At 45.0% G+C, this 52,510-nt stretch carries 44 protein-coding genes and 1 pseudogene (1 of these 45 running past the window's edge); 23 read left to right on the top strand and 22 right to left on the bottom strand.

Annotation, left to right across the window (positions count from 1 at the left end; genetic code table 11):
- From ADA42_RS12930 to ADA42_RS12945, 4 genes are all read left to right on the top strand, one after another.
- Positions 1-679 carry the end of a coniferyl aldehyde dehydrogenase gene (locus ADA42_RS12930; RefSeq protein WP_004932763.1) on the top strand. The gene continues 770 nt to the left of window position 1, outside the view, so the window shows 679 of its 1,449 coding nt (coding positions 771-1,449); its start codon lies beyond the left edge, outside the window; it ends in the stop codon at positions 677-679.
- A 166-nt stretch (positions 680-845) separates the two neighbouring features.
- Entirely contained in the window at positions 846-1,082 is a 237-nt protein-coding gene (rpmB, locus tag ADA42_RS12935) for a 50S ribosomal protein L28 (protein WP_000048256.1), read from the top strand.
- A 12-nt stretch (positions 1,083-1,094) separates the two neighbouring features.
- On the top strand, positions 1,095-1,250 hold the full coding sequence (gene rpmG / locus ADA42_RS12940) for a 50S ribosomal protein L33 (RefSeq protein ID WP_001205031.1): 156 nt from the start codon (positions 1,095-1,097) through the stop codon (positions 1,248-1,250).
- Positions 1,251-1,392: 142 nt separating this feature from the next.
- A complete protein-coding gene (locus tag ADA42_RS12945) occupies positions 1,393-3,111 on the top strand; it encodes a cation:proton antiporter (RefSeq protein ID WP_004932760.1) in 1,719 nt (572 codons plus the stop codon).
- 43 nt (positions 3,112-3,154) lie between these two features.
- On the opposite strand, the gene ADA42_RS12950 is transcribed toward ADA42_RS12945, so the two are convergent.
- From ADA42_RS12950 to ADA42_RS12990, 9 genes and pseudogenes are all read right to left on the bottom strand, one after another.
- The gene (locus tag ADA42_RS12950; protein WP_004932755.1) at positions 3,155-3,433 is read right to left on the bottom strand and encodes a hypothetical protein; all 279 of its coding nucleotides are present in this window, start codon (positions 3,431-3,433) and stop codon (positions 3,155-3,157) included.
- A 112-nt stretch (positions 3,434-3,545) separates the two neighbouring features.
- Positions 3,546-4,049 (bottom strand): DUF6586 family protein, encoded by a 504-nt coding sequence (locus ADA42_RS12955; RefSeq protein ID WP_004932752.1) that lies wholly within the window; start codon positions 4,047-4,049, stop codon positions 3,546-3,548.
- A 75-nt stretch (positions 4,050-4,124) separates the two neighbouring features.
- Positions 4,125-4,488 (bottom strand): annotated as a pseudogene (locus ADA42_RS18790) (ASCH domain-containing protein).
- 41 nt (positions 4,489-4,529) lie between these two features.
- Positions 4,530-4,781, bottom strand: a complete 252-nt coding sequence (locus ADA42_RS12965; protein ID WP_004943769.1) for an RNA recognition motif domain-containing protein — start codon at positions 4,779-4,781, stop codon at positions 4,530-4,532.
- Between the two features lie 98 nt (positions 4,782-4,879).
- The gene (locus tag ADA42_RS12970) at positions 4,880-6,868 is read right to left on the bottom strand and encodes an ATP-dependent helicase (RefSeq protein WP_004943772.1); all 1,989 of its coding nucleotides are present in this window, start codon (positions 6,866-6,868) and stop codon (positions 4,880-4,882) included.
- Positions 6,869-7,016: 148 nt separating this feature from the next.
- Positions 7,017-9,662 (bottom strand): type I DNA topoisomerase, encoded by a 2,646-nt coding sequence (gene topA, locus ADA42_RS12975; RefSeq protein ID WP_004932739.1) that lies wholly within the window; start codon positions 9,660-9,662, stop codon positions 7,017-7,019.
- Between the two features lie 32 nt (positions 9,663-9,694).
- A complete protein-coding gene (locus ADA42_RS12980; RefSeq protein ID WP_004943776.1) occupies positions 9,695-10,144 on the bottom strand; it encodes a hypothetical protein in 450 nt (149 codons plus the stop codon).
- A 110-nt stretch (positions 10,145-10,254) separates the two neighbouring features.
- A complete protein-coding gene (locus ADA42_RS12985) occupies positions 10,255-11,253 on the bottom strand; it encodes a hypothetical protein (RefSeq protein ID WP_004932733.1) in 999 nt (332 codons plus the stop codon).
- Between the two features lie 37 nt (positions 11,254-11,290).
- Positions 11,291-11,536 (bottom strand): SlyX family protein, encoded by a 246-nt coding sequence (locus ADA42_RS12990; protein WP_004932731.1) that lies wholly within the window; start codon positions 11,534-11,536, stop codon positions 11,291-11,293.
- A 34-nt stretch (positions 11,537-11,570) separates the two neighbouring features.
- Here ADA42_RS12990 and ADA42_RS12995 point away from each other — a divergent pair, with 34 nt between their 5' ends.
- From ADA42_RS12995 to ADA42_RS13005, 3 genes are all read left to right on the top strand, one after another.
- Complete coding sequence (locus ADA42_RS12995) at positions 11,571-13,472, top strand: ATP-binding cassette domain-containing protein (protein ID WP_004932728.1); 1,902 nt, start codon at positions 11,571-11,573, stop codon at positions 13,470-13,472.
- A gap of 209 nt (positions 13,473-13,681) precedes the next feature.
- Positions 13,682-14,617, top strand: coding sequence for an LpxL/LpxP family Kdo(2)-lipid IV(A) lauroyl/palmitoleoyl acyltransferase (gene lpxL / locus ADA42_RS13000; protein ID WP_039909735.1), 936 nt, complete (start codon positions 13,682-13,684; stop codon positions 14,615-14,617).
- A gap of 26 nt (positions 14,618-14,643) precedes the next feature.
- Positions 14,644-15,750: a glycosyltransferase family 4 protein gene (locus tag ADA42_RS13005; protein WP_048765652.1), complete on the top strand. Its 1,107-nt coding sequence runs from the start codon at positions 14,644-14,646 to the stop codon at positions 15,748-15,750.
- A gap of 45 nt (positions 15,751-15,795) precedes the next feature.
- On the opposite strand, the gene gltP is transcribed toward ADA42_RS13005, so the two are convergent.
- Both gltP and ADA42_RS13015 read right to left on the bottom strand, forming a co-directional pair.
- A complete protein-coding gene (gltP, locus tag ADA42_RS13010) occupies positions 15,796-17,094 on the bottom strand; it encodes a glutamate/aspartate:proton symporter GltP (RefSeq protein ID WP_004932722.1) in 1,299 nt (432 codons plus the stop codon).
- A gap of 821 nt (positions 17,095-17,915) precedes the next feature.
- Positions 17,916-19,028 carry an endonuclease/exonuclease/phosphatase family protein gene (locus ADA42_RS13015; protein ID WP_004943794.1) on the bottom strand — a complete coding sequence of 371 codons (1,113 nt, stop codon included), beginning with the start codon at positions 19,026-19,028 and terminating at the stop codon, positions 17,916-17,918.
- A 182-nt stretch (positions 19,029-19,210) separates the two neighbouring features.
- On the opposite strand from ADA42_RS13015, the gene asd reads away from it, so the two are divergent.
- The 4 genes from asd (at position 19,211) to truA (ending at position 23,508) form a co-directional block, all read left to right on the top strand.
- Positions 19,211-20,329 (top strand): aspartate-semialdehyde dehydrogenase, encoded by a 1,119-nt coding sequence (asd, locus tag ADA42_RS13020; protein ID WP_004932718.1) that lies wholly within the window; start codon positions 19,211-19,213, stop codon positions 20,327-20,329.
- A 219-nt stretch (positions 20,330-20,548) separates the two neighbouring features.
- Positions 20,549-21,670, top strand: coding sequence for a hypothetical protein (locus ADA42_RS13025; protein ID WP_048765654.1), 1,122 nt, complete (start codon positions 20,549-20,551; stop codon positions 21,668-21,670).
- A gap of 42 nt (positions 21,671-21,712) precedes the next feature.
- Positions 21,713-22,693: an asparaginase gene (locus tag ADA42_RS13030; RefSeq protein ID WP_048765655.1), complete on the top strand. Its 981-nt coding sequence runs from the start codon at positions 21,713-21,715 to the stop codon at positions 22,691-22,693.
- 2 nt (positions 22,694-22,695) lie between these two features.
- Positions 22,696-23,508 (top strand): tRNA pseudouridine(38-40) synthase TruA, encoded by an 813-nt coding sequence (gene truA / locus ADA42_RS13035; RefSeq protein WP_048765656.1) that lies wholly within the window; start codon positions 22,696-22,698, stop codon positions 23,506-23,508.
- Positions 23,509-23,567: 59 nt separating this feature from the next.
- Here truA and ADA42_RS13040 read toward each other — a convergent pair whose 3' ends face one another.
- On the bottom strand, positions 23,568-24,575 hold the full coding sequence (locus tag ADA42_RS13040; protein WP_025095351.1) for an AraC family transcriptional regulator: 1,008 nt from the start codon (positions 24,573-24,575) through the stop codon (positions 23,568-23,570).
- A 228-nt stretch (positions 24,576-24,803) separates the two neighbouring features.
- Between ADA42_RS13040 and infA the strand changes: the two genes are divergently transcribed.
- Together infA and ADA42_RS13050 are read left to right on the top strand one after the other, a co-directional pair.
- The gene (gene infA, locus ADA42_RS13045) at positions 24,804-25,025 is read left to right on the top strand and encodes a translation initiation factor IF-1 (RefSeq protein WP_004920223.1); all 222 of its coding nucleotides are present in this window, start codon (positions 24,804-24,806) and stop codon (positions 25,023-25,025) included.
- Positions 25,026-25,156: 131 nt separating this feature from the next.
- Positions 25,157-25,546 carry a hypothetical protein gene (locus ADA42_RS13050; RefSeq protein ID WP_048765659.1) on the top strand — a complete coding sequence of 130 codons (390 nt, stop codon included), beginning with the start codon at positions 25,157-25,159 and terminating at the stop codon, positions 25,544-25,546.
- A 66-nt stretch (positions 25,547-25,612) separates the two neighbouring features.
- Here the strand turns inward: ADA42_RS13050 and leuB are convergent, their stop codons facing one another.
- The 4 genes from leuB to leuC form a co-directional block, all read right to left on the bottom strand.
- Positions 25,613-26,692: a 3-isopropylmalate dehydrogenase gene (gene leuB / locus ADA42_RS13055; protein ID WP_048765660.1), complete on the bottom strand. Its 1,080-nt coding sequence runs from the start codon at positions 26,690-26,692 to the stop codon at positions 25,613-25,615.
- Positions 26,693-26,736: 44 nt separating this feature from the next.
- Positions 26,737-27,309, bottom strand: a complete 573-nt coding sequence (locus tag ADA42_RS13060; RefSeq protein WP_004943812.1) for a hypothetical protein — start codon at positions 27,307-27,309, stop codon at positions 26,737-26,739.
- 110 nt (positions 27,310-27,419) lie between these two features.
- A complete protein-coding gene (gene leuD / locus ADA42_RS13065) occupies positions 27,420-28,070 on the bottom strand; it encodes a 3-isopropylmalate dehydratase small subunit (RefSeq protein ID WP_048765662.1) in 651 nt (216 codons plus the stop codon).
- Between the two features lie 16 nt (positions 28,071-28,086).
- A complete protein-coding gene (gene leuC / locus ADA42_RS13070) occupies positions 28,087-29,505 on the bottom strand; it encodes a 3-isopropylmalate dehydratase large subunit (RefSeq protein WP_048765663.1) in 1,419 nt (472 codons plus the stop codon).
- A gap of 258 nt (positions 29,506-29,763) precedes the next feature.
- On the opposite strand from leuC, the gene ADA42_RS13075 reads away from it, so the two are divergent.
- The 3 genes from ADA42_RS13075 to ovoA all read left to right on the top strand — a co-directional run bounded on the left by ADA42_RS13075 (position 29,764) and on the right by ovoA (position 33,334).
- Entirely contained in the window at positions 29,764-30,006 is a 243-nt protein-coding gene (locus tag ADA42_RS13075) for a DUF2061 domain-containing protein (protein WP_004932691.1), read from the top strand.
- Between the two features lie 91 nt (positions 30,007-30,097).
- Entirely contained in the window at positions 30,098-30,970 is an 873-nt protein-coding gene (locus ADA42_RS13080; protein WP_004932688.1) for a LysR family transcriptional regulator, read from the top strand.
- A 168-nt stretch (positions 30,971-31,138) separates the two neighbouring features.
- Entirely contained in the window at positions 31,139-33,334 is a 2,196-nt protein-coding gene (gene ovoA, locus ADA42_RS13085; protein WP_048765665.1) for a 5-histidylcysteine sulfoxide synthase, read from the top strand.
- An 81-nt stretch (positions 33,335-33,415) separates the two neighbouring features.
- Here ovoA and ADA42_RS13090 read toward each other — a convergent pair whose 3' ends face one another.
- A complete protein-coding gene (locus tag ADA42_RS13090) occupies positions 33,416-34,066 on the bottom strand; it encodes an HAD family hydrolase (RefSeq protein ID WP_004932684.1) in 651 nt (216 codons plus the stop codon).
- A 183-nt stretch (positions 34,067-34,249) separates the two neighbouring features.
- Here ADA42_RS13090 and ADA42_RS13095 point away from each other — a divergent pair, with 183 nt between their 5' ends.
- The 3 genes from ADA42_RS13095 (at position 34,250) to katG (ending at position 39,683) form a co-directional block, all read left to right on the top strand.
- Positions 34,250-34,750, top strand: a complete 501-nt coding sequence (locus ADA42_RS13095) for an RNA pyrophosphohydrolase (protein ID WP_004932680.1) — start codon at positions 34,250-34,252, stop codon at positions 34,748-34,750.
- Positions 34,751-34,820: 70 nt separating this feature from the next.
- On the top strand, positions 34,821-37,115 hold the full coding sequence (ptsP, locus tag ADA42_RS13100) for a phosphoenolpyruvate--protein phosphotransferase (RefSeq protein WP_004943835.1): 2,295 nt from the start codon (positions 34,821-34,823) through the stop codon (positions 37,113-37,115).
- A gap of 387 nt (positions 37,116-37,502) precedes the next feature.
- A complete protein-coding gene (gene katG, locus ADA42_RS13105) occupies positions 37,503-39,683 on the top strand; it encodes a catalase/peroxidase HPI (protein ID WP_048765667.1) in 2,181 nt (726 codons plus the stop codon).
- Positions 39,684-39,734: 51 nt separating this feature from the next.
- On the opposite strand, the gene ADA42_RS13110 is transcribed toward katG, so the two are convergent.
- Positions 39,735-40,787, bottom strand: a complete 1,053-nt coding sequence (locus ADA42_RS13110; RefSeq protein ID WP_025095343.1) for an MBL fold metallo-hydrolase — start codon at positions 40,785-40,787, stop codon at positions 39,735-39,737.
- 679 nt (positions 40,788-41,466) lie between these two features.
- Here ADA42_RS13110 and hcaR point away from each other — a divergent pair.
- Together hcaR and ADA42_RS13120 are read left to right on the top strand one after the other, a co-directional pair.
- Positions 41,467-42,381 (top strand): DNA-binding transcriptional regulator HcaR, encoded by a 915-nt coding sequence (hcaR, locus tag ADA42_RS13115; RefSeq protein WP_004932669.1) that lies wholly within the window; start codon positions 41,467-41,469, stop codon positions 42,379-42,381.
- 95 nt (positions 42,382-42,476) lie between these two features.
- On the top strand, positions 42,477-43,151 hold the full coding sequence (locus ADA42_RS13120; protein ID WP_004932667.1) for a DUF1345 domain-containing protein: 675 nt from the start codon (positions 42,477-42,479) through the stop codon (positions 43,149-43,151).
- Between the two features lie 48 nt (positions 43,152-43,199).
- Here the strand turns inward: ADA42_RS13120 and ADA42_RS13125 are convergent, their stop codons facing one another.
- The 4 genes from ADA42_RS13125 to ADA42_RS13140 form a co-directional block, all read right to left on the bottom strand.
- Positions 43,200-43,805, bottom strand: coding sequence for a glutathione S-transferase family protein (locus tag ADA42_RS13125; RefSeq protein WP_004943849.1), 606 nt, complete (start codon positions 43,803-43,805; stop codon positions 43,200-43,202).
- A gap of 50 nt (positions 43,806-43,855) precedes the next feature.
- Positions 43,856-44,551, bottom strand: coding sequence for a helix-turn-helix transcriptional regulator (locus ADA42_RS13130; protein WP_004943853.1), 696 nt, complete (start codon positions 44,549-44,551; stop codon positions 43,856-43,858).
- 70 nt (positions 44,552-44,621) lie between these two features.
- Entirely contained in the window at positions 44,622-45,287 is a 666-nt protein-coding gene (locus ADA42_RS13135) for an HAD-IA family hydrolase (protein ID WP_004943856.1), read from the bottom strand.
- Positions 45,284-46,216, bottom strand: coding sequence for an RluA family pseudouridine synthase (locus ADA42_RS13140; protein WP_004943860.1), 933 nt, complete (start codon positions 46,214-46,216; stop codon positions 45,284-45,286). Before ADA42_RS13140 ends, ADA42_RS13135 begins: the two co-directional genes overlap by 4 nt.
- A 731-nt stretch (positions 46,217-46,947) precedes the next feature.
- Between ADA42_RS13140 and ADA42_RS13150 the strand changes: the two genes are divergently transcribed.
- A complete protein-coding gene (locus tag ADA42_RS13150; RefSeq protein WP_004943865.1) occupies positions 46,948-50,322 on the top strand; it encodes an Rne/Rng family ribonuclease in 3,375 nt (1,124 codons plus the stop codon).
- A gap of 184 nt (positions 50,323-50,506) precedes the next feature.
- Positions 50,507-52,348 carry a long-chain-acyl-CoA synthetase gene (locus ADA42_RS13155; protein ID WP_048765669.1) on the top strand — a complete coding sequence of 614 codons (1,842 nt, stop codon included), beginning with the start codon at positions 50,507-50,509 and terminating at the stop codon, positions 52,346-52,348.
- The last annotated feature ends 162 nt before the right edge of the window (positions 52,349-52,510 follow it).

Consider the following 52,510-nt stretch of genomic DNA (forward strand, 5'->3'; position numbering starts at 1 on the left):
AGGTCAGACCTGCGTCGCACCGGATTATCTCTTTTTACCTAAAGGCCGCGCTGCGGAGTTTATTGAAAACTTCAAGCTGATCGCAACGGGGATGTATCCACATTTGCGTGACAATCAAGATTACACGTCAATTGTCAACGACAAGCAGTATCGACGCCTGCAAGGCTATTTAGATGATGCACGTGCCCAAGGCGCACGTATTATCGAAATTAACCCACATAATGAATCACTTGAAGATGTGCGCAAGATTGCCCCAACGCTACTCACTGGGGTCACCACCGAAATGGACATTATGAAGAATGAAATCTTTGGTCCAATCTTTCCAATTTTTGAATATGATCAAATGGAAGACGTGATCGAGTTTATTAATCGCCGTCCACGCCCACTTGCGCTATACTACTTCGACTTTGATCAGGCACGTGCCGATTACATTGCACAGCGCACGCATTCGGGCCACTTCGGAATCAACACGGTATTGACTCATGTGGCGCAGGATGATCTTCCGTTTGGAGGCGTCGGTGCATCGGGTATGGGTAAATACCATGGCCCTGAAGGTTTTTTCAACTTGTCGCATGAACGTTCAATGATGTCGAATCCAAAGCTCTATAGCTTAAAATATATTCTGCCACCATTTAACAAACCGATTCATCGGCTTATTTCGAAAACACTTCTTCGATAACCTGATCAAGGCATGATCTGTTACACAGCTTCATGCCGCGTTTTTACCGAATTCGCTTGTCTTTTAATCGTATTTTTGGTATAAAACGCCCCTTGAATAAATTCAATCCGTTTATTTGTATGACTGGCCACAGATTTGCTGTTGGCTAAATCAATGGAGTTCCACCATGTCTAAGGTTTGCCAAGTTACCGGCAAGCGTCCAGTCGTTGGAAACAACGTCTCACACGCCAACAACAAAACCAAGCGCCGGTTCGAGCCGAACCTGCACCACCACCGTTTCTGGTTAGAAAGCGAAAAACGTTTCGTACGTCTTCGTCTAACCACTAAAGGTATGCGTATCATCGACAAATTGGGCATTGAAAAGGTTGTAGCTGATCTTCGTGCTCAAGGCCAAAAGATCTAAGGAGACCTTGCAATGCGTGACAAGATTCGCTTAGTTTCTTCAGCTGGTACTGGTTATTTCTACACTACCACGAAGAACAAACGTACTATGCCGGAAAAAATGGAAATCAAAAAATTTGATCCAAAAATCCGTCAACACGTGATTTTCAAAGAAGCTAAAATCAAATAATTTTAGATTCTGTAAAAAAACGACTTCAAATGAAGTCGTTTTTTTTTGCATTATTTTTGTTCTGCTTGTTAATATTTATCAATATAAAAATTTGGCATTTTTTTTGCTAATTCATACACATTCCATATTTAAGGAGTCTTGAGTGCCACATGACGTAGATTTAATTATTTTACTGGCAGTCGGATTTGGTTTGGCCTTATTTTTTGGCTATATCGCTGCACGTCTACGCCTTCCTCCGCTCATTGGCTATTTGGTTGCAGGTATTTTAATTAGCCCCAATACTCCAGGAATTGTCGCCGATATGAAACTCGCCAATCAATTGGCCGAGCTTGGGGTGATGTTTTTAATGTTTGGCGTGGGAATGCACTTTTCCCTCAGTGATTTACTTCAGGTACGCCGTATTGCGCTTCCCGGTGCGATATTACAGATTGCAGTGGCCACATTACTCGGCATTGGCGTGGCGATGTGGTGGGACTGGAGCTTCGGATCTGCGTTGGTCTTTGGTTTAAGTCTATCGTGTGCCAGTACAGTGGTCTTACTCAAAGCGCTTGGTGATCGTGGCCTGCTCGATTCGGTCAACGGCAAAATTGCCGTCGGCTGGCTCTTGGTTGAAGATCTGGTGATGGTCTTGGTACTGGTACTGCTGCCTGCCATGGCCGTACTGCTTGGCGGCAAAGAGCTGGCACACGGTGCAGCGAGCAGCAATATCTGGCTGACCATCGGCTTAACTTTGCTAAAAGTTGCAGGATTTATCGCTTTTATGCTGATTATCGGCAAACGTTTAGTGCCGATGATCATGCAGTTTGTGGCACGTCTGGGTTCCCGTGAGCTGTTTACCCTTACCGTGGTGGCTGCGGCAGTTTCGATCGCCTATGGCTCCTACGCTGTTTTTGGCGTGTCGATGGCACTTGGAGCGTTTTTCGCCGGCATGGTGGTGAAGGAATCCGATTTTAGTCACCGCGCCGAAGAAGAAACGCTACCCCTACGTGAAATTTTTTCGATTTTGTTTTTTGTGTCTGTGGGCATGCTATTCGACCCACGCATTTTGCTTGAGCAACCGCTACAAATTCTGGCAGTTGTAGCGATTATCATGGTAGGTAAAACACTGGCCGCCATGGCACTGGTTTTGTTTTTTCGCTATCCGATCAATACCGCGCTGACTGTTGGTGCCAGTCTGGCACAAATTGGCGAATTCTCGTTTATTTTGGCCACATTGGGTGTGACTTTAGGCCTACTCACGCTCGATGCGCAAAATCTGATTTTGGCAGGGGCGCTGTTTTCAATCACCTTAAACTCTTTTATCTTCTCGGCTATTGAGCCAATCCAGCGCTGGATTCGAGAACGCTCACATCTGGCACGTTTACTCGAACGTAGTGGTGACCCGCTGGCGATGCTGCCCGATGAGCTTGATCAAACCTATTTACGTGATCAAGTGGTGATGGTCGGCTATGGTGAGGTTGGGCGACGCATTACCAAAACCCTCATGCAACAAGAGATTAAGGTGGTGATTGCAGAAGAAAACCGTGAAATTGTCGAAGATTTACGTAAAAAAGGCATTGCTGCAGTGAGTGGTGAAGCGACTGAGCCTAGCGTGCTGATTCAGGCACATATTATGCACGCCAGACTTCTGGTACTCTCGCCAATGGATATTATTGATATTCACCGGATTGTAGATATTGCCAAGCAGTTAAATCCACGCATTGAAGTGCTTTGCTGTGCAGAAAGTCACGAAGAAGCCGACGTGATTCGTAAAGACAATGTAGGACTGGTGTTTTATGCCAAAGAAGAAATGGCCAAAACCATGAGTGCCCATATTTTAGGGCAAATTGAACGTGCACATCAGGCACCAGCAACGCATTAAAAACAACAGATCTAAAAAAAGCGTACTTAAAGTACGCTTTTTTTTAACTCATAAATTCTGGTTGCTCATCCACGACCTCTGCATGCCATTGGTTCACTTGTTTTTCAAGTAAACCAAACAACGCTGCCTGAATCATGTGCTGGGCAACAAGCGCGGTTTGATCGCCGAGAAGTGCTTTGACTTCATCGTTAAACTGGATCTTCACCAAAGGCTCTTGATTAGAGCCCGCATTGCGCAAGGCCAATTCGCCACCTTCAAGTTGAACCAACTCTAAGATTGCTTCTTGGTTACCAAATAATTCTTTCAACTGTTGTATCGACATAAACCCTCCATGCTTCAACATGGTGGCAAAGAGCACCTGCACTTTGCTAACTGTAGAATTTATATATAGGAGCTCTGCTTGAAAATTTCAAGCATCTCCATCGAAAGATGCACTAAAACTCAACCATTTCATTACGAAAACCGTCAATCAGCTGACTCAGTTCTCGGTGCCATTCACGGAGTATTTTGACATCAGGTAACCACGATTGCGGCCCTTGCGTGACTTTAATAATCAGATTTGAAGAGGTTTCTTCTTCAGGTGTCGGCTCAGTCGGCTCAGGTGCATACTGACACATGCGATAAGCACGCTTAAGCTCTGCAATAAAGCCATCTTTGGCAATTTGCTGTAGCACGGCAACTTCAGGCGATACCTGCCCCTTTTCTGCCATTTTCTCTTCAATCGACTTGAGCGTCGGTTGCAGGTCGTTTAAACGATAATAACGCACCAGCTCTTGCAAAAATGCCAGCACAGCACCGTGCAAATGAAAAACCGCAGCTTCACGGTAAGCTTGGGCTTGCTGAACATGCTCAATCTGCTCGGCTTGCTGACACGCCAAACGCGCAAAATAAAGTTTTTGATTGGTTCGGTCGGCATGATAACGAGCAACACGGGACATACAATTTTCCTAATTTCTTGGCATGTGTTATAGGCCTAAGATTAAACTTAATTGAATTCAATGCACAATAAAAAATTACACCACATCCAACTCTATCCAATAAATCTTTCTTCGAGCTGGTATATCCACAGGAGGATGAATGGGCCTAACATTTTCAATGACCCAAGCCCAATAGCCATCTTCCCAATAGCTTGCTTTAGCCTGTTCAATCTCACTTTTCTGCCAAGCATGAACAGATGAAATATCCCCCTATGCAACTGCTCGACCTAATTCCTCATCTCCATCCTGATTCAGATCATGTGCATTTTCAATAATAACTAATATCTTTAAGAGAAAGCTCATTGGGGCGCCATGAACGAATTTCCAAGGTTTTTATGCCTTCAGCAATATAGATTCCCGATGGCGCAACAATCGATAAAGCAGGATAAATTCTTCTCATGATTTTCCCATAAAAAAAGGAGCATCCTCTGCTCCTCTCCTTTAAGCCTGTGGCTTATCTTCAGCCTGCTTTACACGAATTCCTGTCCCATGTAAACGCAAAGTATTTAAACCTTTAATAGCTTTCACCGCTTCACGACCATGTGGCATCTCCACAAAAGCAAAGCCTTTAGATTTACCTGTTTCAGCATCTAAAACCAATTGGCAGGTTTCTACTGTGCCATATTGTTGGAACAGTTTCAGTAACTCAGCTTCTGTGACAGTACGTTCTAAATTACGAACTAAAATTTTCATTTAACAACCTTCAAAAATAGGCAAAATCATCAAAAAGCAATCGCCTACGCTACTTTCTGAACATTGCACATCAACTACCACAATGTAACTCGCTTAGTTTAATCGAGATTAATCCCAAAATCTAAATTAATCGACCGTCGTTCCATTAAGGCACTTTTTACCGTTTGCTGGCGGGGTTTATGATGCGTTTCCAAGGTACATAGATTGCGGGTAAGATCATTTAAGAAATAGCTTTCAACTTTACGTCCTTGCTCATCCACCACATCTCGCGCCCACAGATTCAGATTTTGCTTGGTAAGAATCAGTTCATTCTGTGCACGAGTCAGCGCGACATAGAGCACCCGACGTTCTTCCTCGACCGCGTCAAAGTCACCCTGAGCACGCGCATGTGGGTACTGACCAGCCGTCACATTCGCGACATAACACACTTTCTGCTCCGTACCTTTAGCAGAGTGAATGGTAATCAATGTGACTACATCTGTATCCGACTGACGTTCAATTTCAGAAATAGAAACAGGGTCAAGTACATATTCCTCAAGAAATTCGCTTAATTGTCCATGTTTGGAAGCCAATTGTTTAACCAACTCAAAGTCACCTTGGCGACGGTTCCAGTCTTTTTTATAGTTCTCGGCCAATTGTGCTTCAATTGCTTGAATACCCAAACTAACACACGCTTGTACTTCCTGCTTCAGCACCATCATCTGTTTCATCATTAATAAGGTTTCAACAGGAATACGTCCAAATTGTTCTAATTGATTAAAAATTAATTCGAATTCAGGTTGAAGTAACAACTGCTGTGCCAGACGACTTGCCCCCACATCGCCCACCCCATTCCATAGGGTAAGAAAGCGCATCCACGCAATATCATCCAAAGGATTGGCAATCACACGTAATAAACTGAGTAAATCTTTCACATGGGCTGTTTCAAGCAGTTTCATCCCTCCAATAAACCGATACGGGACATTGGCTGCAATACATGCCGCTTCAATATGCCGCGCAGCAAAGCTAGAACGGACCAAGACCATATGATCCGACCAGTTATGCCCCTGCAAATAATGACGCTCTTTAATATCAATTGCGATCCATTTGGCTTCATCAAACTCATTCGGGAAAATATGCATGCGCGGCTTAACTCCCTCACCTCGATAGGCATCAAGACGCTTGTCATATTGAATCTCCGATTGATCGAGTAACCAATTCGAAAGGTCTAAAATTTCTTGGGTGGAACGATAATTTTTTTCAAGTTTAAACACTTGAGCATTCGGTACACGTTCATTAAAACGATGAATATTTTCAAAATCTGCCCCACGAAAACCATAAATGGACTGTGCATCATCACCAACACAGAACAGACACACTTGATCTTTGAGTGGTTCAAGCAATGCCCACTGTAAGGGATTGGTGTCTTGCATCTCATCCACCAACATGTGCTTACAAATCGATGCGACATAATCAACCAAGCCTTCAGATTGATCGAGTGCTGAAGCCACAATCGCCAAAATATCATCATAGTCCAGAAAGCTACGTGCACGCTTGCGTGTCTCATACTCTTGCATGATCTTGGCGATTTGATCTTTAAATGCCAAATATTCAGGATGTTGCTTCTCTAAAGCATCACTCAATTTCTGGCGGGTATTACGCGCAAAAGAATACAAATCACATAGCTCTTGTGGCTTTGGAAGTTGATTTGGATTCTTCTTGTCATCTTTACCGCGAATCAGACGGAACATCATCAGTTGATCATCCCGATCAATAATCGAGAATTGTTCTAAACCAAAGGCTTTCGGTACACGGCGCAGCAGGTACATACAAAACGTATGAAAAGTCGATGCGCGGAGTCCTTTGGCTTGCTCCCCCAAAGCCAACTCGACCCGCGCCACAATTTCACTGGCTGAACGACGGGTAAAAGTTAAAATTTGAATTTGATTGGCAGGAACCCCTTGCTCAATGAGATAAGCCGCACGTGCCACGATGGTTTTGGTTTTACCACAGCCTGCTCCTGCTAGCACAAGACAATGCTGGGCATGAGTCGTTGCAGCCGCGTGTTGCTGCGGATTTAACTCGCCCATTAATTGGTCAAAACTCATAGCACATCGATCAATTCAAAAATATGCCTTAGTGTAGCAGACTCTACTCCACCTGCGCATGGGGGCTTGTTTTCATCTGTGGCTCGCACCGCTTGCAAAGCTACGCAACAAAAAAATGCGAGCTGTTTGCTCGCATTTTTTATTGGACTTAGGCTTCGATCCACTTGCCCTTTTCAAACACCAGACTCCATTTGGTCTGTTTACCTTCTGGTGTTTCAGATCCGATGTACTGGGCCTGATTTTTTCGGCTGAATTTAATCAGTGTCGGGTTACCTTCTGGGTCTGCATCGGGCGCATCTAACAGATATTGATACTTTGGATCGAGTTGCTCGGCCACCGTGCGAAGCTCAGCTACTTTTGGCGCTCGCGTTTCACGAATTTTTGGAAACTTGCTGGCTGCCAAAAATAAGCCCGCAGCACCATCACGCAAGACAAAATAATCATCATGCTTGGTCGAGCGCAAGTGCTCCATCTTGATCGGATCTACACGCGGAGGTGCAGGTTGACCACTTTTCAATACTTTACGGGTATTGTCACAGCTGGTGCAGGCAAAGTATGGTCCAAAACGTCCCGTCTTGAGCTGCATTTCACCATCACATTTATCGCATGGGATGGTCGGGCCGTCATAACCCTTGATTTTAAACTCGCCTTCTTCGACTTCGTAGCCGTCACAATCTGGGTTGTTGCCACATACGTGCAGCTTACGGCCACCATCGATCACGTAGCTATCCATCGCGGTGCCACATTTTGCACAGCGATGTTTGGCCATCAAATCTGCTGTTTCAGCAGCATCATCGTCGGAAAATGCAGCCAACGATTCCACAGGGGTTAAGTTCAGGGTACCTTTGCAACGTTCTTTTGGTGGCAGGTTATAACCAGAACATCCTAAAAACACGCCTGTGGTGCCCGTACGAATCTGCATTGGTCGACCGCACAATTGGCAGGCCACATCTGGCACTTCAATCGGCTGATTACGACGCATGCCATCATTGCTGGCAGCAGTATTCAAACGATTTTTGAAATCACCATAAAAACTGTCGAGCAATTCTTTCCAGTTGCGTTCGCCTGTCGCGACTTTATCAAGCTGACCTTCTAAATCTGCGGTAAACGCATAATTCATCAGGTTGTTAAAGCTCTCGTCGAGTCGGTCCGTCACAATCTCGCCCATTTTCTCGGCAAATAAACGACGATTTTCCAGCTTGACATAGCCTCGATCCTGAATGGTCGAGATAATCGCCGCATAGGTCGATGGACGACCAATCCCACGTTTTTCCAGTTCTTTAACTAAAGAGGCTTCGGTAAAACGCGCAGGCGGTTTGGTAAAGTGCTGACTTGGATCGAGTTTTTCAAGTTTGAGTGTTTCGCCAACTTTTACCGCAGGCAGTAACACGTCGTCGTCGGATTTGTTGGCACCACGAACACGGGTAAAGCCGTCAAACACCAAGGTACGGCCTTTGGCACGTAATTCAATATTATTGGCATCGACCGTAAGCGTCGATGACAGATATTCAGCAGGCGTCATTTGGCATGCCACGAACTGGCGCCAGATCAGATCATAAAGTCGCTGCGCATCACGTTCCATTCCTGCAAGTTGGTCACCTGTCAGTGCTACATTGGATGGGCGAATGGCTTCGTGCGCCTCTTGTGCGCCAGCTTTGTTGCCATAGCGGTTTGGTTTGGCAGGAACATATTTGTCGCCAAACTGTTGCTGAATATGCTCGCGTACCATATTCACCGCATCATCACTTAAAAAAGTCGAATCGGTACGCATATAGGTAATAAAACCAGCCTCATATAAGCGCTGTGCCATCATCATGGTCTTTTTCACTGAAAAGCCCAAACGTGTGCTGGCAGCCTGCTGCAAGGTCGAGGTGATATACGGTGCGCTTGGATTGACCTTGGTCGGTTTGTCTTCGCGCTGTGCAACTTTATATTCGGCATCTTGAAGCAGCTTCAAAACAGCATCGGTGTCTGCTTTGTTACGCAGCTTCAGCGTTTTGCCCGCCTGTTTAACGGCTTCTAAGCGAATTTGATCTTTTTTAGATAGCGTATCGGCGAAAATCTGCCAGTATTCTTCGGGAATAAAAGCACGAATTTCACGCTCACGCTCAACCACCAGCTTAACCGCGACCGACTGCACGCGTCCGGCAGATAAGCCACGTGCAATTTTTTCCCACAATAAGGGCGAAATCATGAAGCCAACCACGCGATCTAGGAAGCGACGCGCTTGCTGAGCATTGACTTTATTGGTATCGAGTCGTGCGGGGTGCTTAAATGCTTCCTGAATGGCATTTTTAGTGATTTCGTTAAACACCACACGCTGATAACGACTCTCGTCGCCACCGATCACTTCTTTTAAATGCCATGCAATCGCCTCTCCCTCACGGTCCAAATCCGTTGCGAGATAAACTTCATCGACTTGCGAAGCAAGTTTTTTCAGCTCGGCCACGACATTTTCTTTGCCTGGCAAGACTTCGTACTGCGCCGTCCAACCGTGCTCAGGATCTACTCCCATACGATTAATCAAGGCCGTTTGAGCTTTTTTCTCTTTTTCTTCAGCGCTGAGTTTGGCTCGGCTGACTGGCTTTTTTTCACTTGATTTGGCTGAACCACCTGTCGGCAAATCTCGCACATGGCCGACCGAAGACTTTACAATGTACTGAGAGCCTAAATACTTGTTGATGGTTTTCGCTTTAGCAGGCGACTCCACAATCACTAAGGCACGTTTATTCGCAGCAGACTCTGAAGATGCTGAAGTGCTCTTTTTGCTTGCGGATCGAGGGGCATTCGCCATAATAAACTGTTTTTCCTGTGAATTAATAATGTTTAGACTTCGGCGAGCTTAAGTAAATACGCTTTCATCTCGTCAAGTTGTGTTGCTTTTAGATCGGATTCTTCATCCCAGTACACGCCGACACAGTTTGCCTGCATATCAATAGCATAAATCCCTTTTAATGCAATGGTGGAATGATTAAATTTAGTATCCCCAGCCACGACATTGAGCTGATTGTCCACCACACGCGCACGCATTAGAGCTAAACGCGCTTCTGGAATCAGTACACTATAGTAGGCGACCATACTGGCACGGTTTTCAGAGGCCATCGGAATTTTTGTCCACTCAGGGGCTGGAACAAGACGTGGATGCAGTCCGATCTTACGCGCTTTGTCACGCATCAATCCTAACGCTTTTTCGCGCGGACTGACGCGCAAGCCAAAAATTGAGCCCAATACAAAGACCACGATAATAATCGCAACCCATAATCCTAAATGTTCCATAGTTAACCCTGTTCTACTCTTTTATTAGAGTTGCATAAGCGCAACATAAAACGCAAGTTTTTCATGCAAAGCATCTTAAGCTGGCGCAATGGCCTGTAAAACGAATGCGTTCAGTGAATAAATGTCTGGGCTGTATAATGTAGCTGATCATCATCTAACTGAATGTATCCCTTATCCATTAACCCTTTCAAAAGATGATGAATATTGGCTTTGGGAAACCAGTCTTGCAACATATCGCGTAAGCTGAAAATATCTTTGGGCCGTGCCAGTTTGAGTTCATGGAGTTTTTGTAACGCCTGCCATTGCAACTCATCTAAAGACGGCGGAAAAGGTCCTTCGGCTGGCGCCTGCTGTTCTTTTAAAAACTGCATGATGGTATCGACATCCCCCACCACCACTTGTGGCATCGCGCTATGGGCTTGGCTTTTCTTCGGCTGTACCTCGGGCGGCTGAGTCTTTGTGCTAGACGCAAGTTCAAGTGCTATCCATTGTTTTAGCATCTTTTTGCGAAAGCGCACTTGCCCTTGATCGCGTTTAATCAATTTCAAACTCACCAGCAGCGCCAGAACTTGCGGCACCTGATCTGCACTGAGTTTTAAGATATTGGCAATCGAATTTTTAAGGGCGTCCATGGTCAAGGGTAAACGATCGGGAGCTTGACCAATTGCATCACAGTAGCGCTTGATTTGTAATAAAGCCGGTTGTTCGGCCACAGTATGTGCAGCCGGCATCGCACTGCTGTTCGCCTCTAGACGCGCAGTATCTTGTGTAACAACTGTTTTGCCCGCTGCGCGCAGCAACTCCGCCAGTTCATTTGCGGCTGAATGCTTCGACTGGAGCTCTATCGATGCTTCTGGATCTAAAAGTGCCAGCAACTGTCCTGCAAGCAAGGCATAGGCTGAAGATTTAGCCGTATGTGTTGGTGTGTCGAGTACCACCAGTTGCCCACTGCTGACCCAACTCGCTAACTCCGTGAGCGCCTGCAAATTACAGGTGAGTTTGTCACGTAAATTAAAGACATAAATCAGCTGATCATTTTCAATATATGAACGCAAAAGGTCGATCTGAATGGAGGTCTTTTCCAGATCGATGAGCAGAATACTTTTCATTTCAGATCACTTTGGGGCAAAAGGTGTCAGGTTAAACTTAATAATGTGGCGGCTTATTGGTCATCGGGTCGAAAGGCGCAATACCTTCAGATAAATCGGAGGCGTCGACACGCTGATATAAAATTTGCATTTGTTTTTTCAAATCAGCAATTTCAAGTGACTGTAAAGCCAACTGTGTATTTAATTGCTCAACTAATTCATCTAAAAATGCAATTCGGACTTGCAAATCTTCAATGGGTGCGGAAAATGACGCATGATCATCAGACTCTGTTGGTTTAGTCATTTAACTCTCCTCATTTGGGATTCTGGAAAACATTATGGCCTATATTACTTTAAGGGATGTCCAACTTGCATTTGGTGGACCTGCCCTCCTCGACGGCGCGAACTTCGTACTCGAACGTGGCGAACGAGTGTGTTTGATTGGTCGTAATGGTGAGGGTAAGTCTACTTTACTTAAGCTCATTGAGGGAAGTCTCTTGCCCGACCGTGGTGAAGTTTCCATTCAAAATGGCTTAACTGTTTCTATGCTGGCGCAAGATGTACCGATGGATTCAGGTAAAGTGGCCGACATTGTAGCCGATGGGGCTGGCGAAGCGGCGGTGGTACTCAAAGCCTATCATGAAGCCAGTGATGCCTGTGTGCTGGGTGATATGGACGCCTGTGACCGGATGGGCCACTTACAACACAAACTTGACCAGCTCGATGGTTGGGCGCTTGAAAACAAGGTCAATACCATTTTAGGCAAGATGGGACTCGATCCGAATGCTGATCTGGCCGATCTTTCAGGCGGTCGTAAGCGTCGTGTATTGCTGGCTCGTGCCCTACTGACTCAACCTGACATCTTGCTCCTTGACGAACCGACCAACCATTTGGATGTAGAAAGTATTGAGTGGCTTGAGAAGTTTCTTCTTGAACAAAACAATCTGACCTTACTGTTTATTTCGCATGACCGTTCGTTTGTCGATCGTCTGGCCACACGTATCGTCGAGCTAGACCGTGGTATTTTGCGTAGCTATGAAGGTAACTATTCTCGTTACCTTGATCTAAAAGCACAGCAACTTGAAGCCGAAGAAAAGCAAAATGCGCTATTTGAGAAAAAACTCGCCGAAGAAGAGGCTTGGATTCGTCAGGGTATTAAAGCACGTCGTACTCGTAACGAAGGCCGTGTTCGTGCCCTAAAGGCATTACGTGAAGAATCGAAGGCACGTCGTTTCCAACAAGGCAAAGTCGCCATGGGTGTTCAGGATGCTCAGCGCTCGGGCAAATTGGTGTTTGATATTGAGCACTTGAGCGTGAGTTATGATACAAAGCCATTGATTCATGACTTTTCTGCCGTGGTTCTGCGCGGTGACCGGATTGGATTGGTTGGTGATAACGGCGTAGGCAAAACCACATTGATCAAAGCCATTTTGGGTGAGCTTGAGCATGAAGGGACAGTCAAAACCGGCACTCAACTCGAAGTCGCGTATTTCGACCAGTTGCGTAACCAACTTGAACTAGAAAAATCGGTGATGGCCAATGTCTCTGAAGGGTCAGATTTTGTCGATGTAAACGGTCAGCGTCGACACATTTACAGTTATTTGCAAGATTTTCTATTTTCTCCAGAACGTGCGCGTACGCCGGTTAAAGCATTATCGGGGGGTGAACGTAATCGTGTCTTACTGGCCAAGTTACTGCTTAAACCATCGAACCTGATCGTCATGGACGAGCCAACCAACGATTTGGACATGGTGACATTAGAACTGCTCGAAGAAATGCTGGCAGACTATACAGGGACCCTACTGCTGATCAGTCATGACCGTGCCTTTATGGACAATGTCGTCACCTCAACATGGGTCTTTGATGGCAAAGGCGGTATTGAAGAGTATGTCGGCGGCTATCAGGACTATTTAATGCAGCGTCCGAACCAGACAGTGGTCGATCAAAAAGCAGATGTGAAAAAAGCCCAAGCCAAAGCCGCAGCAAATACCGCTCCCGCGCAGAAAAAAGTGAAACTGAGTTTTAAAGATCAGCGCGAACTTGAACAACTTCCAGTTGAAATTGAAAAACTTGAAGCCGAGCAAACGCAACTCTCAGATCAACTCGCAGATGGTTCGTGGTTTGTAAAAGATGCAGTAGCAGCAACAGCAGCCAGTGAGCGTCTGGCCGAGATTGAAGAGCTGTTGCTTGAAAAACTTGAGCGCTGGGAAGCACTGGAAAGTTTAACAAAAGGCAATTAAAACCAAGTTTCAACGATCCTCTTCTCGTTCGCGATGGAGAGGATTTTTTTATCCATAACTAAACAAGATACAAGCTCAATTTAGAGCATCTGCTTTTCTGGAAAAGTTTAGACCATTGCCACTTCAACCCCATGATCATGACGCTACAAGTTCAAAATCAGTTCATGTTACACTTCTCGTTCTTTTAAGCGACGACTTACTGTACACGTATGAGCCAGCCATCCTCCTATACCCCCGGTCAATTTCAATGGTCTTTCTTGTTACCAAAGTATTGGGGTGTCTGGATCGGGATCGTATTTTTGATGCTGCTGGCAATTTTACCGTGGGCAGTTCAATGGCGTCTGGCACATGCACTGGGCAATTTTGCATTTAAATATCTCAAATCACGCCGTAAAACCACCGTTCGCAACCTTGAAGTCTGTTTTCCCGAGTGGTCTGAGGCCGAAGTACAACAGCAAGCACGACAGGTTTTTATCGATATGATGCTGGGGGTATTTGAAACCCTGAATGCGTGGTACTGCCCCGGCTGGTTTAAACAGCGCTGTAGCATTGAAGGACTCGAACACATTACCGACGCCCAAGCGAGAGGACAAGGTGTGTTGTTGATGGGAACACATAGTACGCTACTCGATGCGGGTGGATATCTGTGCGCACAGTATTTTGAACCTGATGTGGTTTATCGTCCGCAAAACAACCCCTTACTCGATATGCTGATTTATCGTTGCCGCGCAACCATTTATAAACATCAGATTGATCACGATGATATGCGTGGCCTCATTCGTAAACTTAAAGACGGCGATGCCATTTGGTACAGTCCAGATCAGGACTTTGGTCTGAAGCAAGGCGTAATGGCACCTTTTTTTAGCGTGCCTGCTGCGACTGTTACGGCACATCGTCGTTTATTAAAAATAGCCAAAGCGGCGGCTGTACCTTTGTATTTTTATCGTCACGGTGATATTCGAAATCCGAAATATCATGTTTTAATTGAACCTGCCATTGATCATTTTCCAAGTGAAGATGAAGTGGACGATGCAACACGCGTAAACAAAATTATTGAAAATCAGCTACGTATTGCACCGACACAATATATGTGGTTCCATCGTCGCTTCAAAACACGTCCAGATGGATATGACAAAATCTACTAATTCCAATCGGCCAATGAGACCTTTTCATGAAAGTGATGCAACTTCTTCCAGAGCTCAATAGTGGTGGTGTAGAACGCGGCACACTTGAAATTGCCCGTGCACTGGTTAAGGAAGGGCATCAGTCCGTGGTGGTCTCTAATGGTGGACGGCTGGTTGCACAGCTTGAAGCTGAAGGCTCAACGCATCTTACCCTGCCTATTCATAAAAAATCATTGTCTAGTCTTTGGCAAATTCGTCCTTTACGTCGACTCATACAAACCGAGCAACCCGATATTGTACACGTCCGCTCACGGGTTCCGGCATGGCTGACCCATTTTGCACTTCGCGGCATGCCAGCACATAGCCGCCCTCATCTGGTGAGTACCGTGCATGGCTTCTATTCGATCAATCGCTACAGCGCCATCATGACGCAAGCGGAAAAGGTGATTGCGGTTTCCGACAGTGTGGTGGATTACATCACCACGCATTATCCGCAGTGTCCACCAGAGCGGATTGTTCGGATTTATCGTGGCATTGATCCAAAGGCATTTCCGCACGGCTATCAGCCATCGGCACAGTGGATAAATCAGATATACACCTTGTTTCCACAACTTGAAAACAAGTTTCTGATTTGTTTGCCGGGACGGATCACTCGGCTAAAAGGCCATGAAACCCTGATTGAATTGATGGAAAACCTGCAAGCCGAGTATCCCGATGTACATGCCATTGTGGTCGGTGGTGCAGATCCAAAGAAAAAAGCCTATCTGGATGAACTCGAAGCCACCATTCGTGATCGAGGATTACGTGACAAGATTACCTTTGTCGGACATACCTCAGAAATTCGTGAGTGGCTTGCAATCAGCGATCTGGTGCTGTCTTTGTCTAATCAGGCCGAAACCTTTGGACGAACGGCTCTTGAAGCATTGTCTTTGGGCACGCCCGTTGTGGGATGGAAGCGAGGTGGTGTTGCTGAAATTTTATCGAGCCTATATCCGCAAGGCTTGATTGAAGTAGATGATCGGGTTGCCCTGACAGACGCCATCAAACGACATCTGGATCAACCCCAAATGGTTGCACCTGTCGATCGTTTTCGTCTAGATGAAATGTGTGGTCAGACACTCGCGTTATATCGTGAATTGACACAAACCCAATAAAAAAACAGGAAGCATATGCTTCCTGTTTTTTTAAAAGGAGGTCGATTAAGCCTTCGGCTGGTTCAACGTCGCTTCGTATTCTTTTGCTTTTTCAAAATCGTAAGCATTTTCCCACTTACTGATCACCAGCACAGCCAAGGCGTTACCCACGACATTAAGTGCCGTACGTGCCATGTCCATAATACGGTCAACACCTGCGATAAACGCCAAACCTTCTAGTGGAATACCGACACTACCCAATGTTGCCAGTAACACCACAAACGATACGCCCGGAACACCTGCAATTCCTTTAGAGGTAATCATTAAGGTGATCACCAAAATAATTTGCTGCATCAACGACAACTCAATGCCATAAAGCTGCGCAATAAAGATTGCGGCGATACTTTGGTAGAGCGTAGAACCATCAAGGTTGAACGAATAGCCTGTTGGAATCACAAAACTACTGATCGCTTTTGGCGCGCCGTAAGCTTCCATTTTTTGCATGATACGCGGTAAAACGGTTTCAGAGCTGGCAGTAGAGTACGCCAAGATCAATTCATCTTTTAAGATACGCATCACGGTCAAGATGTTGATCTTGAAGATACGTGCAGTAATGCCGAGCACCACAAAAGCAAAGAACAAGATTGCGGCATAAACCAAAACCACCAACTTACCGAGCGGAATTAGCGATGCAAAACCAAAGTTGGCAACGGTCACTGCAATCAAGCCAAATACACCAATTGGCGCATATTTCATGATGATGTGAGTCACGCGGAACATGGTTTCAGATACGGCATGAAACACATGCAATAACGGCTCTTTGGTGGTGGTTGGTAATGAAGATAAACCGATACCAAACAACACAGCAAAGAAAATCACCGGCAGCATTTCACCATGTGCCATAGAGTTGATGATATTGGTTGGAATCATCGACAAAATGGTCTGGATCAGGCCATGTGACTGAGATTGTACTTCTTGCGTGGTGTGCTGATATTGAGTGATATCCGCTTTCACCAAATGAGACATATCTACGCCAGCACCAGGCTGAAAAATATTGGCTGCAATCAATCCAACAACAATCGCGATTGTAGTAATGATTTCAAAATAAAGAATGGTTTTAAAACCCAGACGACCCAGACTTTTGGTCGATCCAACGCCTGCAATACCCAAAATCAGAGTAGAGAACACAATTGGAATCACAATCATCTTGATCAAGCTAATAAAGATCTGACCCAACGGTTTCAGAACGTTATTTACCATGAAATCTTTATATTCAGGCTGATTATGTAAAATAGCCCCAACAACAATCCCTAGGATCAACGCAATTAAAATTTGCCATGCGAGGCTAATTTTAAAATTTTTCATAAGATAATCCTTATGCGTGACAAGCACAAAATTAGAACGGGAGAAAACCATTTGCTCTACAAATAGTTCGTTCGTAAAACTCCTTTTTATGAGATCTTAGAAAAACTCAGCGATCATCATCATGGCATTTAGGCATATAAAGTCGTTTCTACGGACTGTGAGCGATAAAATGATCGCAACATTCTATTGAGATTTAATTATTAAACAAGGCTTAACTGATGAAAACAGGGTTTAAAATGATAAAAATAACAATTTATTTAATATTTTCAAAAACTTAAAAAGAAAACAGATGATCACTTATCAATCAAAACCGGGCTAAAAATGCACCATATTGAGGATTTATGCAATTTTTTTATTCAAATTAAGTAGTTTTTTTAACCAAAATCAGTGTGTAAATTCGTCATCCATGTATCTAATTGCACAAATTAAACACAAACCTATAAATTTTGGGATCATGAAAAAACAGCATGAACATTTGATAAATGTATTGCTTTTGTAACAAAAGGTAAAATTTAAGAGTGTTTCCTAGATTAAAATATAGGATTGAAAAAGGATAATACAGATAAACACAACCCGAGTTATACATCCTGTAAAACTCGGGTTAATGAGGTTGTGCTTTCGAGACATTTCTTGTTTTGTGTTGCGTCCATCGCAGCATCAAGTCCGTGATGCATCCCAATCAGCGTCGTCTTCCTTAGTGGGATGATCCGTTCCCGTGTTCCGTGTGCCGATGAAGTTATAGTATCCCGATGTACGACAGCTGCCTATTGGCTACATTCGCCAATGAATGTAAGCATTTTCCTACAAAATGATCCAATTTACTAAGGTTTCGAGAGCTGACTGGCTTCATGTGCACTGAGCTGTTCTTCTTCACGTGCCTTTTGAATCCCTTCCTGAATCGCCTCTTGCGCGTCTTGATGATCCTCTGAAGTTTCTTCAAGTTCATCTTGAAGCTGTTCAAAATGCCGATCAGTTTGTAAAACCACATACACAGGAAAATGATCCGAACCCACATGCGCTAAACGCTGCATATTGATCAGTGCAAAATCATTGCTATGAAAAACATGATCGAGTGACCAGCGTAACAGCGGATAGTCGGCATGAAAAGTATTGACAAAATGCCGCCCTACCCGTGGATCCAGTAATCCACTGATTCGCTGAAACAACCGAGTGGTTCGCGACCATGCCACATCATTTAAATCCCCCATAACAATACAGCTCTGATCTAGATCTTTAACCTGATCGCCCACAATCAACAGTTCGGCATCTCGCAAGGTCGAATCTTTGGCTTCGGTTGGACTTGGCGGTTTAGGGTGCAGACAGTACAGATCAATCGGAAGTCCTGAAGGCAGGCGTACCGTGGTATGAATCGATGGAATTTCTTTACTCAGAATAAATTTGACTTCGGTATGCTCTAACTTAAAACGGCTATACAAATGCATGCCATATAAATTGTCGAGTGGAACAGCAACCCGGTACGGATAATCAGGTTCAATTACCGACAGTTCATTTTGCCAAGTCTGATCGGTTTCCAGCGTAAGCACCACATCTGGCTTAAGCTTGCGAATCTGATCAATCAATAAATGATACTGACGGTTTGGAGTCAAAACATTACTAATTAATAGCGCAATCTGATGGCTCGGATTATGTAGCTCTGGCGGTACCTGTAATACCTGCTTTTTCCATAAAAAAGTATACGGCAGTACCATTTTCAACTGATAGGCAATTGCAGCAATCAGAAGAATTAAAATGAGTTCACGTGGCAGCGTCCAGGGTGCATCCCAGAGCGCATAAGCCAATAAAACCACAGCGCCTAGTGCCAAAATTTGCAGACGTGGAAAGTCGGCGCCTCGAATCCACCACTCATCTCGTGGGATCAATGACCAAAACGTTAACCAGATCACCAGCACCGCACAAACTTCCAAAAAAAGCATCACGTTTTGTTCCACCTTGTCATTTTGAATTTATTTTTATCTCGCGTCTCTCTATGTAGCACATTCATAAATTTATTCACAATAAAGGGTATGTTTTAATTGGATAATACTTGCAGTTGTGGTCGCTTTTGATACACTCAAGCCCCTCTTTTACATTTTTTAACGCACCGAGGCAAAGTGACATGAAAGTAGGTCTGGTCGGTTGGCGCGGGATGGTTGGTTCCGTCCTTATGCAACGTATGGTTGAAGAAAATGATTTTGCTCATTTTGAGCCATTTTACTTTTCTACCAGTAATGCAGGTGGTGAAGCTCCTTCATTTGGTGGTAAAACTGCCCCAGCACTTATGGATGCGACAGACATTAGTAGTCTGAAGCAAATGGATGTCATTATTACCTGCCAAGGGGGCGATTACACCTCTGAGGTTTTTCCAAAGCTGAAAGCTGAAGGCTGGAACGGTTACTGGATCGATGCAGCATCTACCTTACGTATGGCAGATGACGCCATCATCGTACTTGATCCGGTGAATGCCAATGTGATCAAAGACGGCTTGAGCAAAGGCACCAAAACCTTTGTGGGTGGTAACTGTACCGTCTCTCTCATGTTGATGGGTCTGGGTTCACTGTTCCAGCACAATTTAGTGGAATGGATGAGCGCGATGACCTATCAGGCTGCATCTGGTGCGGGCGCACAAAATATGCGTGAACTGTTGACGGGTATGGGTTATCTGTACAACAGCACCAAAGATTTACTGGACGACCCACGCTCTGCGATTTTAGACATCGACAGCCGTGTTGCACAGTTACAACGTGGTGATGACTTCCCGAAAGCCAACTTTGGGGTGCCACTGGCAGGCTCTTTGATTCCGTATATCGACAAACAGCTCGATAACGGTCAGTCTAAAGAAGAGTGGAAAGGCCAAGCTGAAACCAACAAAATTTTAGGAAATGCTCAAATCGTTCCGATCGACGGTCACTGTGTTCGTATTGGTGCCATGCGTTGCCACTCGCAAGCATTGACCATCAAGCTCAGAAAAGATGTGCCGCTTGATGAAATCGAAGATATGATTCGTCAATCTAACCCATGGGCAAAAGTAGTGCCAAACACACGTGAAGCGTCAATGACTGACCTGACACCAGTGGCGGTGACAGGTACGCTGACTGTTCCAGTGGGTCGTTTACGTAAACTCAATATGGGCAAAGAGTATCTCGGTGCTTTCACTGTGGGCGATCAGTTACTTTGGGGTGCTGCCGAGCCGCTACGCCGCATGTTGCGTATTTTAATTGAATACAAAGCTGCTTGATTGCAGCATTGATCAAAAGGCCGGTCATTTGACCGGCTTTTTTATTTGGTCGAACCCAAATACAGCGCAGGCTCTACCTAAATTATCTGCTGCACAGAAAAGGGTATGACATTCCTCACAAAAAACGCTAAATTAGCTCTCAACTAAACATTAAAAAATTTATGCTGGATCAAGGTCGAATATCCTCAGCCAGTATCACGCGTGCTTCAGGGGAAAACTGTGTTATACGTGATTGCATTTATCATTTTGCTGGTCGTCGCGATCATCTTAAAAAAACGACAAGATCAAAAAAAAGCGTCGCATTCATCAAAGGTGCAAGCCCCTATTGCTCAAGGTCATGAACACGTTCATCACGCGCCGTTTGCAGTGGCTGAGAGTCTTGTTCCCGCCACGATTGACCCCAATATTCAGGATCGTATTGAACAGTTGATTGAGATTGGCCATCTTTCGGCTGCCGAGGCACTGATCAATCAGACGCTCAATCGTGACCCTTCACGTCATCATTTCTATTTTTACTTACTGGATTTGCATCTGCGTCAGCAGGATGAGCTTGGGGTGAAGCAGCTCCTTCAAAATCTTGAGCAGCGTCAGTTACACGAGGTGCTTGCAGAAGTTCAAGTGCGCTATCAAACTGCACAAAAAAAACCTGCTCCAACGGAAACTCCATCTACCAACATAGTTACTCCGTCAAATCAGACACCTATTCCAGATGTAGTCGTTGAACATAAAGTCGATACGACGATTTCACCTACACAACCCACCCCTGAGCCTCAGCCAATTCTGGAGGCTAATCAGGCGCTAGAATTCAAACTGAATACGCCTGTGCCACCAACGCCAGTTCAGGTCAATGTAGAACCTGCATCAGTACCAAAAGTATCAACGCCTGAAGCTGAGCAGCCTGCAAAACAAACAGAACAGCAGACAGCGCCTGCTGCTGTAGAACTCACGAATACCGCCTCGACACTGACACTGGCTCCAATGGATGACGCAGCCGCAACTGCTCAAGCATCATCATCATCTTCTACCTCTCCTGCTTTCTCTACCCCTCAAGTGATCTTTGCTGAGCTTGATGGAGCCGAAGCTGAAAGCGAAGCACTTTCTCCTGCGACCACAATAGCGACGCCAGTTACCATAAAGCCTCAAGATCCTTTGGTTAAGGCTTTTCCGGAACTGGCAGATATCGATGAAGTTCAACTCGATCTAGATCTGGCTCAGCAATATATCGAGCTGGGTGCTTTTGAATCGGCCTGCATTTTACTCGAGAAAAATGATGCACGATTTAATCAAGAGCAGCGTGATCTTTCAAAAAAACTGTTAAATCGAATAGCATCTTCAAGTTGATCGCTCTAACATAAGCAGTCTGTCGGGACTGCTGGTTTGAACATGAATAAAATTGCCTTAATTTATATGGGTGGAACGTTTGGTTGTATTGGTGAACCGCTTGCACCAATGCCCTATGATGCCTTTCAACCCCAATTAGAACGCATTCTTCCACCGCAATACGCAGTCGATTGTTTTAAAGCCCCTTCAATTAAAGATAGTAGCGCCTGCACCGCCGCAGACTGGCTGTTACTGGTACAACAGATTCAGGGACTGCAGCTTGAGGGCTATACACACTTTGTGGTGATTCACGGTACCGATACCATGAGTTACGCGTCTGCAACTTTGGCACGCTTTTTGGGACAAACCTGTCACGTGGTGATCACGGGTAGTCAGTATCCGCTGCTTAACACTGCTGGCGATGATACACGTGAATTTACCGATGCGATCGAGAATTTATACTTTGCATTAGAGAGCGTTCAACGTTTAGCAAGCGGTACCTATCAGGCTTTTCATCATCAAATTTTTCACGGTCAAACCGTTCTTAAAACCCATACAACTGAGCTGGATGCATTTTCCGGTGTCTCGGCCGATGCACCTTGTGATACGGTCACAAATGCGATGGCTGTAGATGCTGCCATGATTGCACTTGCCGATGAACTTGCCATTGTGAATCTGATGCATCAACCTGTGCGTCCAGCGCATTTGGCACAGCAACTTGAAAATATTGCACAGCGACCACCGCACTTTTTAATTTTACAAGGATTCGGAACCGGTAATATTGCGGTCAATGACGCCATTCTGGCGCAGTTTCAACAATTACGAGCCCAAGGCTGTCTGGTGGTGTTAACTACACAAGTCACCTTCGGCAAAATTGATCAGCGCTATGCCATTAGTGACTGGGTACATTGTGCAGGCATTGCCACCAATACCACGCATGGTCATGCCGATCTGTACGCCAAACTGCTACAACTTTACTTACAGTATGATGATGCTGAAGATTGGTATCGACACTGGGATACCACCACAAAGGCTGAGGATTAATCATGCAACGTTTTGCTATCGGCATTGAATTTTGTGGAATGCATTATCGTGGCTGGCAAACCCAACAGGCCGGTGTACCCAGTCTTCAAGAAACGCTTGAAACGGTACTGAGTAAAATTGCCAACGAGCCAATTCTATTGCATGGCGCAGGGCGAACCGATGCCGGCGTACATGCCACCAATATGGTGGCTCATTTTGATACGAATGCCATTCGACCTGAACAAGGTTGGTTAAGGGGAGCCAACAGCCAGTTGCCCAAAGACATCTCGATCCAGTGGATCAAGGAGGTCGGTACAGACTTTCATGCACGCTTTAAAGCGCAGGCACGCCGCTACCGTTATGTGGTTTACAATACACCGAACCGTCCTGCGCTGTTACACAAACAAGTTACGCATGTGCATCAGCTGCTAGATGTCGAAAAAATGATGGTGGCGGCGCGTAAGTTTGAAGGCACGCATAACTTTGAGAGCTTCCGTGCAGCCGCTTGCCAGTCCAAGCAACCCGTTCGCCATTTGAGTCATTGCCGCTTGATCCGCCATGGCCGTTATTTGGTGTTAGATATTCAAGCCGATGGATTTTTACATCATATGGTGCGCAACATCATGGGCTGTTTACTCGAAATTGGTCAAGGCTGCTACGAGATCGACCATATCGATACCATGTTTGCCGCACAAGACCGTAAGGCAGCAGGTGTAACCGCACCAGCCGATGGACTGTATTTCATTCAGGCTTATTACCCTGAACAATTTGATTTACCAAATCCTCCATTAGGGCCCCACTGGCTCAACTTACCCGATGAAATGGCCGATCTTTAATCAAGCATCTTCTTGAGCTTAAAAAAAATGCATCCTTGGATGCATTTTTTATGGGTCGCTTAACGTTGTTTACGCTTGCGGTACTCTACTGGTGTTTCGTTGGTCCAGCGTTTAAATGCACGATAAAAAGTACTTGGCTCAGAAAAGCCAGTCAGGTAGACAATCCGTTCAACGCTTTCGCCTGTATTGGCCAATAGCCGTTTGGCAAGTCTACAGCGGTAATCCGACAGAATTTGCTGAAAGCTGGTATTGGCTTCACTGAGCTGGGTTCTTAACCGCCGTGGTGTGATATTGAGTTGCGCAGCCACTGTTTCTAGTGTGGTTTCACCGCTTTCTAAGGTTGAACCAATTGCACGGCGCACCTCGCCAACCAGATCATAACGTGCCAGTTCTTGTAGCTTCTCAATAGCCAGCTGCTCATGGAGCTGCAACAGTTCTGGCTCGGCTTGCCACAATGGATAGTTTAAAATATCGGCATCGAAGTAAAGCCGGGTTTCTTTCTGCCCCAAACTGACCGGGCAGCCGTAAACTCGGAAGTACTCGTCTTCTGGCGCGCCTTCACTAAAATTAAAATCGATAAAAATCGGGTGAAAGGCACCTTCGGTAATAAATTTAAAAAATCGTAAAACGCCCGAAATCGCACATTCAGAAAAATGACGGTTGACGATTGAGTCGGCAAATTTTTGCTCGCCGTTGGTCAGATAGCAGCGCCCATCTTCAACCACCAGTTTGGCATGAAATACATCGCTAATCAGACGCTGATAGGCTAAAGCGCGTTTGAGCCCCTCACCAAAGGTTTCACTGCTAATAAACAAGTGTTCAATGACTTGTCCACGGTACAGCGGCAAATGCTCGCCTAAGTGCAAACCGATATCTGGATCTTTACTGACTTCTTCTGCCGCAACCCAAAATGCGTACTGGGCACTGACTGGCGTTCTCGAATTGGCATCGACCTGATTCAGTGCCACACCTGCTTTTGTTAAAATTTCTTCGGTTGGCAATCCAGCACGACGAATCGCTTGATAGCCAAACCGTAATACAACCGATGCATCTGTTAGCTGACCCACGCGGCGCCCTTCCTTGTATGTTCTTCATTTATACTTAAAACTCTCAATTTAGATTAGCGTCGATTGACCAAAGTGACAACTCAATTCAGGTCATTTTTGTAGATTTTTTTTGTTTCAAATGACCTGTATTCCCAAGTGGAACGCCGATTAGATCACCGCCTATGGCTTGTTTTTTCGAAAAAAATTGCCTATAATTTGCGCCTTTCCAATTTGATCATCAGGTAGGCTATGGCCAATAAAGAGGAACTCATTGAGTTCGAAGGCGTTGTCACCGAAACGCTTCCTAATACGATGTTCCGTGTACGTTTAGAAAACGGTCACGAAGTAATTGCGCACATTTCTGGTAAAATGCGTAAGCACTATATCCGTATCTTGACGGGTGATAACGTTAAAGTTGAAATGACACCTTATGATTTAAGTAAAGGTCGTATCACGTACCGCGCACGTTAAACACGTTTAGCGAATGCACTAAAGCCACTCTCTACCGTCAGTGGCTTTTTTTATGTCTGTTATTTTTTTTAAGCAAAAAACAGCATGCTATGATTCAATAGAAGTAGAATAACAAAAACTAGGCATACCATATGCAATTTAAGTATATCGGTTTCTTGTTCGTGGTTTGCATAACGAGCTGCGCCATCCAACCTCCCCGATCTACCGATCTGGATAGCTACCTAAAGCGTTTTATTGGTCAATCCGCTGCTACCATTCAGTCTGAACTGAATCTGGCTGCACTGGGTTATCAAACTGATGGCCCACCTCGACTGAGTGAGCGCAGTCTGGTGTATACCATTGTACGCCCCTTGAATATTCCTATCCCCTCGATTCCATCGATTGATCATCTCAACCATGGTGTGATCATATCAACTGGAAATGCAAGCCAGACTTATGACCTTAATTTTCAATGCCGAGTGATTTTCAATCTCACCGACCACATCGCCGATTCAGTTCAATATCAAGGTAAAGCCTGCTAACCTAGCTGACATAAATCGTAGCAATAAAAAAACGCAGCCTAAGCTGCGTTTTTAACACGAGATGAGTTAAGCCAGAGCGGCAACCACGGCCTGCCCCATCTCAACTGTACCCACTTTCTGCATACCTTCAGACATAATGTCAGCCGTACGTAAGCCTTGATCAAGCACTTGCCCTACAGCATCTTCAATGGCTTTTGCAGCAGCTTCTTCACGGAAAGTATAACGGAGCATCATAGCTACGGATAAAATCGTGGCCAATGGGTTCGCCACATTTTGCCCTGCGATATCCGGTGCAGAACCATGACATGGCTCATACATGCCTTTGCCCTGCTCATCTAGAGATGCAGATGGCAACATGCCGATTGAACCGGTCAACATGGCCGCCTCATCCGACAAAATATCACCAAACAAGTTACCGGTTACAATCACATCAAACTGCTTTGGTGCGCGTACCAGTTGCATTGCTGCATTATCGACATACATATGGGACAACTGAATGTTTGGATATTGCGCTTGCTGAAGGTCGCTTACGGTTTGTTTCCAAAGCTCCGTTACCTCAAGCACATTGGCTTTGTCGACCGAGCACACTTTGCTACCACGCAGTGCAGCAAGCTCAAAAGCCACTTTTGCAATGCGCTTAATTTCAGATTCGCTGTAGACATCGGTGTTAAAGCCTTGCTTTTCGCCGTTTTCAAGTTCGCGAATACCGCGCGGCTGACCAAAGTAGATCCCGCCAGTTAATTCACGCACAATCAGAATGTCTAACCCAGATACGATTTCAGGCTTTAAACTAGAGGCATCTGCAAGCTGCGGATACAAAATGGCAGGACGCAAATTAGCAAATAAATTCAGTTCACTACGGATTTTCAACAGACCACGTTCTGGACGGATAGAGCGTTCAATGCTATCCCACTTCGGTCCGCCTACCGCACCAAGTAAAATGGCATCTGCTTGTTTTGCTTGCTCGCTGGTCACGGCAGGATACGGTTCGCCATGCGCATCAATGGCGGCACCACCAAGTAGACCGTGCTCCCAGCTTAAACCAAGATTAAATTTTTGATTGACTGCGCTCAGCACTTGCTCGGCAGCTCCTACAATTTCAGGGCCAATACCGTCACCGGCTAAAATTAAAATTTGCTTCGACATGAACGTTTCCATTTCTAAATATCAGCCGATTGACTGATTGAACATTAAATTCGTTGTTCTATAAACTCACCTAACCCCGTGATGGCGTCAAAAGGACGACAAAAACGGCGGATTGGATGATTTTCTTGCTCAAGTTCAACACATAATGGCTCAGGCGCAGAAACATTGAGTAAACTGCCGCCTGAGTGCTTGGAACGATCACGGTACATTTTAAAGGTATAGCGCTGATTGGCTTTAAACTGATGAATGACATGAAATGTTTCTGCCCGATCTCGAGAGATGGGATAAAAACGAATCACCAGCTCATACTGCTGCGGTGGCACAGACAAATACATCGAATTGACTGGACTAAATACTGAACCCTCAAGTCTGACAATACCTTGATGCAAGGCTTGTTCACTGACACGATGTTTTTGCGCATCGACAATGGGGGTCGTATTTAGACGCTCAAATTCACACAGTTGTGCGCCCGAACAATAAATCGTTGCGTTACTGTTCAGACCTGATTCGGCCTGTTTAATACGCAATGTATCAACTACATGATTGGTACTTTGACAACCTGCGATTAACGCCAAGGATACTGTCAGTACCACACTACGGCCAAATGTCCTGATCATTGTTGGAGCCCAACCCTATTTCGAGCAAAGTTTTCAGCAATTTATGCTCATGCATGTTAACAAGAGTTGGGCATCTACGCTATTGCTATCTTTAAAATCTCCCGTGTAGATCAAGCTTTTAGGTCTTGAAATACCCAAGGACGTGCAACTTTGGCTTGGCGTTCAAACTCATGAATCGCGTCTGCATTTTGTAGCGTTAAACCAATATCATCTAAGCCATTTAACAAACAGTGTTTGCGAAATGGATCGATGTCAAAAGCAAAAGCTTGACCGGATGGTGTTTTCACTTCTTGTGCAGCCAAATCAACCGTTAAGGTATAGCCTTCGTTTTCTGCGCACTCTTGAAATAATTTCTCTACAATTTCTTCAGACAAGATTACAGGTAACATACCGTTTTTAAAACAGTTATTAAAGAAAATATCGGCAAAACTTGGCGCAATCACGGTACGAAAACCATATTCGTTCAATGCCCATGGCGCGTGTTCACGGCTTGATCCACATCCGAAATTCTTACGCGCAATCAAGATATTGGCAGATTGATAACGTGGCTGATTCAATACGAAATCGGGATTAAGCGGACGTTTAGAATTATCTTGCCCCGGATAACCTTCATCTAAATAGCGCAATTCATCAAATAAATTGTCACCAAACCCTGTGCGTTTGATCGACTTCAAAAACTGTTTCGGGATAATTAAATCGGTATCCACATTGGCACGATCTAATGGTGCCACAATGCCTTGTTCAACGGTGTATGCTTTCATGATCTATATCCCCAATTCAGAATGAACGAACATCAACAAAGTGTCCCGCAATTGCAGCAGCGGCAGCCATGGCTGGACTGACCAAATGGGTTCGTCCACCATTGCCCTGACGCCCTTCAAAATTACGGTTTGAGGTCGAGGCGCAGTGTTCGCCCGGTTGCAATTTATCGGCATTCATCGCCAAGCACATCGAGCATCCCGGTTCACGCCACTCAAAACCAGCCTCAAGAAAAATCTGATCCAATCCTTCTTGCTCTGCTTGTTGCTTAACCAAACCAGAACCCGGTACCACCATCGCTTGTTTAATGCTGTTCGCCACTTTACGGCCTTTGACCACTTCGGCTGCTGCACGGATATCTTCAATCCGTGAATTGGTGCATGATCCAATAAATACACGATCCAACTGAATATCAGCCAACGCCTGACCGGCATTTAAGCCCATATACTGGTAAGCACGTGTCCAGTCATTGCGTTGTACATCGTCTTTGGCCTGTTCTAAGGTTGGAACCGCTTGAGACACTGGAATCACCATTTCGGGTGAGGTTCCCCAAGAAACTTGCGGCTCAATTTCTGCACCGTTCAAAACCACTACTTCATCAAATACTGCATCGTCATCTGAATGTAAGGTATTCCAGTACGCAACAGCCTGATCCCACTGCTCACCTTTTGGTGCATAGTGGCGCGACTGGACATACTCGATGGTTTTATCATCGACAGCAACCATACCCACACGAGCACCCGCTTCAATGGCCATGTTACACACCGTCATTCGGCCTTCGATCGACATATCACGGAACACCTGCCCACCAAACTCAATGGCATAACCTGTTCCGCCTGCTGTACCAATTTGACCGATAATTGCCAAAACCACATCTTTAGGCGTTACACCTTTACCTAAAGTGCCATCCACGCGAACCAACATGTTCTTTGATTTTTTCTGAACCAAACACTGCGTCGCAAGCACGTGTTCCACTTCAGAGGTACCAATTCCATGTGCCAAGCAACCAAATGCCCCATGCGTTGCCGTATGCGAATCGCCGCACACGACGGTCATACCCGGTAAAGTCAAACCTTGCTCTGGCCCCACCACATGCACAATGCCCTGACGGACATCATTGATCCCGAACTCAACGATATTAAAGGTTTTACAGTTATCGTCTAAGGTTTGAACCTGAATGCGTGATGTCTCATCTTCAATTCCGGCAATGCCTTGTTCACGTTCTTTTTTTGAAGTTGGTACGTTGTGGTCTGGTGTTGCAACGTTTGCATTGAGACGCCATGGCTGACGACCTGCAAGTTGAAGACCTTCAAATGCCTGCGGACTGGTGACTTCATGCAATAAATGACGATCGATGTAAATCAAGCATGATCCGTCATCTCGCTGTGAAACCAAGTGGTCATTCCACAATTTGTCATATAATGTCTTGCCTGCCATGTCGTCGTGCTCCATTGGACTGGGTATATGGTCTCTATTTAGTAATTATAGCGCTGCTTTTACATAAATCTAATTTATCATTTTTATAAATTAACAAACTTTTTAGAATATATAAAATGCGCGATTCAGGTCTAATCATCTTATAGTTTACAGCATCGGATTTAATAATAATTCTCATTTATACATTCCATTTCACAATCCGATGTACGCTTTTTATACTGAATACTTCTTCAAGATATTTAGTGCAAGGTAATGGTTATGACGACTCTAACTCGTTTTGTACATCACAATCAGCGTATGCTCAAAAAGACTTTAAGCTATTACATTATGCATATTACGGTGGCTATGCTGGTGGCTTACGTGGTGACCGGAAACCTCTGGGTTGCCTTAACTTTAAGTATGCTTGAGCCGACTGTACAGGCGTTTGCCTTTTTTATTCACGAAAAAGTATGGGCAGTAAAAGAACAGCCTGCTCAGCAAGATTCTGGCGCAGGCTATTAATGATTGCGCATTGGGGAATTTGACTACTACAATAGCCTGACGCTGTGATTTTTTTAACACGGCATGATTATGGGAAATTTAAGGTCATTGTATGAATCTTGCTGCATTTGAAGCCTTTGTGAAAGTGATGGAAACCGGCTCTATTTCGCTCGCAGCGGATCAACTGTTTATCACCCAGCCCGCAGTGACCAAGCGCATTCATAGTCTTGAAGATTATTTTGGCGTGAAACTATTTGAATCTGCCGGACGCGGCATTCAAGCCACACATGCAGCACATTCGCTGTTGCCCAAAGTCAAAAACTGGCTCAATGAGCTAGGCGAAATTCATCATACCCTAAGCCATGAACACGATCAGGTACAGGGACGGCTCAAAATCGGTACCAGTCATCATATCGGGTTGCATCATCTTCCCGATCCACTGCGTCATTATGTGCAACGCTTTCCGGATGTCACCTTAGATGTGCATTTTGTCGATTCAGAACAGGCACATGAAAAAGTGCTTGCAGGTGATCTCGAGTTGGCTTTTCTTACCCTGCCTCCAGAAGGCGATGAGCGTCTTACTTATTTGACGGTCTGGAACGATCCACTGGTTTTTGTAGTGGCACCGTTTCATCCATTGGCTCAGCGTAAGCAGATTCAGCTACAAGATTTACTCGAATACCCAAGTCTACTGCCTGCAGCACAGACCTATACCACTCAGATTACCTTGCACGCATTCGAAAAATATGGTCTTAGACCTAAAATCACCATGAGCAATAATCCGCTTGAGTCGATTCGTATGTTGGTTTCGATTGGCTTGGGCTGGTCGGTTCTACCGCAAACGTTGCTGAATCGGGATCTTTGTCAACTCGCAGTGAATGTGGAGCTAAAACGTCAACTTGGAATTGTCTGGCATCCTGCCCGTACTCAGTCCAAAGCAGCACAGGCTTTAATTAAACTGACGCAGCAGTCCACCACAGCTTAAGCCATTCTCTTTAGCGTTTTTCATCAAATCGTTACCTAAATATAATATAACTCGTTCAAGATTGGAGTAAGTTGATCATTAAGCATCCGTGACGTGGCCGTATAACGATAACACCTCAACCCTTCACGGTATTTCACACAATAAATACCTTAAATATGGAGTTGAAGCATGCTAAATGATGTTTTCAGAGTACCAAATTCCGAACACGTATCTTCTGCTTCAAATGCTCATACGCCATCGCCTTCTGGGTTACTTCAAACTTCAAAACAGATCTTGCGCACTCCACGCCTCAATCAAGACAATGCCGATACGTTACGCCAGCAAATCCGTGACTATTTTTTGAATACTTTTGAAACCTATGAATCTTTGTTTGAATGTTTAGATGGTGATGAAGCATTTTATAAAAAACCGATTTCGCTTCGGCACCCTCTGATTTTTTATTTTGGTCATACTGCAACCTTTTTTATTAATAAATTACTGTTGGTTCACTTAATTGAAGAACGGCTCAACCCGCGCTTTGAAGCACTTTTCGCAGTCGGTGTCGATGAAATGAGTTGGGACGATCTCAACGATCAGCATTATGACTGGCCAACACCTCACGAGGTCAAAAGCTATCGTGATCAGGTCAAACAAACAGTACTTCATATCATCGATACAGCCCCGCTTACCCCGCCCATCAACTGGAATCATCCGTGGTGGGCCATTTTAATGGGCATTGAACATGAGCGTATTCATTTGGAAACATCATCGGTGTTAATCCGACAGCATGATCTTGAATATGTTCGTGCACATCCGGCTTGGAAAGCTTCTGATTTTTCCACCACAGCACCTGAAAACACATGGATTGATGTTGCATCTGGACAGGTTAAACTTGGTATTAATCAAGCACACCCACTTTATGGCTGGGACAACGAGTTTGGTCAGCATGAGGCGCAGGTCGAGGCGTTTCAAGCGTCGAAATATTTGGTTAGCAACCAAGAATTTTTGGCTTTCGTTGATGCCGATGGCTATTCAAGCCTTGATTACTGGGAACAAGAAGGTCAAGGTTGGCTGTCCTTTTCTGAAGCCAAATATCCGACATTTTGGGTTAAACAACACCAGACTTGGTATTTAAGACTCATGACCGAGATTGTGCCAATGCGTTGGGATTGGCCTGTCGAGGTCAATTATCATGAAGCCAAAGCATTTTGTAACTGGAAAAAACAGCAGACTGGCCAGAATATTCGCTTGCCCACCGAGGACGAATGGTACCGTATATACGATATCAGCGGATTAAACGAGATTGATCATCAGCGTGCCGATGGCAATATCCATTTGGATTATGGTGCGTCGTCGTGTCCGGTTCATGTGTTTCAGCAAGGCGATTTCTTCGATGTTCGAGGCAATGTCTGGCAATGGACCGAAACGCCAACCTATCCGTTTAATGGCTTTGATGTACACCCCATTTATGATGACTTTACCACGCCTACATTTGACGGGCGCCATAATTTGATTAAGGGCGGTTCGTGGATTTCTTGTGGCAATGAAAGTCTTTATTCATCGCGGTATGCCTTTAGACGGCATTTTTTTCAACATGCAGGGTTTCGTTACGTTGCATCTGACCATGAGGTAAGCAGTGTGAGCTCTCAATACGAGACCGATCAATTACTTTCGCAGTATGCCGAGTTCCATTTTGGATCGGATTATTTTGGGGTTCCTAATTTTTCTAAGGCACTGGTCGAGCTGGCGATCCAGACACTGGGCGAGCGTCCCAAAGTTAAGGCTTTAGATATCGGTTGCGCCGTCGGACGCGCCAGTTTTGAATTGGCACGTGTGTTTGAGCATGTCACCGGAATTGATTTTTCAGCGCGGTTTATTCAGCACAGCGTACAGTTGACCAAAGGTGAAACCTTGCGTTATACGCTCGCCACCGAAGGTGAATTGGTACAATACAAGGCCTGTTCATTGCATCAATTAGGCCTTGAAGAAACCAAAGACAAAGTTGAATTTTATCAAGGTGATGCTTGCAATTTAAAAGCCAATTTCACTGGTTACGATTTTATTTTTGCTGCCAATTTGATTGACCGACTGTATCGTCCACGTCAGTTTCTTAGTCAGATTCATGAGCGTCTGAACATGGGTGGTGTATTGATGATTGCCTCCCCTTATACCTGGCTTGAAGAGCACACGCCGCGTGAAGAATGGATTGGTGGCTTTAAAAAAGATGGTGAAAGTTTTGGAACTTTAGATGGTTTACATGCGATTTTGGATCAGCACTTTCAACTGATTGCAGCACCGCAAGAGGTGCCGTTTGTGATTCGTGAAACTCAGCACAAGTTTCAGCACAGTTTATCGGAAGTGACGTTTTGGCAACGCGTAAAATAAACAATACTCCACAAAAACTGAATCAAATAAAAACAGGCAGTCGATGACTGCCTGTTTTTATTGAGAACATTGAAATATCGATTAAATCGACCAGTCTTGAATCTGCCAATTTTGCGCTTTGGCCAATTTTTCTAGGCGATCATCCGGATTGACTGCAATCGCATGCGTGGCATATTCCAGTAAAAAGCGATCGTTAATCGAATCTGAATAGGCCCAAGATTCTTCTACATTTCGTCCAGCCAGCCACTGCTCTAGACGTACCAGCTTGCCTTGCTGGTAACATGGCGTACCTGCAACTTTACCGGTATATTTCCCTTGCTGTACTTCCGCCGTGGTGGCAATAATTTCGGTAATACCAAAGGCACGAAAAATCGGTGCCGTAATAAAATCGCTGGTTGCGGTAATGCCTACAATTTCATGGCCTAAATCTTGATGCTTTTGAATCGCATCAAAACCTTTTGGGCGCATTTGCGGACGAATCACTTTTTGCATAAAGAGCGCATGCAGCTCTGTTAATACCTCAGGCGTATTTTGGGTTAAAAACTCAAATACAAATTCGTTGTAGGCAATTGGATCAAGCTGGCCTGCTTTGTAATCTTCATAAAATTTATCGTTCATTTGGCGATGATGTACTGGATCGACCAAGCCTTCATTGACGAGAAATTCACCCCAGGAATGGTCTGAATCTGTATTAAGTAAGGTGTGATCAAGATCAAACAAAGCCAATTTCATGAAAATACTCGTTAAAACTGAAATTTAAGAAAAAAAATGTAAATCTATCTCCGCTAGTCGATAGAAATTCGTTAAGATCATAGCAATTTTAATGCATTTTACTTTGATCTTACGCGCTGGGCATATAAGAGTGACGGCCCCCGATTTCAAAGTCAACGATATTGATAAATTTTAGGTAGCCAAATGATCGACTCAGAAGGTTTCCGACCCAACGTCGGGATCATTTTGGCAAATGATAACGGACAAGTTTTATGGGCAAAACGCATTGGTCACAATGCTTGGCAATTTCCACAAGGAGGAATCCATTTTGGAGAAACCCCCGAGCAGGCACTTTATCGTGAACTGAGAGAAGAAGTCGGCTTATTGCCCGAACACGTCCAGATTATTGCGCAGACCAAAGGATGGCTGCGTTATCGTTTGCCACACCGGTACATCCGACCAGATTCTGATCCGGTATGTATTGGACAGAAACAAAAATGGTTTTTATTAAAACTCACCGCGTCTACGCGAAACATTCAGCTAGACCTCTCAGACCCACCCGAATTTGATGAGTGGCAATGGGTAAGTTACTGGTACCCTCTAGGTCAGGTGGTCAATTTTAAGCGCGATGTGTACCGAAAAGCGATGATGGAACTCTGCATGTTAATGCCAGAACAACAATCGCCCGAAAAATCATCACATTAGCAAATGATTTTTTTGGCGAGTGCTGTTATAACATCACTATGAAGAATTAAAAATTTTGGAGTAAGCATCCATGTCAAACATGCAACTTGACACCTTAAGACGCATTGTTCAGGAGATCAATTCGTCTGTAAGTTTGCATGATTCGCTCGACATTATGGTCAACCATGTGGCGGAAGCGATGAAAGTGGATGTTTGCTCAATTTATTTGCTTGACGAACGCAACCAGCGTTATTTGCTGATGGCCTCTAAAGGGCTTAACCCCGAAGCTGTGGGGCATGTTTCCTTGCAACTCAGTGAAGGTCTGGTTGGCCTTGTGGGTCAGCGCGAAGAAATCGTCAATTTGGAAAATGCCTCCAAACACGAGCGCTTTGCCTACCTACCCGAGACCGGCGAAGAAATTTACAACTCGTTTCTGGGTGTACCCGTCATGTATCGCCGTAAGGTGATGGGCGTACTGGTGGTACAAAATAAGCAACCACAAGATTTTAGTGAAGCAGCCGAATCCTTTTTGGTGACGCTGTGCGCTCAGCTCTCAGGTGTCATCGCACATGCACATGCGGTGGGCAACATCGATGTATTTCGTAAGCCAAGTAATGGGCCAGCCTACAAAACCTTTCAGGGCGTATCAGGTGCTGGCGGAATTGCGCTGGGTCGTGCTTACGTTTTATACCCGCCTGCCGATCTGGCGTCGGTTCCAGACCGCGAAGCCGATGATATCAGTGACGAATTACATTTACTCGATCAAGCGGTGAGTTCGGTACGTACCGAAATTCAGCAGCTTGACGAAAAAATGCAAGACTCCTTAATGTCGGAAGAGCGCGCGCTATTTAGTGTGTTTTTACGCATGCTGGATGAAAATGCGCTCCCTGCCGAAATTAAAGAATTGATTCGCGCCGGTAACTGGGCACAAGGCGCCGTGCGTCGTGTCATCGACAAGCACATCACCCTGTTTGCACAAATGGAAGACGACTACTTACGTGAGCGCGTGTCAGATTTAAAAGATCTGGGACGACGTATTCTGGCCTCACTGCAAGAAGCAGATTCCAGCCATAAAGATTTAAGCCCCGACAGTATTTTAATTGGAGAAGAAATCAGTACTGCTGCACTGGTTGAACTGTCGGTCGATAATATTGCCGCGATTGTCACCACAGAAGGTGCTGCCAATTCGCATATGGTGATTGTGGCACGTGCGCTGGGTATTCCAACTGTTGTCGGCGTGACCGAGCTCCCCATCAATACCCTTGATGATGCAGAAATGATTGTCGATGCCTATCAGGGGCGGATCTTTATCAATCCACCTAGACGTCTGCGTCAGCGCTATAAAGAAATTCAAAAAGAAGAAGAGCAAATTGCCAAAGACCTCAAGCAATACGAAACGCGTGATGCCGTTACCCCCGATGGTGTTGCAGTCAAGCTGTATGTCAATACTGGCCTGATGATTGACGTGGTACGCGGCGTTCAGCGTGGGGCCAAAGGTGTGGGACTCTATCGCAGCGAAATTCCGTTTATGCTGCGTGAACGCTTTCCGGGCGAAGAAGAACAACGGGCCATTTATCGTCAGCAATTGAGTCATTTTGCCAACAAGCCCGTCATCATGCGTACGCTGGATATTGGTGCCGACAAAGACTTGCCTTACTTTAGTATTGAAGAAGAAAACTCGGCGCTGGGATGGCGTGGTCTACGCTTTACGCTGGATCATCCAGAAATTTTTTCGACTCAAGTGCGCGCGATGCTCAAGGCCAGCATTGGTTTAAACAATTTGCATATCTTGCTGCCCATGGTGACCAGCGTCAGCGAAGTCGAGGAAGTGTTGTATCTGTTAGAACGTGACTGGGTCGCGGTACAAGAAGAAGAACAGGTCAAAATTACCAAACCGAAACTCGGCATCATGGTCGAAGTTCCGAGTGTGTTACTACAAATTGATGAGTTTGCCGAATTGGTCGACTTCTTTTCCGTAGGGTCAAACGATTTAATCCAGTACTTACTGGCAGTCGATCGCAATAATCCAAGGGTGTCGAGTGTATATTCACACTTTCATCCGTCCATTCTTCGCGCGCTGCAAAAACTGGTTAAGGAATGCCATCATCATGAGAAGCCTATCAGTATTTGTGGCGAAATGGCGGGCGATCCTTTATCGGCTATTTTATTGATGGCGATGGGATTCAATACCCTCTCCATGAGTTCAAGTAATATTTTGCGGGTGCGCAAAGCCATCTGTCACGTTTCAATGACCGATGCCGAGCAATTGCTCAATGAGGTCGTCAAAATGAATAACCCGCTCATGGTGAAAAGCTGGATGGAATACTACTTTAGAAATCATGGTCTTGGAGACATGGTCAAATCTAATCGATTGGTTTCCGTTTAAATGATGATCCTAGAGGGGCTCTCTAGCCCCTCTAGGGCAATAACGCCAAAGCGCACTACAAATCGGTGATACATCGACATATCGAATTAAATTAAACGGTCTTTTATAATCTAAAAAACAAATCAATTTTATGAATTTTATCTTTTTTACAAATCATTTAAATCATTTAAACTAATTTTAACAGCGAACACGCGTAATATATTTTGAGATCAGGAGCACAGCCATGCAGATTGATTCGAACACTCAAGCAGCATCAGAATTACTTAAGATTTTTTTAACCTGTCTTGGTGAACTGCCCCTCAATCATTAAAACGACATCATCAATTCCAATTTACTTTACCGAAAGCCACGACAAAGCAATAGCCAAAATCCAAGGAGTAAATCGCAATGAATACTGCAGCAACAGGAAAATGCCCTTTTACACATGGCGGTAATACTGGACAAAGCCAAAGTCCAACCGCATGGTGGCCAAACGCGCTTAATCTTGATGTTTTGCATCAACATGACCAAAAAACAGATCCGATGGATCCCGATTTCGATTATGCCAAAGCTTTTAAAGAACTGAATCTTGAAGAACTCAAACAAGATATTCGAAGCCTAATTTCGACCAGTCAAGACTGGTGGCCAGCCGACTGGGGCAGCTATATCGGTATGTTTGTACGTACCGCTTGGCACCTTGCAGGCTCATACCGTAAACAAGACGGACGTGGCGGTGCCAATACAGGCAACCAGCGCTTTGCGCCATTAAACAGCTGGCCAGATAACGTCAATACCGATAAAGGCCGCCGTTTGCTTTGGCCAATCAAACGTAAATATGGCAATAAAATTTCGTGGGGTGATCTGATCATTCTTGCGGGTACACTGGCCTATGAAGAAGCAGGCCTTAAAACCTTCGGTTTCGCTGGAGGTCGTAAAGAAATCTGGCACCCAGAAAAAGATGTGTACTGGGGCAGCGAGAAAAAATGGTTAGACGCAACCCGTAATCGCTATTCAGATGATCAAGACCGTGAATCGCTTGAAAATCCACTTGCAGCGGTACAGATGGGTTTGATTTATGTCAACCCTGAAGGTGTGGATGGCAATCCAGATCCGTTACGTACTGCACATGACATGCGTGTGACTTTTGACCGCATGGGCATGGACGACGAAGAAACCGTTGCGCTGACCGCTGGTGGTCATACTGTCGGGAAATGTCATGGTAACGGACGTGCCGAAAAACTTGGTGCAGAAGTGGAAGGTGCAGATGTTGAATTCCAAGGTTTAGGCTGGTTTAACCCAGAAGGCTCTGGAAATGCAGGCAACACCATGGCCAGCGGAATCGAAGGCGCGTGGACGACGCACCCCACCAAATGGGATAACGAATACTTCTACTTGCTTTTAACCTACGACTGGGAACTTCGTAAAAGCCCAGCAGGTGCATGGCAATGGGAACCAGTTACGATCAAAGAAGAAGACATGCCGATTGATGCGCATGATCCAAGCGTTCGACGTAACCCGATTATGACTGATGCCGATATGGCACTCAAAATTGATCCAGAGTACCGTAAAATTTCAGAACGTTTCTATCAAGATCCGGCCTATTTCTCTGATGTATTTGCTCGTGCATGGTTTAAGCTTACACACCGTGATATGGGACCAAAGAGCCGTTACCTTGGCCCAGATGTACCGCAAGAGGATTTAATCTGGCAAGATCCAATTCCGAGCGTAGATTACACCTTAACTGATGCCGAGATTGAATCGCTTAAACGCCAAATACTCGATAGCGGCTTGACTCGTGTGGAATTGATTACCACGGCGTGGGACAGTGCCCGTACTTATCGTGGTTCAGATTATCGTGGGGGTGCCAACGGTGCGCGTATTCGTCTTGAACCACAAAAAGACTGGGTGGGCAATGAGCCTGAACGCTTGCAAAAAGTGTTAGGTGTACTTGAGTCGATTCAGGCTTCGTTTGAAAAACCTGTGAGTATTGCAGATCTGATTGTCCTCGGTGGAACAGCCGCTGTAGAACAGGCTGCTCGCGCCGCAGGTGTGAATATTACGGTGCCATTTGCACCGGGACGCGGTGATGCAACACAGGAACAAACCGATGTGTATTCTTTTGAATCGCTTGAGCCTGTGCATGATGGTTTTAGAAACTGGCAAAAACAGCACTTCGAGACGACTCCTGAAGAACTATTGGTAGATCGTGCACAACTCCTTGGCCTAACCGCACACGAAATGACGGTACTGGTAGGTGGATTACGTGTCTTGGGTGCAAACTACGACAACAATCCGCAGGGCGTCTTGACAGATCGCGTGGGTGTATTGAGTAACGATTTCTTCGTCAACTTAACCGATATGGCCTACACATGGAAACCAACGGGTCGCAACTCTTACGATATTGTAGATCGTACAACAGGAGCAACCAAATGGACTGCGAGCCGTGTAGATTTAGTGTTTGGTTCAAACTCGATCTTACGCTCATATGCAGAGGTTTATGCGCAAGATGATAACCGCGACAAATTTGTCCATGATTTCGTCAAAGCTTGGGTGAAAGTCATGAATGCCGATCGTTACGATCTGGTATAAGCCTCCAAAAGAAAAAGAGCCGATATCGGCTCTTTTTTTATGATTCGGGTTTTACACAGTGAGTTTATGCCCTTCACGCAAACAGTAAAACGGATTCACCAATTTAGATGACGTCTTGAGCAAATGCGTGAGTTCCCGCTCTGGCTCATCTCGGCCTTCATCGGTTAGCTGAAAGGTTCGATGATGAATCGCAACCGAACGCTGTGCGTGTAAATCCAAATGCGCATGCAATGCATCTTGCGGGTTCATGTGTACATATTGCATGAGCTCACGGGGCTCGTACGCACCTATCGGCAAGAGTGCAATTCGGGGTGCGCCAAAACGCTCATAGATTTCTTTAAAATGCGGTGAGTAGCCTGTATCCCCTGCAAAAAAAGCATGATCATCTGCACCGAGAATTGAAAATCCTCCCCACAAGGCTTTGCCCTGATCGCGTAGGCCACGGCCTGATCCATGCTGTGCAGGCGTATAGGCAATGGTAAGATCATGAAAAGGAATCATCTGCCACCAATCCATCTCAATCACATGATACTGCTTGGGCAAGTAATACTGATTGCCCAGTCCAGTATAAATCGGCATGGCAAACTTTTTATGTAACCATTCTAAGGTGGCCAAATCCATATGGTCGTAATGATTATGGCTGAGCAAAACAGCATGAATCGTGGGTAAATGCTCAAGGGCGATACCAGCAGGACACACGCGTCGTGGACCTCGCCCTTGTTGCGGACTGGCATATTCACACCACACAGGATCGGTGATGAGATTATATGGCCCGATTTGCAACAATACAGTCGCGTGCCCGACAAACCAGATCTGCCAGTCATCTAAATCGGCATGCGGTCGATTTTGTGGCATCGCCGCCGGCATATTGAGCCGTGCATCAAATTCACGCTGAATGTCGACATCCCATGTATACGATTCACGCGTCATTAACCAGCGCAGTAATTCGGTTGAACCACGTGCTGAGGAATGCTTCACTTGATTATAAAAACGTGAATGTCCGGCCTGTACAGAATCTAAATAATGAAAAGAAGGCTTACTCCATGTATGCGTTAAACAAGATTTAGTCGGCAATTGATAGGTTAATGTCGGCTTCTCTTTCATAGGGTAATTTTAGTCATCATCTTGTGGTCAAATAAACGTATGCATCAGACATGTTCTTCATTTAACGTAAGCCACGACTCGTCTCCATTTTTTGTAAAACTGTTCATGCTGTTTTGGTTGCTTACAGCGTGTATGACAACCTTTCTTAGAGTGCCAGATTTTCTCAAGAAGTTTGTTGCGTTTATGCGTCAATCGTCGTTGCTTTTCAAAGTTTTATGGCTGTGCAATTCAAGAGCAATCTCGACCAGACCCTATGTAATAGGACGGCTTAAGCAAAACTCAAAAACCTACCACCGATAAGCAGAGTAAACTGCTTGGAGGTCTTGAGCAACAGATAATGTATCATTCCACTATTCTTGCGTCCTAGCTTTAAATACCCTACCGTTTTCAGCAGAAGATTTGAAACAAAGCAAGAAATAAACCAGTTTTACACTGCAATATAATTAAGCACGATATTGGTGCAATATATTCATTTTTGTGGTGAGATTGATTCATTTTTTTTATACAATTGATTCATATATTTTATAAATAAATCAAAATACTATTTTTATATTGAATTAATAATGAGCTTAAAAATACTATTTATTTTATAAATGGCTAAAGCATTTTTTACACGTGTCCTATTCATTTAATATCCTTTAGACTTATGTTTATAAGACTTTTTTTGGATTAGTTTTTTGTGGAATTGCGACATCTTCGATATTTTGTCACTGTGGCTGAAGAATTAAATTTTAGTAAAGCTGCATTGAAACTCTATACTGCTCAGCCCTCTTTAAGTCAGCAAATCAAAGATTTGGAAGTTGATGTTGGGGTTCAACTGCTGTATCGAACCAAACGTAAAGTCGAACTCACCGAAGAAGGTGCTGTTTTTCTGGAACAGGCACGCCTGACTTTGGCTCAAGCTGAAAAAGCCGTCATGATGGCCCGTCAAGTCTCGTATGCCAAGCAGCAAGCGCTGAGAGTCGGCTTTGTTCCTGTTGCTGAAGTCAAAATCTTTCCGCATATTTTGCCTAACTTTCGCTTTCATCATCCTGATATTCGTATTGATCTGTCGAGTTTAGGCAATGATGAACAAATTAAAGCGCTTAAAAAGGGCGAGTTGGATGTCTGTTTTATTCGTGATCGTCTGCAAAATGATAATGACTTTACGACCGAGCATGTGCTACGAGAGTCATTGATTTTTATTTTGCCAGCCCATCATCCATTGGCCAAACTCGAGCGTATTCCCCTGTCTGCACTTCATCAACTCGACTTGGTGATTGCCGAGTCGAGTCAATCCAGAGTCTTACATGAGCTAATTTTGAAGTTTGCAAAACAGCATGGCATTCAATTTAATCTGGTTGAACATGCAGACAGTTTGCTGGCCAACATCAATGGTGTTGCGCAAGGTCGCGGGTGTAGTTTAGTCCCCGATTACGTGGCCAGTTTGTTACCTGAAACATGTGTGACGCGTCCACTGGAAATCGATCTTCCTCATTTAGATTTGTACCTATGTTATAACAGCTCAAGCAAGTCGACATTGGTTCAATCGTTTCGTGATATGCTCGCCAAATGGGAACGTACTGTGCCTGATGAATGTATCACTGAGCATTAAAATCAATCATTTGAGCCAGCATACATAATACCTGTCGGCTCAATTCAATCGTTTCTCTATAAAAATAAAAGCCTTGGAAAAGGAAACGAAAACATATGAACAGATTTTTTTTCCGCCTTGGGCACAGTATTTCATCCCGTCCACATTTTTTTATCTCTTTGGGCATCGGTGTAGTGATTGGTACGCTATTGTCATGGCAAACTGATTCACACTGGTCTACTGTCGTGCTGATTAGCTGGAATATTGCTGTAACGATTTATCTGGCGCATGTGATGGGTCTGATTGGTCAAATGGATACTAAAACCATGCAACAGCAGGCTAAGCGTCAGGATGAAAGTAAATGGGTCATCATGCTCTTGGTGCTGCTGGCACTGCTGATGTGTATGATCGCAATCGTCGTACAACTCTCGATGATGTCCAAAAACAGTCCATACGAAATTGAGCATGTTATTTTGGCGCTGTTTACAATTATTTCGGCATGGCTACTGATGCATACCGTGTTTGCGCTGCACTATGCCCACGATTTTTATATTGCACGCAGCAAAGGCAGTGCGGGAGGATTGGAATTTCCACAGACTCCCCACCCCACCTATGCCGATTTTTTATATTTTAGCTATATTATTGGCACATCCGCACAAACTGCAGATGTATCAATTACCTCGCGCAACATGCGTCTGCTCAATATCTTTCATGCATTTTTGGCATTTATTTTTAATACCAGCATCTTGGCAATTTGTATTAATGTGGCCGCAAGTTTTTTGTCGAATTAAATCGAAAAAGGAAAGTTATGATACTTTCCTTAATCGTGTAGATTAGTTTTAACTGGCAAAAATTGCATTGCTACGCTGTAAGCTTTCTCTTTGTCGGATCGTCATGAGATATTGGTCAATTGCAGGATGGGTTTTTAATTGTCCCATCTTTTGCTGCCACAGCAGCATCGCTCCAACACATATATCCGCGACGGTAAACTGTTTTCCACACAAATAAGGATTTGCTTGAGTTAATCCCTGAATAAGTGCCTGATAGGCATCTGTCTCATCACCGTAACTCATAAACATTTTTTGCTCAGGCTGAACCTGAATGTTTCGCATTTGATCTGTTGCCAAGGCTTCCCATGGCCCCGAAATAAAAAATAGCCAACGATAATAAAGACCGCGTTTAGGATCACCAAGAGCAGGCGCCAGATTCTTTTCAGGAAACTTATCTGCCAGATAAGCACAAATAGCAGCTAGCTCATAGATTACGACATGCTCATCAATCAGTACTGGCACCTTACCGAAAGGATTAAGTTTAAGATATTCAGGGGATTTCATACTGGTGTGATATTCCACCTCAACCCGCTTACACTCAATTCCAAGTTCGATCAGTAACCACTCGACCACCACACCACGTGATTCTTTATTGGTATAAAGCTGAAGACCCATTTCATTCACTCCTTTTTGATATTGTGGGTCCAGTGTAGAGCAGCGGATTGTCAGTTTTTGTCAGGAGTGACACATACTTCTTCAACCCACCATTGATGAAATAATTTCTGCTTAAACTGAGGATAGTGATCTTGACTCAACTGAAGCTGCCGAATTCGATCAATTCTAAAGTTTCGAAATGCTTGTCGTAACTCACACCAAGCCGCCAGCATAATTTTGTCGTTAAAATATCCCATCGCAAAAGGCCAGACTGTTCGCATACTTTCATTTTTGCGCTCGTCGGCATAGGCAAAGGTCACCTTCACCTGTAGACGAATTGCCATTCGAATCTGCTCAAGTATTTTTGTATCGACAGGTAGCCAAACATTAAAGGCTCTGAGTGTGGTCTGTTCTAAAAAATGCTGGCGATAAACAGGTAAGACTGAATTCAGTTTGCTAAGCACTGAAGATGATGCACTTTGCAACGCGTCGTCAGGGATGCTTTTAAGCCAGTGTAACGCCAAAAAAACGGCTTCTATTTCAGTTTCATCCAATGTAATCGGAGGGAGAAAGAAATCTTCCTTCAACTGAAATCCGATGCCTGCACATGCATCAATTCGTACACCCTGCTGTCTTAATGTTTCGATATCTCGATAGACACTACGCTGACTAATGCCAAGTTGTGTTGCCAACGCATGCGAGGTCACTGGATATTTGGCTTCTCTTAAGTGCTGTAGCAAATTTAATAATCGAATTGAACGGCTCATCTGAACCTCTAGATTTTTATTAGAGAGAAACCTCAACAGGTTTCTCAATTTTTTATTTTTTAAAGATTGTTTAAGCAGGCATCTTCTGTTGCAGTATTTGCTTTAAAAAGTGATGCAATTCCGGCACGCTCTTCACAATGGTCAAAGGCGCATAACGCGCTAAGACCTGAGGATCATGCACACCGTAACTCACACCAATACGCGGCATGTCGATGTTCATGGCCATCTCAAGATCATAGCTGCTATCGCCAACCATAATGGCATTTTTTGCCTCGACTTCTGTGACCTGCAAAATCTCTTCCAGCATGCGTGGATGAGGTTTAGACATGGTTTCACTTGCCGCACGAGTGATATCAAAAATATGATGACTTTGCGTTTTGGTCAGCACGCGATCTAAGCCACGGCGATTTTTACCTGTTGCCACCGCAAGCTTCATCCCCATGGCTTTTAAGTCATGCAGCAGCTCGGCAACGCCATCAAACCATGCATCATGCGTGGAATGTTGCACATAATGTTCGCCATAAGCCACCACAATTTGCTCATGCAAATGTGGAACCTGCGGAAAAAGCGTCTGCATCACTTCGGGTAAGCCTAAACCAATCACCCCTTGTGCCGCCTCATGCGTAAGGGGTTGCTCAAAGCGTTGCGCTGCAAATTGTAAACTTGCGACAATTTGGCCAACTGAATTAAATAAAGTGCCGTCCCAGTCAAAAATAATCAGTTCTGGATGATTCATTTACGTGCTCTCAACTGTGCCACAACGTTTTGAATATCCTCTGGCAGTGCCGCTTCAATCACAGGATAGCCCGGAATTTCAAGACGCATCGCATGCAGGCACAGACGGCGTGCTTCAGGTCCTGTATAAGGTGTTTGATGGCCGTATTTATCGTCACCCACTAAAGGATGACCGATACTCAAGCCATGTACGCGAATTTGATGGGTGCGCCCTGAAAGTGGTGATGCATAAACCAGTGTTGCATCTTTAAAACGCTCAGCGACCACCCAGTTGGTTTTACTTGGCTTACCTTCTTTCGACACTCTCACACGGCGTTCACCATTGGCCAGTTCATAACGCAACAGCGGCGCATCAATCAACTGTCGATCAAGACTGACATTCCCTTTCACGAGTGCTGCGTAGGTTTTTGCAATTTTGTGTTCGCGTAATAAATCCTGCAACAGCTTAAGCGTGCTGCGCTTTTTACTGATCATGACCAAACCCGAAGTGTCACGGTCAATTCGGTGAATCAATTCTAGATATTTTTTTCCAGTAGCCGCTCGCATGGCCTCAATCAGACCGTATGCCACACCGCTTCCGCCATGTACGGCGATCCCCGATGGTTTATTCACCACCAATAAACCATCATCTTCATACACCACGCGGCTGAGCAGGCTTTTGGCAACCTGATCGCTGACTGGCGCATCGCTTTCATCTTTTTGTTCGTAGCGAATCGGGGCAACTCGAATCTGATCGCCAATACTCAGTTTACTTTCCGCTTTAATTCGTTTTTTATTGACTCGCACCTGCCCTTCACGAATCAGACGATAGATACGACTTTTGGGTACACCTTTTAAACGGGAAAATAAAAAGTTATCGATGCGCTGACCGGCCTGATGTTCGTCTACCTCAAACCAGGTGACGCTTTGCCATTGTTGCGTAGAATTCATACAGTAATTAAAACCCGAAAAAGATGAAATTTGAATAAAAAATGACCGTTTAGCTACTTGATTTCACAAGAAACTTTCAATTAGCCCATAGGCAGATCGTGCAAGGTTTGATATAGTCAGCGCACGGATACCACCGTAAGTGAACAAAAAACGAAATAATTTCAACTCTGTTTGAAATGAATATTCGCTCAAGGCTTCACCAAAAGCTCGGACAGGTCCCAAAAGAATATGCCCACGCCGAAGGCTTATTATATCGGCAAAAAACAAACTGTCGCGTTTAATTGTGCATTTGCACAACAGTTTGTTTAAAGAAATATGTCGCCAACCCACACGTTGGTTATTAAACGTAAACTGATGCACATCAGATACATTGCGCCATGAGGGTTTTTTCAGGCTAAAGTGTTGATGTATTGGAACTGCCAAATAGCACTGATACGATGAACATTCCGTATCAAGACTTCATAAGAAGGATCTTCAAGCTCAGTGACAGTGAAAGTTATCATCCAATACACCGCTTACCCGCCAGTGAAGAAATTCAAGCACGTTGATTGCACCACAATCAATGCAGTATCGCCAACATCAAAACCGTTATTGAGCCGAAGCATTATGCACTAATCGGACGTCACGATCTGGACCACACTTGCTGAGTTCCAGTCCTGATACAAAGGATTGATGTTTGTGCAGCTGATCATCGCAGTGATCTGAGTGAGTCACTATTAGGTGTCACACCCATGAAACGTATGTTGATTAATGCAACTCACGCTGAAGAAGTCCGCGTTGCACTTATCACTGGTAATCGTCTTTACGATTTTGACTTAGAAAATCGTACCCGCGAACAAAAAAAATCAAACATTTATAAAGGTCATGTTACTCGCGTTGAGCCGTCTCTAGAGGCTGTTTTTGTCGAGTATGGCGCTCAGCGTCAGGGCTTTTTGTCGATGCGCGAAATTGCAAATTCGTATTTACACGCCGACCCGCGCCAAACTTCAAATATCCGTGAACTGATCACCGAAGGTACTGAACTTTTAGTTCAAGTCGAAAAAGAAGAGCGTGGTAATAAAGGCGCTGCACTCTCTACCTTTATTTCACTTGCTGGGCGTTATTTGGTGCTCATGCCAAACAATCCAAAAGGTGGCGGTATCAGCCGTCAAATTTCGGGTTCAGTACGTGAAGAACTCAAAGAAATGCTGGCATCCCTGAATATGCCACGTGGCATGAGTGTGATTGTCCGTACAGCAGGGATTGGCCGTTCACAGGAAGAATTGCAACTGGATCTCCAACATCTTCTAGATTTGTGGAGCCAAATTCAAAGCACCTCAAGTTCTGGCCCATCACCAATGCTGGTTCACCAAGAAGCAGGTGTGGTCACACGTGCCATTCGTGATTACTTGCGTGATGATGTAGCTGAAATTTTGATTGATAGCGAGCAAGCCTATAACGAAGCCTACAACTTTGTAAAAGCAGTGATGCCGCGTCAGCTCGACAAACTCAAAACCTATACGCTCAATGAACCATTGTTTGCGCACTTTGCAATTGAAAGCCAGATTCAAACAGCTTACGAGCGTGAAGTGAAATTGCCTTCTGGTGGTTCGATCGTAATTGATCAAACCGAAGCGCTTGTATCAATCGATATCAACTCCGCCAAATCTACACGTGGTCATGATGTTGAAGAAACGGCGCTGAATACCAACCTAGAAGCTGCTGAAGAAATTGCGCGTCAATTGCGTTTACGCGACATTGGCGGTTTGGTCGTGATCGACTTTATTGACATGACCAAAGACCGTAACCAGCGTATGGTTGAAGCTAAATTACGTGAAGCTACGCAAAGTGATCGTGCGCGTATCCAGTTTGGTCAGCTCTCACGCTTTGGTTTGATGGAAATGAGCCGTCAGCGCTTACGTCCGTCGCTTGAAGAAGCAACCGGTTATGTCTGCCCGCGTTGTCATGGTACCGGTATGGTACGTGATCTGCGTTCACTGTCACTTTCAATTATGCGTAAAGTCGAAGAGATTGCTTTGCGTGAACGTCATGGTGAAGTGCAGGTTGAAGTTCCAGTTGAAATCGCAGCATTTTTGCTAAACGAAAAACGTCATAGCTTGGTTTATCTTGAGCAGACGTCAGGTGTACGCGTGACGGTTCTACCTCACCCGCATCTTGAAACACCACATTATGAAATCCAGTACAACCCTGAAGGTTTTGCACCATCAAGCTACGAACGTACAGAAGCAACACGTTCTAGCGAAAAAGAGCTGGGTTATGAATCTTCAGGTTGGCATTTAGAAGAAGCTGAACACACTCATGCTGCTGCACCAGCGGCAGAGGCAGCAAAAACCAAGCAATCGCCGAAACAAGCCGCTCAAGTGGCTGCTGCACCACAAAAGTCAGCCAGCGCATGTGCTTGGCTTGAAAACTTGTTTGTTCAGAAACAAGCTCAAACCACAGACCAATCTCGTTCGGCACAAAATGCAGCCGCTGCGATTGAACAAATGGTCAACAACGGCGCAGTCAGTCGTGGTCAGTTTGGTCAGGTGAATCCAGCAGCCGTGCCAGCACAGAGCGCTGCACCTGCGGCAGCACCAACTGCAAACAACGTCTATATGTCGCAGCCGCAAGCCAAACATGAGCCACGCGAGTCCAACGAAAAAGACGAAAAACCACAGCAGCAGCGTCAGAACAACAAAAAGCGTAAGCACAAAGAGCATCGTGAACACCATGCCCCAGTGCAAGAAGCTTCACAACAAGTGCATGAAGAAACTGTGCAGTTGTCGCGTCAGGAACAACGTGACCTTAAACGCAATCAAAAGCGTCACCAATCTGAACAGCAACAGCATAACGAAACGTCACATGAAGAAACCCAACATGTGCCGCGTCGTGACCGCAATCAGCAACGTCCAAACCGCCCGAATCGTTATCGCGATCAAAGCGTATTAAATGAGGACAATGCACAGCCAAAAGCTGCACCTGCTGTTGCAGATGAGCGTCAGGTTCGTGTAGAACAGGTCGATGCACCGCGTGACGACGTACTGGCAACCGCGCTAGTGATCAATGTCGATACTGCAAAAAGTGAAATTGTGGCCTTAAATGGTCAGCCTCAGCAGTCAAAACGTGATGCAGCAGCACCAGCAAAAGCACATCAGGCGAAAGCTGAGCACAAAGCACCGACTCAACCTGCAAAAGCGGAAGTGGCGCCTAAAGCGGATGTTCCAGCCACCGAAACCACAGACGTGGCTGAACCAGTCGCTGCATCTTCAGAAGTGAAACGTGCCAGTAACGATCCGCGTATGCGTCGTCGTCAACAACGTGGACAGCATCAGGCGAAAGTACAAGCACCGAAGATCACGCCATCTCAAGTGCCAACGCTCGGTCAGTACACCATTAGCAGCCTGATCCGTCATGTGTATGGTGAAGACTGTACGGTTCTAATCGAACAGTTTGGTCTGGTACCAACCTTTAACCGTGCCTTAGTGAAATTCACTGAGCAATATGCCGCTACATTGGTGGTAGGCGAGTCTGAAGGTAAAGCTGAAGATAAAAAGCCAGTGACCCGTGATGCAGAGCTTCCAAACAATAAGCCTGTTGAAGAAGCTGAACCTGCAGCGGTTTTACCGCTCACACCACCGAAGGCTGATCTGAGCCGTGTTGCCAACGATCCGCGTGAGCGTCGCCGTTTGGCCAAGCAAGCTGCTGAGCAAGCGCATGTACAAGCCAAGCAAGCGCAAGCTGCTGAGCAGGCACAAGCAGATGCACCGCAAACGGCAGAAGTCGTCGCACAATCTGCTACGACAGATGCGCCTGTAGCAGATGCTGCTCAAGAAACGCCAGCAACTGTCTCGGCAGAGGCTGTACCAACAACAGAGCAAGCGACAGATGCGGCAGCAGACCCAGCACCTGTGGCCTCAGAGGATCAAGCAGCAGATGCTGTACAAGCCTCGCTTCCTGAAATCGAGCAAGCAACACCAGTAAAAAAGGAACCGACCAAAGCCAAAGCAAACAAAGCACCGGCTAAGGCGTCTGAAAATACTGCCAATGCAGATCAGGACAAACCGGCCCGCCCTCGTCGTCCACGTGGTCGCCCACCGAAGAAAACCACCTCTAGTACCGAATGATTTGCATAATTGCAGATCATTAAAAGAAACCTAGTCATTTCGGTGACTAGGTTTTTTTTGATACTTTTGTGAGATTAGGTTGATTGCACTAGAACAAAGGCCGTAAAAGAACAGTTCTAGATGAAATTTTTTTCTGCAGATGCGTCACCATAATTGGATTGATCGAAAAATAAATAGGATGTATATGAGCCAGACCACACAGACTGATATTATTACGCTTGGGGCTGTTGCCGCGAAAATTCCACAATTGATTCCAAAGGTGCCACACCTTCTTCATGGACTCAAACAAGCCTATTTACGCACTTCTGCTTCGCCTGCGGGCCTCGGTATTGCTTTTGAAAAAGCCGTGAAGCGTAATCCGGATGGGGCTGCTCTACTATTTGAAGATGAGCGCTATACCTATCAAGAACTCAATGAGTGGGCCAATCAGATTGCCCATTACTATCTGTCATTGGGCGCGCGTAAAGGCGATGTGATTGCGGTCATGCTTGAAAACCGCTCTGAATTGCTGGCTACCGTGATTGCACTGGCAAAAATTGGTGTGACAATTGCGTTGGTCAACACCTCACAAACAGGCAAGGTGCTCAGTCATAGTATTAATCTGGTCAAACCGATTGCATTAATTTTTGGTGATGAAGTACATCACTGCATTGATGAAATTCGTGCTGACTTAAATATCAATGAAGACCGTTTTCATTGGTTTGCCGATCAGGCCACACGTCAAGACGTGGGCACCGCACCGCACGGATATATCAATCTGGCCGAGCAAATTGACCATTTCCCAAAATTTAACCCACCTACGACCCATACCGTTCAGGGCAAAGATGGTCTGTTTTATATCTATACCTCAGGTACCACAGGATTACCCAAAGCGGTGATCTTTACCCATAGTCGCTGGACACTGGCCTATGGTACGTATGGGCATGTGCTTGATCTGAATCCCGACGATGTGATGTATGTAACGTTACCGCTCTACCATGCCACGGGTATTGTGGTGTGCTGGTGTGGTGTGATTGCAGGCAGTGCAACTTTGGCCTTACGTCGCAAATATTCGACCAGTGCATTCTGGAAAGATGTACAAAAGTTTAATGCCTCTGCCATTGGTTACGTGGGAGAATTGTGTCGTTATCTCATGGATGCCCCTGCCACCGAGTTAGATCGGAGCCATCGCGTAACCAAAATGATTGGTAATGGTATGCGTCCGAATATTTGGGATAAATTCAAGCAACGCTTCGGTGTCGATGAAATTTTAGAGCTGTACGCATCAAGTGAAGGCAATGTCGGTTTTAGTAATATTTTTAATTTTGATAATACTGTCGGTTTTTCTCCAACGCCGTATGCCGTGATTGCATTTGATAAAGAGAAAAATGAGCCAATTCGCGACAAAGATGGATTTTGCCAGAAAGTAAAAACTGGTGAAGTGGGCTTGTTGGTCGGTAAAATTACCCGTCGCTCTCCTTTCGATGGATATACCGATCCAGAGAAAAACAAAGCCGTGATTTTAAAAAATGTGCTGAAAAAAGGCGATGCCTATTTCAATACGGGTGATTTGGTACGTGACATTGGCTTTCGTCATGCACAATTTGTTGATCGCTTGGGAGATACCTTCCGCTGGAAAGGTGAAAACGTCTCGACCACTGAAGTTGAAAATATGCTCTGCGAACACGATAAAATTGTCGAGGCCGTAGTATATGGTGTTGAAATTCCGCACACCAATGGCCGCGCGGGCATGGCGGCCATCACATTGGCGGACCATGCAGAACTGAATGATCAAGATTTGAGCCACATGGCAAGTACATTTAAAAAATGTCTGCCCGCCTATGCTGTTCCGGTTTTTTTACGTGTACAAGAAACCGTCGAAACAACGGGAACGTTCAAATATCAAAAGAACAAGCTCAAAGAACAGGCCTTTGATCCCAACAAAACCGAGGAAAGATTGCTGGTTTTATTACCTGGCGAATCGGCTTATTGTGATGTGACCAAAGACATTTTTGATAACATTCAGGCATATAAGTACCGTTTTTAGTTCATTTTTTAGCTAAACAAGAGGAAATCGTGCTTTTTATAAACAGTTATGCAATTGTTTTGAATTTTCCTCTTGTGTTAGCTGAATAACTTGCTACAATACGCTCCATCAAACGATACAGGGTCGTTAGCTCAGTTGGTAGAGCAGCGGACTTTTAATCCG

The sequence above is a fragment of the Acinetobacter sp. 243_ASPC genome (genome assembly GCF_001054715.1).
Lineage (GTDB): Bacteria > Pseudomonadota > Gammaproteobacteria > Pseudomonadales > Moraxellaceae > Acinetobacter > Acinetobacter soli.

Excerpts from the sequence above, each read along its gene's own strand:
- rpmB (WP_000048256.1), top strand. The coding sequence starts at position 846 with ATGTCTAAGGTTTGCCAAGTTACCGGCAAGCGTCCAGTCGTTGGAAAC.
- rpmG (WP_001205031.1), top strand. The coding sequence starts at position 1,095 with ATGCGTGACAAGATTCGCTTAGTTTCTTCAGCTGGTACTGGTTATTTC.
- ADA42_RS12950 (WP_004932755.1), bottom strand. The coding sequence starts at position 3,433 with ATGTCGATACAACAGTTGAAAGAATTATTTGGTAACCAAGAAGCAATC.
- ADA42_RS12955 (WP_004932752.1), bottom strand. The coding sequence starts at position 4,049 with ATGTCCCGTGTTGCTCGTTATCATGCCGACCGAACCAATCAAAAACTT.
- ADA42_RS12965 (WP_004943769.1), bottom strand. The coding sequence starts at position 4,781 with ATGAAAATTTTAGTTCGTAATTTAGAACGTACTGTCACAGAAGCTGAG.
- ADA42_RS12970 (WP_004943772.1), bottom strand. The coding sequence starts at position 6,868 with ATGAGTTTTGACCAATTAATGGGCGAGTTAAATCCGCAGCAACACGCG.
- topA (WP_004932739.1), bottom strand. The coding sequence starts at position 9,662 with ATGGCGAATGCCCCTCGATCCGCAAGCAAAAAGAGCACTTCAGCATCT.
- ADA42_RS12980 (WP_004943776.1), bottom strand. The coding sequence starts at position 10,144 with ATGGAACATTTAGGATTATGGGTTGCGATTATTATCGTGGTCTTTGTA.
- ADA42_RS12985 (WP_004932733.1), bottom strand. The coding sequence starts at position 11,253 with ATGAAAAGTATTCTGCTCATCGATCTGGAAAAGACCTCCATTCAGATC.
- ADA42_RS12990 (WP_004932731.1), bottom strand. The coding sequence starts at position 11,536 with ATGACTAAACCAACAGAGTCTGATGATCATGCGTCATTTTCCGCACCC.
- ADA42_RS12995 (WP_004932728.1), top strand. The coding sequence starts at position 11,571 with ATGGCCTATATTACTTTAAGGGATGTCCAACTTGCATTTGGTGGACCT.
- lpxL (WP_039909735.1), top strand. The coding sequence starts at position 13,682 with ATGAGCCAGCCATCCTCCTATACCCCCGGTCAATTTCAATGGTCTTTC.
- ADA42_RS13005 (WP_048765652.1), top strand. The coding sequence starts at position 14,644 with ATGAAAGTGATGCAACTTCTTCCAGAGCTCAATAGTGGTGGTGTAGAA.
- gltP (WP_004932722.1), bottom strand. The coding sequence starts at position 17,094 with ATGAAAAATTTTAAAATTAGCCTCGCATGGCAAATTTTAATTGCGTTG.
- ADA42_RS13015 (WP_004943794.1), bottom strand. The coding sequence starts at position 19,028 with ATGCTTTTTTTGGAAGTTTGTGCGGTGCTGGTGATCTGGTTAACGTTT.
- asd (WP_004932718.1), top strand. The coding sequence starts at position 19,211 with ATGAAAGTAGGTCTGGTCGGTTGGCGCGGGATGGTTGGTTCCGTCCTT.
- ADA42_RS13030 (WP_048765655.1), top strand. The coding sequence starts at position 21,713 with ATGAATAAAATTGCCTTAATTTATATGGGTGGAACGTTTGGTTGTATT.
- truA (WP_048765656.1), top strand. The coding sequence starts at position 22,696 with ATGCAACGTTTTGCTATCGGCATTGAATTTTGTGGAATGCATTATCGT.
- infA (WP_004920223.1), top strand. The coding sequence starts at position 24,804 with ATGGCCAATAAAGAGGAACTCATTGAGTTCGAAGGCGTTGTCACCGAA.
- ADA42_RS13050 (WP_048765659.1), top strand. The coding sequence starts at position 25,157 with ATGCAATTTAAGTATATCGGTTTCTTGTTCGTGGTTTGCATAACGAGC.
- leuB (WP_048765660.1), bottom strand. The coding sequence starts at position 26,692 with ATGTCGAAGCAAATTTTAATTTTAGCCGGTGACGGTATTGGCCCTGAA.
- ADA42_RS13060 (WP_004943812.1), bottom strand. The coding sequence starts at position 27,309 with ATGATCAGGACATTTGGCCGTAGTGTGGTACTGACAGTATCCTTGGCG.
- leuD (WP_048765662.1), bottom strand. The coding sequence starts at position 28,070 with ATGAAAGCATACACCGTTGAACAAGGCATTGTGGCACCATTAGATCGT.
- leuC (WP_048765663.1), bottom strand. The coding sequence starts at position 29,505 with ATGGCAGGCAAGACATTATATGACAAATTGTGGAATGACCACTTGGTT.
- ADA42_RS13075 (WP_004932691.1), top strand. The coding sequence starts at position 29,764 with ATGACGACTCTAACTCGTTTTGTACATCACAATCAGCGTATGCTCAAA.
- ADA42_RS13080 (WP_004932688.1), top strand. The coding sequence starts at position 30,098 with ATGAATCTTGCTGCATTTGAAGCCTTTGTGAAAGTGATGGAAACCGGC.
- ovoA (WP_048765665.1), top strand. The coding sequence starts at position 31,139 with ATGCTAAATGATGTTTTCAGAGTACCAAATTCCGAACACGTATCTTCT.
- ADA42_RS13090 (WP_004932684.1), bottom strand. The coding sequence starts at position 34,066 with ATGAAATTGGCTTTGTTTGATCTTGATCACACCTTACTTAATACAGAT.
- ADA42_RS13095 (WP_004932680.1), top strand. The coding sequence starts at position 34,250 with ATGATCGACTCAGAAGGTTTCCGACCCAACGTCGGGATCATTTTGGCA.
- ptsP (WP_004943835.1), top strand. The coding sequence starts at position 34,821 with ATGTCAAACATGCAACTTGACACCTTAAGACGCATTGTTCAGGAGATC.
- katG (WP_048765667.1), top strand. The coding sequence starts at position 37,503 with ATGAATACTGCAGCAACAGGAAAATGCCCTTTTACACATGGCGGTAAT.
- ADA42_RS13110 (WP_025095343.1), bottom strand. The coding sequence starts at position 40,787 with ATGAAAGAGAAGCCGACATTAACCTATCAATTGCCGACTAAATCTTGT.
- ADA42_RS13120 (WP_004932667.1), top strand. The coding sequence starts at position 42,477 with ATGAACAGATTTTTTTTCCGCCTTGGGCACAGTATTTCATCCCGTCCA.
- ADA42_RS13125 (WP_004943849.1), bottom strand. The coding sequence starts at position 43,805 with ATGGGTCTTCAGCTTTATACCAATAAAGAATCACGTGGTGTGGTGGTC.
- ADA42_RS13130 (WP_004943853.1), bottom strand. The coding sequence starts at position 44,551 with ATGAGCCGTTCAATTCGATTATTAAATTTGCTACAGCACTTAAGAGAA.
- ADA42_RS13135 (WP_004943856.1), bottom strand. The coding sequence starts at position 45,287 with ATGAATCATCCAGAACTGATTATTTTTGACTGGGACGGCACTTTATTT.
- ADA42_RS13140 (WP_004943860.1), bottom strand. The coding sequence starts at position 46,216 with ATGAATTCTACGCAACAATGGCAAAGCGTCACCTGGTTTGAGGTAGAC.
- ADA42_RS13150 (WP_004943865.1), top strand. The coding sequence starts at position 46,948 with ATGAAACGTATGTTGATTAATGCAACTCACGCTGAAGAAGTCCGCGTT.
- ADA42_RS13155 (WP_048765669.1), top strand. The coding sequence starts at position 50,507 with ATGAGCCAGACCACACAGACTGATATTATTACGCTTGGGGCTGTTGCC.